The sequence below is a fragment of the Poseidonocella sedimentorum genome, from assembly GCF_900116005.1.
Classification (GTDB): Bacteria; Pseudomonadota; Alphaproteobacteria; order Rhodobacterales; family Rhodobacteraceae; genus Poseidonocella; species Poseidonocella sedimentorum.
This window is the reverse complement of sequence record NZ_FOYI01000006.1, coordinates 170,188-223,062: the sequence shown is the minus strand read 5'-3', so window position 1 is coordinate 223,062 and position 52,875 is coordinate 170,188. Positions and strand designations below refer to the sequence as shown.

Here is a 52,875-nt window from a genome sequence, read left to right as displayed (position 1 = left end):
TAGGGCGGCCTGGCCTGCATGTTCGCTCGTCGTGGACATCCTGGTTTCCTTTCTTGGCATCGTGAACCGGGAACGGTGAGGTTCAAATGCTTCCGCACTTCTCGCAGGAAATGCTCTATGCTCGACTGATCCAGAGCAGTGTCCGGGCCGATTTCCGCTCTCGGGTTCCAACATGCCATGAGGCCCCAATGACATTGGTTGAACACAGCCCCCTTACACGCAAGCTTTCAGCCTTCGTCGCCTTGTCGGAGGTCGAATTGGCCGTGCTTGAACGACTGCACGAACGCCGCAGGTCCTTTGTCGCGGGGCGCGATATGGTCCATCAGGGCCAGTCGTCTCAGGCCGCCTACATTCTTTCCGCAGGTTGGGTCTGTTCCTACAAGCTACAGGCCGACGGGACGCGGCAAATCGTGGATTTCCAGGTGCCGGGGGATTTCCTTGGGTTGCGAAGTGTTCTCTTGCGCACCTCGGACCACAGTTTTGAGCCCATCGTGGACATCGAGGCTGCCGAAGTGATGACGAGCGATCTTCTGGACGCGTTCGCGCAGACCCCGCGCCTGGCGACCGCAATCCTCTGGGCGGCGTCAAGGGACGAGGCGATGGTCGTGGAGCATCTCGTCGGGATCGGCCGGCGCGACGCGGACGCCCGAATGGCGCATTTCCTGCTGGAACTGGCATCGCGCCTCGCACTGGTGGGCATGGGAAGCAAGGACGGGTACGATTGTCCGCTGACACAATACCACCTCGCAGATGCCCTGGGTCTGAGTGCAGTTCACGTGAACCGGGTCCTGCGGCAGCTTCGCGAGAGTGGGCGTGTCACCTTCCGCGACGGTCATGTTACGATTCATGATCATGACCGGCTGGTGGACCTTGCCGAGTTTGATCCCGCCTATCTGGATCAGATCGGACCGCTTCTGAAATGAGAGGGCCGCCCCCCCCGTGTTTGGCAGGCGACCCCGGTGATCAGGTCAGGCGCCGAAGGTCAGGCGAGGGCGTGGGTCGCCGCGTCGAGTTCCTTGTTGGTCTCGGCGTCGTTCTTTGCCGTGTTTGCCTTCTCGGCCGCCTGGTAATGCTTCAGCGCCGAATCTTTCTTCGGGCCTGAGGGTGCCTTGTCCCAAGCGGCCTTAACGGAGGTCATCTTGTCGGCTGTCTTGATCTGTTCGGGTGTCATTGGGAATGTCCTTTCTGGACGTTCCGAGAAATAAGAAGCGTGCCGACATGCGAACCCTTTCGGGGTCAACACGCCCACACGCTTCTCGGGTACTCGGAAAAAAATGCCTCGCCAAATATTCGGCGGGCACATCTCACCTAGCCGATATCAACGCCATGCAGCACTGACGCAGGTTAGTCTCGGCGCGTGCGGCAGCTCGAATGACGCGGCGCTCAGCCCCCAATGGTTTGCTGGTGGGAGATTCTCAGCCAGGTGTCGTCGTCGTTGAGATATGTTGAGGCGCAGAGTGCTTTGTAGATCGGGACGTCGGCTTTCTCAGCCGAGACACGGTAGGTGAGAATGGCGAAGTCATGACACCGCGTGACGCGACGTTCGGCCATGGCGACGGAGCGCCAGCCGCTGCTCTGCTTTAGATGGGTCCAGATCTGGTCGCCCTGCAGGATGCCGGGCGGATAGGGCAATATCATGATGGCGTTGCTCGCTGTGGTCGCCCGCGCGTTGTCCGCGCCACTGGTCCAGAAGTGTTCCTCCATGTCCCACAGAACGCCCTGTTCGCGCGGCGATAGCGTCCCGGTCTTGTGCGCAGAATGACCCATTGGCGTCGATGTCTTGGCGGAAACGGTCATTCGCCGGACCCCGACCCGCCAACCATGAACATTTGAATCAGCACGAAGATGATCGCGAGCACGGCCCAGATCGCGCCGCTTGTACCCGGGCGGCCAATGGCCACCGTCGAGGCAGCGCGTTTCAGGGTTTGCGACGGGAGGCTTTCCGGAAGCAGCCGGCTCAAGTCTCCTGCTACCCTGCCGTGATCGGTTGCGAGCGTGGGAACATCCGGAAATCGCGCAAGGCGTTTGCCCAACCGTGTTCGCGCCGCATCGCGCCCCAGCGCGACCAGCTCAGCGGTTTCCTTCCATGGATCGAGACCGAGCCGCGCCAGCGTGGAGAGCACGGTCACGGCATAGCCGTTCCGGTCCTCGCCGACGTATGCCTGGAGAAACCGGTCGAATTCGGGCGGGTGCGGGTTGAGAACATTGGGGTCGGCCATCGCCAATCCTTTCAAGAGTTGCAGGAACGCAGATCGCCCCTGTTTTCCAAAGGGTACACGCAGGTCGGTCTCGCCGCCCTTACACAGGTCAGTGCTCTCGTTTGCCCCCCGGGAGTTCGCAACCGGTGACGGCGCCAGGCACTAACATGCGTCAGCGCCAGGCGAGCGATCATGAGCTATAACCGGAGAAATCGTTCGACTGGTCAGGCCCGGGATCCCAAGGGCCGTTACCAGTGGTGAGCGACAGACCTGCCAACATTTCGGAGATCAGAGATGACCCTGCGGTCGACCAGATCGACGGTGACGTTTTCCAACCCGTTCACCCTGTCGGGATACCCGGACGAACTGCCGGCTGGAGAGTACGAAGTTCTCGTCGAAGAAGAGCTTCTCCAGGGGTTGAGCTTCGAAGCCTACCGACGGACGGCGACCCAACTGACCGTGCGCGGCAGGGGCAGCCATGCGGGACATACAGAGTTGCGCGCGATTTCCGAAAACGACCTGACAAAGGCGCTGAGCCGGGATCAGGCCAAGACCGAGACGAACTATCACAGCGATGCGGCGCTTTCTCCGCCAAAGGAACAAAAATGACATTTCCCGAATGGACGAAACCCGGTGTTTACGGCGCATTGATTGGCGCAGTTGCTGTCTCTGTTCTTGGCTTCACCTGGGGCGGCTGGACCACGTCTGGCGGCGCCCGTGAGATGGCCGACAACCTTGCCGCAGAGCAAGTTACCCTGGCCATGGTGCCGGTCTGTCTCGACCTTTCACGAGCGGATGCGGAACGCGTCGCAATACTGGCAACGCTTCGAGAAGCGTCCGGCTTTCAGCAGCGCAATGCGATGATGGAAACCGGCTGGGCCACTTTGCCGGGTACAGATACCCCAAACCGCGATCTGGCGGACGCGTGTCTTGCGGAGCTTGAGTTGGATGGATCGTAGATCACAGTCAACGGAGCCGCCCCCCCCTCGATCTCACATTGCTCATATCGCAGCGGACATACCGATAATCATGGGCCTATTTATCGGGTCGATTATTGCAGTCCTGCTGAGTGCACTACCTACATTTGCGCAAATCGCCAGTCAGCCGATGCCTGAGACCGCCAGTGCAGAAACTTAGGGGGGTATCCCCGGGCAACTGCCCCATTCGGCTCCATGCGGACGTACGAACGCGGTTTGAAGCAAATCGCGACCAGTGTACTGCCAGCGCGGTTCCGGCCGACGCCTATCTGAATGGATCTGGAGACGGTCAGCCCTGAACATGTGAGCGTGGCTTGTTTGAACAGGCTGGTCTGTGCGCAGCCGCCGCGATCCCTGCAAACGCATATTTCGGCGACGCAAGCTGCTGCACAGGGTGGAGTTGCGAACGTGCAAACGACGCTACAGACGAGACATGAGAAGTCATGAACGTTCCCGATTATGCGCATCTGGATAGGTCGGGCAACCGATGGGAATGCACCAAAAAGATTCCAAAAATCGACGGGGCTGTGCGTCCTTGGCGACCAGGCGCAAAGCACGACACCAAGACTTTCGACATGCGCAGGTGAGGACAGTTCTGTCCTCCGTGCCGATCACAAAGGGAACTACAATGGAAACCGAATCTCAAACTGTCGACACCATCCGCCGTCCTGTCAGAGGCGCGCAAGCGCCGCCATCGACCGGCAGCAACCCCAAACATGCGCCGGCAATCACGCAAGTCTCAGCGCCACCATCGGCAGTCGTCTATTGCGAAGGGAACTTCGCGCAAATCGATGGCAAGACGGCAAATGGCCTTGTGCGCCATTCCCAAGCCTATCGTATCCTTTCCGTCATCGACAGCACCTGTAGCGGGCAAGACAGCGGATCCGTTCTAGACGACGCAAGCAACAGCATACCAATCTTTGGTCATCTGGACGCCGCAGTTGCCCATGAAGACGTCATCCCCGATACGCTGATCTATGGGATGGCCCCGTCAACAGGTCGTCTTTCGACTGCGGATCGAAGCGTCGTTCTCCAAGCGATTGAGCTTGGCATGAACATCGTAAGCGGGCTGCATGAGTATTTGGGTGATGACCCAGAAATATCCAACGCAGCGTCAGTTCGAAATGTCACGATCCGCGACATCCGCAAGCCGAAACCCAGCAAGGACATGCGCCTGTTTGATGGCAGTGTTGCTGGGGTAAAGGCGCTGCGGATTGCCATTCTTGGGACTGATTGCGCGATCGGCAAGCGGACAACGGCGACCGTTTTGGCCCGGGCTCTGAATGCGCAGGGCATCAAGACAGTGCTTGTCGGCACAGGCCAGACCGGCCTGATGCAGGGAGCAAAATACGGCATCGCGATGGACGCCATACCGCCTCAATTTTGCTGCGGCGAACTTGAAGGCGCGATTGTTGCGGCTTCCGAAGCGGAGCAACCGGATATCATCTTGATCGAAGGCCAAGGCGCATTGAGCCATCCCGCGTTTTGTACTTCCGCCTTTATCCTTCGGGGGAGCCAGCCGGATGCTGTCATCCTTCAGCACGCTCCGAAACGTGCGCACCGCTGTGACTTTCCCGATATGCCGATGCCGTCTGCGGCAAGTGAGATCGCCTTGATCGAGGCCTTTGCCGATACCAAGGTCATCGGCATCACGCTCAACCACGAGGGGATGTCTGAGGCCGAAATCACCGCCACTATCGCGGCCCAATCACTCAGCCTCGGGCTGCCGGTCACCGATGCGTTGGCCCGACCGGCTGAAAATCTGCTTGCGATGGTGGTCGCGGCATACCCCAAGTCGACACAAAGGCCTGACGTGGCTGCACGATGACCTGCCCGCGCATCGAAGTGGACATAGGCAAGATACGTCACAACACCCAGAAAATCGCTGAGCGTTTGGGCCCGCTCGGGATCGGCGTCACAGGTGTGACCAAAGCTGTCTGTGGACATCCCGCAATTGCTCAAGCCATGCTTGATGGCGGGGCCTCAGGGCTTGCAGATGCGCGTATAAGCAACGTGCAAAGGTTACGTGCGGCAGGCATGACAGGCCCAATCACGCTGATCCGTACGCCGATGACAAGCCAGGCCGATCAAGTTGTTCAGTCCTGTGACGTGAGCTATAACACCGAGCTTTCGGTCATTTCGGCGCTGGCTGCTGCCGCGATCCGCATTCGGTCCGTCCACGGTATCGTCCTCATGGTCGAAATGGGTGATCTGCGCGACGGGATACGACCCGAGAACCTGGCAGGTATCGCACAACAGGTCATGCAAATGTCAGGGGTTGCACTGATTGGGATTGGTGCGAACTTCGCCTGTCTGAGCGGCCTTGCCCCGACCATGTTGCAAATGACCACTTTCAGCGACCTCGCGGATGAGATCGAGGGGGTATGCGGCCCGTTCCTCGATGTCGTTTCCGGTGGCAACTCAGCCAATTTGCCCTGGGCGCTTGATGAACGCGCGACCGGTCGTGTCAACGACCTTCGTCTGGGTGAGGCGATCCTACTGGGTGTTGAGCCGGTCTCTGGGGACCAGATCAGTGGGCTGCACACCGACGCCTTCACGCTTGTCGCCGAAGTTATCGAAACGGATCCAGAACCTGCGCCCTCCGCCATCGTTCTGGTCGGTCCAAATTTGGCAAGGCGCCGCATCGCGCAAGCCAGCGATGTTTCCAAGCGCATGATCCTCGCGATGGGACATCAGGACACCGACATTCCTGGGCTTTCAATGCCTGCTGGCAGCACATTGATCGGAGCGACCAGCGATCATCTTGTCATTGGAACGTCACACTCCCTGCCATCGGTGGGCTCCGAGATGAGATTCCAAATGAACTACAAGGCGTTGATGCATGCTATGGCTGCGCCAGACATCGAAGTGACACTTTTTGGCGATCCATCCACACCACCAGCACAGCAAACTCAAGGCAAGGTCGACCACTTGGCGCTGGTTTGACCGGCCTTGCTTGGTCCGGCCGATCTGCAAAACAAAGGACCTGAAATTGTCGAAACTCACAAAACGCAATCTGTTCAAAGTGAATGACACTAAACCAGAAACCGCGATGGACAAGACGACGCGTGTCGTCAGGCAAATGATCGACGAAGAAACCGAACTACGTGACGCCAAGAATTCCCGACTGCGCAATGCTCGCCTTGAAAGAGAAGCAAACACGCCACCTGTGCCCAAAAATTCAGCCGCGTCCAAATCGCGCCGCTCGAAAGCCGCTTCGACCCGGTAGTTAAACTTCGGCGGTTATGTTTCAGTGATGTGCGCCGCCGGAAAACGGGCACTTCAAAAAAGGCGGCAATCGGACAGGGCTGCTCCCAGCAGCGTCTAATCGTCCCTGCCGATCACAAGGAACTATTCATGACAAACGCAGAGCGATCCTCAGAAAAAATCCACTATATCTGCCAGACTTATGTTGAAACAAAGGCTGGGCGCAACGGGCCGGCTGGCCTGAAAATTGCCAAGCAGCTTGAATATTCAACAGCATCCGAAGCACAAAACAGAGCCGAACGAGAGGCGCAATCGGAGGATTGCGCAGGCGCGGACGCCTACATGGTGACGGAAGATCCTGCCAGTGGAGAAGTTGGCGAACCGAGCTTCCTTGTAAGGCTTGGGAAGGTTCCAGAACTTGACGATTTCTAGAGCCCTGTCCTGGCACCAATTTACCGCGGGTCGCGCGATCGCCACACGAGAAGCTATCCCCGGGAGATCTTGATCCCGTCCTCACTGCCTTCTGTGCGCCCCCACAGCGCAACCCATTGCGATTGATAAAGATAAACCCGATCAGGACGCGCCGACCATCGACGCGTGTCTCGCCGTGGGGCGTCGGAAAGCAAGACCCCAGCCGCGCCATTTGTGCATCGCTCAGCCAGAAGAGATCAGACAAATAGCCGCTCAGTTTTCCCGCGGTGAACCATCCCCTTCTGCCAAAATCAAAGGGGCCTGAGCCTGATACCAACGTTGCCGAAATTCCGCCCCTGCCCACCCCTCGAGAACTAAAAACTTGGCCGCTTGCGGGAACTTCCCGGCGTTCTGCGCGTCAGTTCGTCAGACAAACCGCGGGTATCTGACGCCCAGCGAAGGAGGTTGAAATGCACAGTATCATCTATCTGGTCGGGCTCTTCGTCATCGTAGTCGCCCTTCTGAACGTCGTTGCCTGACGGCCCACCCAACAAAATTAGGAGAGAGCACATGACACAGTCGAACGCGCCCTCAACATCATCGTCGCGCGACAGCCGCGAGACAGCGGGCCAGGCCGCAAAGGATCTGGGGCAGGACATCAGATCCGGCGCCAGTGACGCCGTGAACCGCTTGAAAGCCCAGGCCAGCGAAGAGGCCAATCGCCGCGGCGAAGCCGCCAAATCAACGGCCGCCAACGAGATCTCGGATCTGGGCGATGCGCTGCGCAAGGCCGCGGATGAGCTTCAGGACGGCTCGCCGCAGGCGCGCGGTCTGGGCCAGATCGCCCAGTCGCTGGCCGATGTCTCGGACACCGTCCGCGGCAAGGATCTCGGGGAGATCGTCTCCGATGTAACCGGGTTCGCCCGCCGCAATCCGCTGGCGTTTATCGGCGGCGCGGCGCTTCTGGGATTTGCCGGCACACGGCTCGCCCGTGCCTCGAAAGAGGGCGGCGAGAGCTCCGTCGATCTGTCCCGCTACTGGGGCAGCGAAGAGGAAGACGCGGCGCTGGACGCCGAGATCTCCCGCCGCCCTGCTGCCCCGAGCGCGGCAACCCCGCCGCCGACAAACCCCCAACCGCCGGTGGCGACCACGCCCCAGCTCCAACCCACGGGAGAGGACAAATGAGCGCGCAAGACACCGACACAACCACGCCGAACAGCACCGGCTCGCTCTTCGGTGATGCCATCAAGCACATCTCGACGCTCGTGCGCGGCGAGGTCGACCTTGCCCGCGCCGAAGTGGATCAGAACCTGCGCCGCGCCGCGGGCGCTCTGGGGATGCTCGTCGGGGCGGTCGTGATCTCGCTCACCGCGCTCAACGTGCTCTCCGCCGCCGTGGTCTCCGGGCTCACCGAGGCCGGGATGGATGCGGGCTGGGCGGCCTTCCTCGTCGGGCTCGTGCTCGGCGCGATCGCGGCTGGCCTCATCTACAAGGGCTCGAACGATCTCAAGCTCTCCAGCCTCGCCCCGAGCCGCACCGCAGAGAACATCAAGCGCGACACCCGCGCCCTCACAGGAGGAACCGAACATGTCTGACACACGAACCCCCGATCAGATCGAACGCGAGATCGAGCGCGAGCGCGCCCGTCTCGGCCGCACCGTGGATGAACTGCAGGACCGTATCTCGCCCGAGCGCCTTCTGCGCGAACTGGGACGCGGGCTGAGCGATCATGGACAGGACATCGGCAGCGCGATCACCCAATCGGTGAAACGCAACCCCGTCGCCCTCGCCCTCACCGGCGTCGGGCTGGCCTGGCTCATGAGCGGCCGGTCCTGGGATGAGGACAAGCGCGCCGTCGCCTCCGCCAGCTTTGGCCGCGACAGCGACAGCGGGTCCGGCACCTCGGCGCCGGGCGCAAGCCGCGCGCCGGTCGATCCCCTGCCCTCCCGCCGCGCGCCGGTGGCCGCTGATCCGCTCGCCTATCGCGCGCCGGATGCCTCGGGCGCAACCCTCGCGGACCGCGCCGGCGATGGCGTGCTCTCCGATGGCCGGACCGAGCGTTTCCCCGATGACGACGATTGGCTCTATGCCGATGACGATCCTTTTGGGGACGACGCGGATGAAGACGCGGGTGCAGACGACGCCGGGTTTGGCGATCGGCTCGCCGCAGCCGGATCCTCGATCGGCGATGCCGCCCGGGATCACGCCCAGGCGATCGGTGACAAGGGCCGCGAGACCGCGGACGGGATCTCGGCCAAGGCGGGTGACGCACGCGATCGCGCCGGTGAGACGCTCAAGGACGCGGGCGAGCGCATCAAGGATGGCGCCGCAAACACCCGCGACCGGCTCCGCGCCGCGCAGGACAGCACCGCCGCCAAAGCGCGCCGCATTCGCCGGCGCCTCGCCCGCGGAACCGAAGAGCTGGCCGAAGACGCGCGCGAACGTGTGATCGCCGCCCGCTGGGCCGCGGTCAAGGCACGCCGCGAGACCATGCGCCGCGCCCGTATCGGGACCGACAAGGCGCAGCGGTTCTACGACGAGAATCCGCTGGTTGTGGGCGGCCTCGCCCTTGCCGCCGGCGCGATCCTTGCCGGCGCCCTGCCCCGCACGCGTCAGGAAGACGAGCTCCTGGGCGAGCAGTCCGACCGCTACGCCGAGCGCGCGCGCCGGACCTTCGAGAACGAACGGCAAAAGGCGATGAAGGTCGCAGATCGCGCGATGTCCACGGCTCGGGAGGTGCTCGAAGAAGAGCGCGCCGAGATCGATGGCAAGGCTCCGGGCCATAAATCCGCCGCCGAACACGCCGCCGCCACGGCCAAGGACAAGGCCAAGGACGGCGCGTCCCGCGTGGTCGAGGCCGCGCGCGACGAGGCCAAGAAGCAAAAACTCGGCGAGCCCTCGTGAGCGAAGCCCGCAAGAAAGGCCGCAAGGCCGCCCGCCCGCGCCAGATCCCCTGGCGCGGGTGGTTCGCCATTCTCAAACGGGTTCAGGCCGAGATGGTGAATGACCGGCTCACGCTGGTCGCCGCGGGGGTCGCCTTCTACGGGCTGCTCGCGCTCTTTCCCGGCATTACCGCGCTGATGGCCATCGCCGGGCTCCTCTTCGATCCCGCGCAGGTCACGGCCCAGATCGAAACCGTCTCCAGCATCGTCCCCGACGCCGCCGCCGAGATCATCATCGGCCAGGCAAGCTCGGTCGCGGGCAGCGATGAAGACGGGCTCGGCATCGCCGCCATCCTCGGCCTCGGCCTTGCGCTCTATTCCGCCTCCAACGGGGTCGGCAGCCTGATCCAGGGGATCAACCTTGCCTATGACGAACGCGACTCGCGCGGCTTTGTCGCCGGCTACGCGCTGCGCTTCGCGCTGACCCTGTTTCTCATTTTCGGCATGATCATCGGCCTCGCCGCGACCGTGATCCTCCCGCCCATCCTCCAGCTTCTCTCCCTCGGCCCGGCCGTCGAGATGGTGATCGGCCTGCTGCGGTGGGTCGCGCTGACACTGATCGCCATGCTGGGGCTCGGCGTGCTCTACCGCTTCGCCCCGTGCCGGGAGCCGGCCAACTGGCGCTGGCTCACACCGGGGGCGGTCATCGCGACGGTGCTCTGGCTCGCGGCCTCTGTCGGGTTCTCGATCTACGTGAGCAATTTCGCCAGCTATCAAGAGACGTTCGGCGCCATCGCCGGGGTGGTCATCTTGCTGGTCTGGCTGTGGATTTCCGCGCTGCTCATCCTGATCGGCGCCGAGATCAACGCCGAATCCGAGGCCGAAACCCGCGTCGATACGACGACCGGCACGCCAATGCCCATGGGCGCGCGCGGCGCGGTCAAGGCCGACACGTTGGCCGAATAGGCCGCGCGCGGGGGCAGGCCCGCCACGAGGTGATTGCCCCGCTGTCAGTTCCCGCCTAAACATCGGCCAACCGCGAACAAGTCAGCGAGCCGGCCCGATGCCCGACAGAGATCAGACCCCGGCCGTCCGCCTCACGGACGTACTTTTCCGGTGGCCGGGCCCGGCAGGCTTCACGCTCGACTGCCCCGCCTTCGAGGTGGCTCGCGGCGAGCGCGTTCTGCTGCTTGGGGAGAGCGGGTCGGGAAAATCGACGCTGCTGTCGCTGATCTGCGGGATAATCGTGGCCGATCGCGGGCGCGTCCTGGTGGGCGGCGAAGATCTGGGCAAGCGCGGCGCCGCAGCGCGGGACCGGCTCCGGGCCGAGCAGATCGGCGTGATCTTCCAGCAATTCAACTTGCTGCCCTATGCCAGTGTGGCCGACAACATCTGCCTGCCGCTGCGCTTCGCACCGGAGCGGCGCAAGCGCGCGGGCGATGCGGGCGCGCAGGTGACGGCGCTCTGCGCGGCGCTCGGCCTGCCGCCCGGGGTCGAGACCGCGCCCGCCGGCCGCTTCAGCGTCGGCCAGCAACAGCGCATCGCAGTGGCGCGCGCGCTCATCGGATCCCCGCCGCTCATCGTCGCCGACGAGCCGACCTCCTCGCTCGATGCCGCTGCCCAGGACGGGTTTCTCACTCTGCTCTTCGACCAACTCCGCGCCACGGGCTCCTCGCTCCTCATGGTCAGCCACGACGCCCGCCTCGCGGCTCAGTTCGACCGGACCGTCCAGCTCGCCGACATCGTCACCACCGGGAGGACCGCCGCATGATGCTCCGCCTCATCCTCGGCTCGCTCCGGGCCCGTGCCCTCACCGTGGGGCTCACGGTGCTCGCCATCGCCCTCTCCGTCGCCCTGTTCCTCGGGGTGGAAAAGATGCGCAACGGCGCGCGGGCGAGCTTTGCCGATACCATCTCGGGGACGGACCTCATCGTCGGCGCGCGCTCCGGCTCGGTCCAGCTCCTGCTCTACTCGGTCTTTCGCATCGGCAACGCGACCAACAACCTCACCTGGGAGAGCTATCAGGAGATCGCGGCGCGGCCCGACGTGGACTGGATCGTGCCGATTTCGCTTGGCGACAGCCACCGGCAGTTCCGCGTCATGGGCACCACCCCGGCGTTTTTCGAACGCTACAAATACCGCGGGGGCCGCGCGCTGGAGCTGGCCGAGGGCCATGGGCTGGAAGACCTTTACGACGCAGTGATCGGCGCGGATGTGGCCCGGACGCTGGGCTATGTGACCGGGGATCCCATCGTGGTCTCGCATGGCATCGCCTCCTTCACCGACCATGCGGATCAGCCCTTCCGCGTCGCGGGCGTGCTGGCCAAGACAGGCACCCCGGTGGACCGGACGGTGATCGTGGGGCTGGAGGCCATCGAGGCGATCCACGTGGATTGGCAAAGCGGCGGCCAGCGGCCCGGCGCGCCCACCCCGCAAGACGTCATCCGCCAGATGGACCTGGAGCCCAAGGCGATCACCGCCGCCCTCGTCGGCGTCGAGTCCCGTTTGCGGATCTTCGGGTTGCAACGCTGGATCAACACCTACCCCGACGAGCCGCTGCTCGCGATCCTTCCCGGCGTCGCGTTGCAGGAGCTCTGGCAGATCGTGGGCATCGCCGAGACCGCGCTCATCGGGGTGTCGGCGATGGTGGTGATCACGGCGCTGATCGGCATGATGGCGATGATTTTCTCCAGCCTCGGCGAGCGCCGGCGCGAGATGGCGATATGGCGCGCGATGGGCGCCTCGCCTTCGGTGATCCTCGGGCTGCTGGTGGTCGAAGCGGTGGTCATGGCCGCTCTCGGGGCGGCCATCGGCGGCGCGCTGCTTTACGGCGGGCTCGCGATTGCCCGGCCCTGGATCGACGCGAGCTACGGCATCTGGCTGCCGCTGGGCTGGCCCGATGCGCGCGAGCTGTGGATGCTCGGCGCTGTCATCGGTGCCGCGGCGCTCGCCAGCCTCCTGCCCGCGCTGCGCGCCTACCGGCTCTCGCTCGCGGACGGGATGACCGTGCGGATCTGATCCGCGCCGCCTAGCATTCGGGGATGTTCACCGCGATCCCGCCGGTGGAGGTTTCCTTGTACTTCGCGTTCATGTCGCGCCCGGTTTCCAACATCACGCGGACGCAATTGTCGAGCGGCATGACGTGGTTGCCATCGCCGCGCAGGGCGAGGCTCGCGGCCGCGACCGCCTTGATCGCGCCAAGCGCGTTGCGCTCGATACACGGCACCTGCACCAGCCCCGCCGCGGGATCGCAGGTCATCCCGAGGTGATGCTCCAGCGCGATCTCGGCCGCATTCTCGATCTGCGCACTACTCCCGCCAAGCGCGGCGCAGAGCCCCGCCGCCGCCATCGCCGCCGCCGAGCCGACCTCGCCCTGACAGCCGACCTCCGCGCCCGAGATCGAGGCGTTGTGCTTGATGATGCCGCCGATCGCCGCGGCCACCAGCAGCATCTCGCGCAGCCCCTGCGTGTTCGCCCCGACGCAATGGTCGCGGTAGTAGCGCATCACCGCCGGCACCACCCCCGCCGCCCCGTTCGTGGGCGAGGTGACGACGCGCCCGCCGGCGGCGTTTTCCTCGTTGACGGCCATGGCATAGACGCTGATCCAATCGTTCGCGGCGTGGGGCTGGGCGAGGTTGCGCCCCCGTTCGGCCTCCAGCGCGCGGTGGATCGCGGCGGCGCGGCGGCGCACGTTGAGCCCGCCGGGCAGGATGCCGTCCTGCCCCAGCCCCCGAGTGATGCAACCATCCATGACGCCCCAGAGCGCATCGAGCCGCGCATCGAGCCGCGCGGCCGATCCCTCGCCCGATCCGTCGGCCGAAAGCTTGACCTCGTTGGCCCGTTTCATCGCGGCGATGCTTTTGCCCGAGCTGTGGGACATGGCCAGCATTTCGGCGGCGTTGGTGAAGGGATAGGGGACGCCCGAGACCTCCGGCGCGCGAGCGCCCTCTTCCGACTGGGCGCGCAGCTCGGCCTCGGAGAGCACGAAGCCGCCACCGATCGAGTAGTAGCGCGCGCTGTGATAGGGGTTTCCGGCCGCATCGAAGGCGCGCAGCTCCATCCCGTTGGCATGGCCCTCCAGCGGCGGGCCGAAGTCGAACCGGATATCGCGCGCCGGGTCGAAGGCGAGCTCCGGCAGGCCCGGTGGCGCGACGTGTTTTCGCGCGGCAACCTCGGCCAGAAGGCCCTCCGCCGCATCGGGATCAAGCGTCTCTGGCACAAGGCCGCAGAGCCCGAGGACCACCGCGCGATCCGTCGCATGGCCCTTCCCGGTCAGCGCGAGCGAGCCGTAGAGCACCGCCTCGACCGAGGCCAGCGCCCCCGCCCCCGGGATCGGCTCCGCCCCGCCACGCAGGTCCTCCAGAAACCGCGCCGCGGCCACCATCGGGCCCATCGTGTGCGACGAAGACGGGCCGATGCCGATCTTGAAGATGTCAAAGACAGAGAGGAACATGCGGTCTGGCACCTTGCGGGCTGGAGGGTTTGGCACTAGCGGCGCGAGGCCACAACTCGGAGCCACACTGCGCCCGGCGCGGGCCAAAGGGCAAGCGCGGCTGCGAACAGATCGCGCCCATTCGAGACATGCAGCCGCCCGGCGGGCATAGCGCGCGCGGTTAGAGCAGCTTTTCCATGAAGATCGAGCTGGGGGTTTCCTCGTAATCCCCGAACGCGTCGCAGACGGAAAACCCGTGCCGGGCGTAGAGCCGATGCGCATCGTGCAGCAGATCGCCCGTCTCCAGCCGGATCACCGGGAGCCCCTCCTTGCGCGCCTCGGCTTCCAGATGGGTCAGCACCGCCGCGGCCACCCCCTTGCCCCGCGCCTCGGGCGCGGTGAACATGGATTTCAACTCGCCGTAGCCGTCGCAGATCTTCAGCGCACCGCAGCCCATGACCCGCCCCCCGACCCGCGCGGTCACGAACCGAATGTTGGGCGCGCCAAGCGCATCGACCGACAGGAAGTGGTTTTCCTCCGGCGAAAACAGCCGCATCATCAGCGCATGGCTCGCGCGCAGAAGCGCTGAGGCGTCCGGGTCTCGGGGGTCTGACTGGGCTACGACGGGTGACATCTGGATACCCTTGCTGTGTCGGCCACGACATTGGTGATAAAAATAACCTTTTGGTCAAGAAAAGATCGCCCTCAAGCCGCGGGTTTCCCGCCGCCGCCGCGATATCTTGTGGATAAGCCGGGCCAAACGGCCATATTCAGTGGTTTTGATTGACTCAACCCCTGCGGGCACGCCAGATTTCGTGGCAATCAGGAATCAGTGAGGCACATTTTGCGGTTTTCAAAGCTTCGTCTGACAGGGTTCAAGAGTTTCGTGGACCCCACCGATCTGCTCATCGCCTCCGGTCTCACCGGCGTGGTGGGGCCCAACGGCTGCGGCAAGTCCAACCTGCTCGAGGCGCTGCGGTGGGTTATGGGCGAGAACCGGCCCACGGCGATGCGCGGCGGGGGGATGGAGGACGTGATCTTCGCGGGCGCGGCCACCCGGCCCGCGCGCAATTTCGCCGAAGTCTCGCTCCATATCGACAACCACGAGCGGCTCGCGCCCGCCGGGTTCAACGACAGCGACAGCATCGAGATCATCCGCCGGATCACCCGCGACGTCGGCAGCGCCTACAAGGCCAACGGCAAGGATGTGCGGGCGCGCGATGTGCAGATGCTGTTTGCCGATGCCTCCACCGGCGCGCATTCGCCCGCGCTGGTGCGGCAGGGGCAGATTTCCGAACTGATCAACGCAAAGCCCAAGAACCGGCGGCGCATTCTCGAAGAGGCGGCGGGGATCAGCGGGCTTTACCAGCGGCGCCACGAGGCCGAGCTCAAGCTGCGTGCGGCGGAGACCAACCTCGGGCGGGTCGATGACGTGATCGAGCAACTCGCGGGGCAGCTCGGGCAGCTCGCCCGCCAGGCACGGCAGGCCGCGCGCTATCGCGAGATCGGGACGGAGCTGCGCAGGGCGGAGGGCCTGTTGCTCTATCGCCGCTGGCGCGAGGCTGATGAAGCGCGGCTGGAGGCACAGGCGACGCTGCAGGCCCGCACGAGCGACGCTGCCAAGGCCGAAGCCGCCGCCCGGCAAGCGGCCAAGACCCGCGCGGCATGCGAAGACGCGCTCCCGCCCCTGCGCGAGGAAGAGGCCGTCGCAGCGGCGGTGTTGCAGCGGCTCACGGTCCAGCGCGACAGCCTGACCGACGAAGAGGCCCGCGCCGCCGAGCGGATCGAGACGCTGGTTGGGCGGATCGAGCAGCTGACCCATGACATGGAGCGCGAGGCCGGCCTCAACCGCGATGCCGGCGAGACGATCGAGCGGCTCGAATGGGAGGCGCGCGAGCTGGCCAAGGCGGGCGAGGGTCATGACGAGGCTCTGGAGCAGGCAAGCGCGGCGGCGCGCGATGCGGCGCAGGTGCTGCAGGCGCGCGAGACCGACCTCAGCCAACTGACCGAAGACGTGGCCCGGCTCGCCGCGCGGCACCAATCGGCGCACCGGCTGCTTGATGACAGCCGCAAGACGTTCTCGCGCTCGGAAACGGCGGCGGACACGGCGCGCGCGGCGATGGAAAGCGCGCGCGACGCGGAACGGACGGCCGAGGCGCGGTTGGCCGAGGCCGCGCGCGAGGATGAGGCCGCCCGCGCCGCGGTGCAGGCCGCCGAGGAGGCGCTGAGCGCCGCCGATGACGCGCGTGGAAAGGCGCAGGCCAGGGAGGCCGAGGCCCGTGCATCGCGCTCGGAGGCCGATGGCGAGCTCAACGCGCTGCGCGCCGAGGTGGGCGCGCTCGGCAAGTTGCTGGCGCGCGACACGGCCGAGGGCGGCCAGATCATGGATCGGCTTCAGGTCGAGCAGGGCTTTGAAAAGGCGCTTGGCGCGGCGCTGGCCGATGACCTGCGCGCGCCGGAAATCGCGCCGGGGCGCGCGTCGGGCTGGGCCGTTCTGCCCGCCTATGACGCGGCGCAGCCCCTGCCCGCTGGCGTCACCGCGCTGTCGCGGCACGTGTCGGTGCCCGATGTGCTGGAACGGCGGCTGAGCCAGATCGGCCTCGTCTCCGCGGAGGAAGGCGCGCGGCTCCAACCCGAGTTGCGCCCCGGGCAGCGGTTGGTGAGCCCCGAGGGCGATCTGTGGCGGTGGGACGGGTATCGCGCCGCGGCGGAGGATGCGCCGAGCGCTGCAGCCTTGCGGCTTGAACAGCTCAACCGGCTGGAGGCGCTCAAGCAGGAGTCCGAGCGCGCCAACGCCCGCGCCGAGGCTAGCCGCGCCGCGCATGAGACCCTGACCCGCGAGCTTGCCGAGCGCACCGCCGAGGACCGCGCCGCCCGCGAGGCGCGCAAATCCGCCGACCGCGCCGCGACCGAGGCGAGCCGCGCGCTGAGCCGGGCCGAGGCGGATCGCAACCTCGCGCAGGGCAAGCTGGAAAGCCTCGCCCTCGCCGTGACGCGGCACGAGGATGAGGCGACCGAAGCGCGCAAACAGGTGCTGGAGGCCGAACGCGGCGTGGCCGAGCTGGGCGATCTGGACACCGCGCGCGCCGAGGCCGAGGACATCAAGGTCACGGTCGAGGCGGCGCGGATGACGATGATGGCCAAGCGCTCGGCCCATGACGAGCTGCGCCGCGCGGGCGAGGCGCGGCTGCGCCGGTCGCAGGAGGTCACCAAGGAGCTCAGCGGCTGGAAGCACCGGCTGGAGACGGCGGGCAAACGGATCACCGAGCTCTCGCAGCGCAAGGACAGCTCGGAGGCCGAGCTGAAAACGGCGCAGGACGTGCCAGCGGATCTGGCGGCAAAACGCGCGGCGCTTCAAGGCGAGATGGAAAAGGCCGAGGCGCGGCGGCGCGGCGCAGCCGATGCGCTGGCGGAGGCGGAAACCGCGCTCCGCACGGCGGTCGGCGATGAGCGGGATGCAGAGCGGGCGGCGTCGGATGCGCGCGAGGCTCGGGCCGCGGCGGATGCCCGCCACGAGGCCGCGCGCGAAACGGTCGCCGCGGCGGCCGAGCGCATCGAGGAGGACGCCGAGACCACACCGAAGGAGCTTCTGGAGAAGATCGACGCCGATCCCGAGGCGATGCCCGACAGCCACGCGCTGGAGGCGGACGTCAACCGGCTCAAACGTCAGCGCGACGCGCTTGGCGCGGTCAACCTGCGGGCCGAGGAAGACGCGATCGAGGTTCAGCAGGAACATGATGAGTTGGTGTCGGAAAAGACCGATCTCGAAGCGGCGATCCGCGCCCTGCGCGCCGGGATCGCCGGGCTCAACAAGGAAGGGCGCGAGCGGCTCCTGACCGCCTTCGAACAGGTCAACAGCAATTTCTCGATGCTCTTCACCCATCTTTTCGGCGGGGGCGAGGCGCGGCTTGAGTTGATCGAGAGCGACGATCCGCTCGAAGCGGGGCTCGAGATCATGTGTCAACCGCCGGGCAAAAAGCTCTCGACCCTGTCGCTCCTGTCGGGGGGCGAGCAGACGCTGACCGCCATGGCGCTCATCTTTGCGGTCTTCCTCGCCAACCCCGCGCCGATCTGCGTGCTGGATGAGGTGGACGCGCCGCTCGACGATGCCAACGTGACGCGGTTTTGCGATTTGCTCGACGAGATGTGCCGCCGCACCGACACGCGGTTCCTCATCATCACCCACCATGCCGTGACGATGAGTCGGATGGACCGGCTTTTCGGGGTGACGATGCAGGAACAGGGCGTGAGCCAGCTGGTGTCGGTCGATCTCAAGAAGGCCGAGCAGATGGTGGCCTGAGCGGCGCGATCACCGCTTGCAGCGTCAGTCATTTCCATTATACATGAACTATGGAAAAGACTGGTGCGATCTCCGCCCTCGCCGCGCTGGCCCATGAGCTGCGGATCGAGATTTTTCGCCGTCTGGTGAAGACCGGCCCCGAGGGGCTGGCCGCCGGCGCGCTCGCCGACGTGCTCGGCGTCCGGCCCAACACCCTGTCCAACAACCTCAATGTTCTCGCCGCTGCCGGGCTTGTCCGGGCCGCGCGCGAAGGCCGGTCGATCCGGTATTTCGCCGAGATCGACCAGATGCGCGCCCTGCTCGGCTTTCTCATGGAAGATTGCTGCGGCGGGGATCCCGCGCTTTGCCAGCCAATGCTCGCGGAGCTTTCCGCGCCCGGCGGCTGCTCCCCTACTCTGACGAAAGACCCGGACCCGACATGACCGATCAGACCGCCACCGACGCCGGAGGGCTCGGCGCATTCGAACGCTACCTGACCCTCTGGGTCGCGCTCGCCGCTGTGGTGGGCATCGCCGCCGGCGTCATTGCGCCCGGTCTCGTCTCCGCCATCGCCGCGGCGGAGGTTGCCTCGATCAACCTCGTGGTGGCGGTGCTGATCTGGGCGATGGTCTATCCGATGATGGTCGGTGTGGATTTCGGCGCGATCTCGGGTGTCGCGCGCCAGCCCAAGGGGCTCTTGATCACGCTGGCGGTCAACTGGCTGATAAAACCCTTCACCATGGCCCTGCTCGCCGTGCTCTTCTTCGACCACATCTTCGCCCCCTGGATCGCGCCCGAGGACGCCAGCCAGTATATCGCGGGGCTCATCCTGCTCGGCGCCGCGCCCTGCACCGCGATGGTCTTCGTCTGGTCCCACCTGACGCGCGGCGATGCGACCTATACGCTGGTTCAGGTGTCGGTGAATGATCTGATCATGGTCGTGGCCTTCGCGCCCATCGTCGCGCTCTTGCTCGGGGTGACGGACATCGCCGTGCCGTGGCAGACGCTGATCCTCGCCACGGTGCTTTACGTGCTGCTGCCCCTGCTCGCCGGGCTGGCGACGCGACGGCTTCTCGGCTCGGAACGCGCGATCGCGGGGTTCTCGGCGAGGGTCAAACCCTGGTCGGTCATCGGCCTCGTCGCCACGGTGGCGATCCTCTTCGGGCTTCAGGGCGATGTGCTCCTCGCCAAACCCTTCGTCATCGCGCTCATCGCGGTCCCGATCCTCGTCCAGAGCTACGCGATTTTCGCCCTCGCTTATGGCGCAAGCTACCTGCTCGGCGTGCCCCACCGCATCGCCGCGCCTTGCGCAATGATCGGGACGTCGAACTTCTTCGAACTGGCCGTCGCGGTGGCGATCAGCCTCTTCGGCCTGCACTCGGGCGCGGCGCTGGCGACGGTCGTGGGCGTGCTGGTCGAGGTGCCGGTGATGCTCTCGCTCGTGGCCTTCGCCAACCGGACACGCGCGCGTTTCCCCTGACCGGCCCATGCAAAAAACCCGCCGCGGGATGCGCGGCGGGTCGGGTCGTCACCAGGGAGATGGGCGTCAGTTCATCGTCGCTTCGCCAACCGCGTCGATTTCGAACTCGGGCGCGGCCATCAGCTCGTCTTTGGTGGATTGCACCACGACGAAATATTCGCCCGCATCATCCGCATCCGCCACCAGCGACAGCTTGTCGAGGTTGACGGCGACGGTGTGCTCGCCCAGGCCGAGGAACCCGCCGATGTCGAGGATGACGGACTGCATCTTGCCATCCGCGCCGAGCAGGATGTCGCTCACCTCGCCGATGTTGTTCCAGTCGGCATCGGCTTCAGCAGTGGCTTCGCCGGCGTAGTCGACCTCGGTCGTGTAGACCGATTTGCCGATCAGGGTCGAGGCCGAGAAGGCGCCCGAGGCCATGGTTTCGGAGCCGAGGAAGATGTCGTTGGAATAGTCCATCTCGGCGGAGGCGTTGGCGTCATGCGCATCGGCCATCTTGGTCTCGGCCTGCAGCTCGACGTCGATCTCGCCGTCGGTGTCGTCGATCATATCAGCGGTCTGGCTGGCGTCATTGGCCAGGCCGTCGACCGTGTTGGCCGCGTCATTGCCCAGCTCTTCAGCGGTCTCGACCGCATCTTCGCCGGCCTCTTCGATCGCGTTGGCCGCATCGGATGCCATCTGCGCGCCCTCGTCCGCCATCTCTTCGGCGGCGTTGGCCGTGCTGGCCACACCTTCTTCGATGCTTGTTTCGGCGCTTTCCGCCGCAATCTCGGCGTTGGTCTCGACGTTTGCTTCAGCGTCGGCGTTCAGCGTGGTGTCCGCGAGCAGGGGCGTGCCTGCGACGAGCACCATCGCGGTTGTTGCAAGAAAACCTTTCATGGTTAGAAACCTCCAGAATTTCGCGCGGCGCAAGTGCCGCCGTTCATGGCGAGATAACGGCGCAACTGGCAGAAGGTTCCCGGGCGGCGTCTCGCGATGAGCGGAACGCCGCCGCGCTGTGGACGGCGGCTCAGAGCCGGTTGAGGAGGTCCTGCGTCGGCCAGGCATCGGCGGGCAGGCCGAGCCGGTTTTGCTCCGCCTGAACCGCGGCGCGGGTCTTGGCGCCGAGGATCCCGTCGATCGCGCCCACGTCATGCCCCCGCGCGGTGAGTTTCTTTTGCAGCGCGACCATCCCTTGCGGCCCGAGCCCCGGCGCGGGGCCCGCAACGGTGTAGACCGGCGCGCCCTCCAGACGGGTTGCGAAATAGGCGGCAGTGGTCACGTAGACGAAGCTCTTGTTCCACTCGAAGAGGACGCTGAAATTGGGATAGGCGAGAAAGGCCGGCCCCCCGCGCCCCTGCGGGAGCAGGACCGAAGCGCGCAGGTTGGCCGGGCCGAGCGCCCCTTGGCGCGCGCGTACGCCAGCCTTGGCCCAGTCGGAGACGCGGCGCGTGTTGCCCAGCCCGGTCTGGGACCAATCGAAATCGGCCGGCAGCGCAACCTCCTGCAACCACGGCTCGCCCGCGCGCCAACCCAGATGGCGCAGCATTTTCGCCCCCGACAACAGCGCGTCGGCCGGAGAGGTCTTGAGCGAGACCCGCCCGTCGCCGTCACCATCGACCCCGTTCTCCAGAATATCGCCGGGAAGCATCTGGACCATGCCGATCTCGCCGGCCCAGGCCCCGGTTGTGCTGGCCGGATCGAGCCCGCCCCGGCGGTAAAGCTCCATCGCGGCGAAAACCTGCGGCCGGAAGAGATCGGGGCGGCGGCAATCATGAGCGAGCGTCAGCAGCGCGTTGCGGGTGTTGAAAGACCCCTGCACCTGTCCGAAGTCCGTCTCGAAGGCCCAAAAGGCCAGCAGAACGCCCCGGGAGACGCCGTATTCGCGCTCGACCCGGTCAAAGACCGCATCCCATTTCTGCGCATTCGCGCGCCCGTTCTGAAGCCGGTTCTGGCTGATAAGTCTTTGGGAAAAGTCGAGAAACGGGAGCTGAAAGACGCCTTGCGCCCGATCTGCCTTTAAAACAGCCGCATCCTGCCGCGCGCCATCGAGGAACCCGTTAACCACTTGGGCAGAAAGCCCCTTTCTCTGGGCCTCCGCAGCAACGCCTTGAAGGAACGACGAAAAACTACCTCCGCATTGCGCGACGGCGGCGTTGGACGCGACGAACAGAAGCCCTGACAGAGCAATTTTAGATAAAGTTTTCATCATATCCAGACACTTTTTTCATGACAGCTTGTGGTACTCTGTTATTAAATCGTTAATCAGTCGAAATGCGAGAGATTGCTGGGGAAGAGCGGTCTTTCGCTTATTAAGAAGAAACATGAGCGGCTTGCCGCTTTTTGAGCACCAGTTTTGTTGAAGCATTTTCAATAGCTGCAAATATAATTTCGATGCGCATATCTCTCACTCGCGCATCGCTTTGGCGCGGATCTCGCGCAAAATGGGTACTGTATGGACGTCCTTATCGTCGAAAGTGATGAAAACCTCGGCCGTTTGTGGCAACGGCATATCGAACGGCAGGGCAATTCGGTTGTCCGGATCGGCAACGGGGATGCCGCGGTAGAATACTTGTCGGACCACGAGGTTTCGGTGGTCATTCTCGACCTTGGCCTCGCCGACGGAAGCCCGCTGGTGGTGGCCGATTTCGTGACATTCCGCTGGCCGCAGACCAAGATCATCGTCGTGACAAGCACCAGTTTCTTCTCGGACGGATCGGTCTTTGGGTTGAGCCCGAGCGTCTGCGCCTACCTGCCCGCGCGCACACCGCCCGAAGACCTCACCGCGATGATCGAACACTACGGCAGATCCAAGAACGACTAGCGGCGCGGGACCAAATCGGGAACGGACGCCCGCCCCCTGCCCCTCAGCCTTTAGGCCGCGGAGTGAGGCCGGTGGTCAGGTCCTTTGCCGGTCCGGTGGGGATGATCCGGTGGGGGTTAATCGTGTCGTGGCTGTAGTGATAATGGCGCGTGATATGAGCCATGTTCACCGTCTCGCCCACGCCGGGCTGCTCGTAGAGCCCCTGCGCCCAGGCCCAGATCGCCGGATAATCGGCGATGCGTTTGCGATTGCATTTGAAATGCCCGTGGTACACCGGATCGAAGCGAACGATCGTGGTGAAAAGGCGCCAGTCCGCCTCGGTCAGACTCTCGCCGGCGAGATAGGGCGCTGCGCTCAGGAGCCCCTCGATCCACTCCAGGCTGTCGAAAAGCGGGCCGACCGCATCGTCATAGGCGGCTTGCGTGGTCGCGAACCCGGCCTTGTAGACGCCGTTGTTGACCGTGTCGTAGACCCGGCTGTTGATCTCGTCGATCCGCGCGCGCAGCGGCTCGGGACAGAAATCCGCGTCGTTCCCGGTGATCCCGTTGAAAGCGGAATTGAACATCCGGATGATCTCGGCGCTCTCGTTCGACACGATGGTCCCGCGCTCGGTGTCCCAGAGCACCGGCACGGTCACGCGGCCGGAAATCTTCGGATCCGCCTTGAGGTACAGATCCCGCAGGAAGGGCAGATCGTGGAGCCGGTCGCCCGTCGCGCCGTCGCTGTCGGTCTCGAAGGTCCAGCCGTCGTCCAGCATCTCGGGATGCACCGCCGAGACACCGATATGCGGCTCCAGATCCTTCAAAGTGCGGAAGATCAGCGCCCGATGCGCCCAGGGGCAGGCATAGGAGACGTAGAGGTGATAGCGGCCCGATTGCGCGGGAAAGCCGCCTTCACCGCTCGGCCCCGCGCTGCCATCGGCGGTGATCCAATTGCGGAACCCGGCGGTGCTGCGCACGAAGGCACCGCCGCTTTTCTTGGTGTCGTACCATTGGTCGACCCATTTGCCATCCACCAGAAGTCCCATGATCGTGTCCTTTGCTACCTGCCCGACATATGGCCCGATCCATGGCGGTGGCCAGACTGGCGCGCGCGCAGGGGCTCTGCGCCCCTGCACAGATCTCTTGGGGTTACTGAAGGTCGGCGAAGGCGTCCTGCAGGCGGCTGGCGGCCTCTTCGACCCGGCGGCGCGGGGTGGCGATATTGAACCGCAGGAAGCTCTCGCCGCCCTTGCCGAAGGTGGGGCCATGGTTGACGCAGATCCGCGCCTCCTGCTCCACGCGCCGGGTGAAGTCCTCCCGCGCCATGCCCGTCCCGGAAAAATCGACCCAGGAGAGATAGGTGGACTCAAGCGGCATGGAGGCAAGACCCGGGATCGCCGCGACGGCCTCATCCAGCACGCGCCGGTTGCCATCGAGATAAGGCAGCAGCGCTTCGAGCCATGCCTCCCCCTCCGGCGAATAGGCGGCCGTGGCCATGGCATAGCCGAAACTGTTGGAGGAGATCCCGAGCGCCCCGATCCGCCGGGCAAAGGTCTCGCGCAGGCCGGGATCGGCGATGATCACGTTGCCGATATGGGCGCCGGCGATGTTGAAGGTCTTGGTGGCGGCGGTCATCATCACGAGCCGGTCGGCGATGCCTTCATCGGCCAGCGCCATGGGAATGTGGCGGTGGCCCTCGAAGACAAGATCGGCGTGGATCTCGTCCGAGAGGAGAATGAGATCGTGGCGCCGGGCGAAATCGGCCACGCCGCGCAGCTCCTCACGGGTCCAGACGCGCCCGCCCGGATTGTGCGGCGAGCAGAGGATCAACATCTTCTCACGGCCCGTCATCTGGGCATCCCAGGCATCGAAATCCATCTCGTAGCGCCCGGCCTCGTTGCGCAGCTCGCACTCCACCAGCTCGCGGCCCGCCGCCCGGAGCACCCGCGCAAACGCATGATAGACCGGCGTGAGCAGGACGACCCCGTCGCCGGGCTCGGTCCAGGCATCGATGCACAGCGCCGTGCCGTTGACGAGGCCGTTGGTCGTGAAGATCCACTCGGGGGAAATCTCCCAGCCATGGCGGTGCAGCATCCACCAGCCGATCGCGGATTTATAGGCCCGCTCGTCGCCGAAATAGCCATAGACGCCGGTCGAGAGCATCTCTTCGAGCGCCGTCTGGACCGAGGCAGGCGGGCGGAAATCCATATCGGCCACCCACATGGCAAGCCCGTCTTTCGCCGGCACCCCAAACAGCGGCTCCATCATATCCCACTTCACCGAATGGGTGCCGAACCGGTTGATATCTTCGTCGAAGGTCATCGCGATCTCGCTTCCGCCTGTATTGCCATTCCATTCCCGCGCGGACGCTAACGCGCTCAGCCCCAGACGCAAGAGGCGTTGCGATGTGGCGGCACATCGCCTAGATCAACGCCATGATACGGCCTATTCTGATCCACCCCGACCCCCGCCTCAAGAAGGTCGCCGTCCCCGTGGCGGAGATCACCGACGCGTTGCGCATCCTCGCGGACGATATGCTCGCCACGATGTATGACGCGCCCGGCATCGGGCTTGCGGCGCCGCAGATTGGTATCCTGGAGCGCATGATCGTGCTCGATTGCGAGAAGGACGAGGGGGCCGAGCCCAAGCCGCTCGTCATGATCAACCCCGAGATCACCGGCCGCTCCGAGGCGCTGAGCGTTCATGAGGAAGGGTGCCTGTCGATCCCCGATCAATTCGCCGAGGTGACGCGGCCGGCGGAGGTCGAGGTCCGCTGGACCGACACTGCCGGCGCCGAGCAGCGCGCCGGTTTCGACGGGCTTTGGGCGACCTGCGTCCAGCATGAGATCGACCACCTCGATGGCAAGCTGTTCATCGACTACCTCGGCCCGATGAAGCGCCAGATGATCACCCGCAAGATGATGAAACTCAAGCGCGAGCAGGCCCGCGCGTGAGCGCCCGGCGCTGTCTTCTATGGCCCGATGCGCGGCTCCGGCGCATCGCCGAGCCGGTGGACGGGATCGATGGCGAGATCCGCGCGCTCTGGGATGACATGATCGACACGATGGAGGCGATGCCCGGCGTCGGCCTCGCCGCGCCGCAGATCGGCGTGTCGCGCCGGCTGGCCGTGGTCGATGCGAGCGAGGCGCGTGGTCAGGCGATCTGTCTGGCCAACCCCGAGATCCTGCATGCCTCCACCCAGCTGCGCGAGCATGAGGAAGCGAGCCCCAACCTCCCCGGCGTCTCCGCGATCATCTCACGGCCCCGCGCGGTCACGGTGCGGTTTCTCAATGCGGAGGGCGAGATCGAGGAGCGCGATTTCGTCGGGCTCTGGGCCACTTCAGTCCAGCATCAGATCGACCATCTCGATGGCAAGCTCTTTGTCGATCACCTGAGCCGGACCAAACGCGCCATGCTGATCCGCAAATCGGAGAAGATGCGATGAAACTCGCCTTCATGGGCACGCCGGATTTTTCCGTCTCGACCCTCGATGCGCTGCACGCGGCGGGGCACGAGATCCTCTGCGTCTACACCCAGCCGCCCCGCCCCGCCGGGCGCGGCAAGAAGGACCGGCCCAGCCCGGTGCAGGCCCGCGCCGAGGCGCTCGGGCTTGAGGTCCGCCACCCGGTCTCCCTGCGCTCGGAAGCGGAGCAGGCGCGCTTCGCCGCCCTCGGGGCCGAGATCGCCGTCGTCGTGGCCTACGGGCTGATCCTGCCGCAGGCGATCCTCGATGCGCCCGCGCGCGGCTGCCTCAACATTCACGCCTCGCTCCTGCCCCGCTGGCGGGGGGCGGCCCCGATCCAGCGCGCCATCATGGCGGGCGATGCCGAGACGGGCGTCTGCATCATGCAGATGGAGGCCGAGCTCGACACCGGGCCCGTGCTGCTGCGCCGCGCAACGCCCATCGGGCCGGAGGAGACGGCGGGCGAGCTGCACGACCGCCTCGCCAGGCTCGGCGCCGAGGCGATTGTCCGCGCTCTTGAGACCCTGAACACCCTGACCGCCGAGCCCCAGCCCGAAGAGGGCGTCACTTATGCGGCCAAGATCGAAAAGCCGGAGGCGCGCGTGGACTGGACGCGGCCGGCCCCGGAGGTCAGCGCGATGATCCGGGGGCTTTCGCCCTTCCCTGGCGCCTGGTGCGAGCACGCGGGCCAACGGCTCAAACTGCTCCGCGCGCGCGTGGCCGAGGCCGAAGGCCCCGCGGGGGTCGCGCTCAACGACGCGCTCACCATCGGCTGCGGCTCGGAAAGCGCGCCCGGTTCGGTGCAGATCACCGAAGTGCAGCGGGCGGGCAAGGCCCCGCAATCCGCCGAAACCTTCCTGCGCGGTCATCCCGTCCGCGCGGGCCACAGGCTGTAGAGGAGCCGCGCCATGTTCCTGACCCTTTTCGGCACGGTCGTGATCGCCGGCATCGTCGGCTACTGCTCCGAGAAATCGGATTTCACGCGCAACGGCTATCTGCCCTCGATCATTATCTGCGTCGGCGGCGCCTTTCTGTTCTATTTCGTGCGGATCATGTTCGGCGTGAAATTCGGCGCGCCGGGGGTCGATGCCATTATCTCGTCGATCGGCGCGCTTCTGATCGTGCCGACGCACTGGCGGCGCTAGGCCTTCGGAAGAAATGACGCGCCACCCCATGCAGGGTGACGCGCTCCACGGCTCAAAATTTTTACGTCATGAAACCTGGAAACCCGGTGTCACGTTCTGTGCATCATTTACTCTGCCTGGCGCGCGAAGTCCGACCGTCACGCCGCCACCCGCGCCGCATTTCGGGCGGATGGTCGGGATCGCAACCCAAGTGCCCGAAAATCAGGCTCTGGATCGACCGAAGCCGTAGGGGACAGACAGTTGCGATTGTGGGGATAGTGATACCACAAAGCGGGCACCTGCGAAGCGTCCAACCTCTGAAGCTGCGCGCTTTGCAATCTTGGGTTGAGAAATCGCCGAGCCGCGCGGGGCCGGCTCAACCCAAGTGATATGTCCGCGCGCAGAGCCGCTCAGATCTTGGTCAAAGCGGGCGAATCACGCCGACAAGGGCCTCAAATCCTGATCACTTTGGTTTGAATGGCGCCATGCCGGCGCGGGCCAGCGCATCGGCGCGCTCGTTCTCGGGGTGCCCCGCGTGGCCCTTCACCCATTTCCAGGTGACATCATGGCGGGCCTGCGCGCTGTCGAGGCGGCGCCAAAGATCTTCGTTGCGCACCGGCTTTTTCGCCGAGGTCTTCCAGCCGTTGCGCTTCCAGCCAAAGAGCCACTGGGTGATCCCGCCCTTCACATAGGCGCTGTCGGTGATGACGGTCAGCCGGCTCGGTCGCTCCAGCGCTTCGAGCGCGTGGATCGCCGCGAGCAGCTCCATGCGGTTGTTGGTCGTGTCGGCCTCGCCGCCCTTGAGCTCGCGCTCCTTGATCACTGTGTCGCCCTCACACGCAACGAGCAAGGCGCCCCAGCCCCCCGGCCCGGGATTCCCCGAACAGGCCCCATCGGTGTAGGCAAAGAGCTCAGCCATTGCGCGCGCCCTCGAAACCGGAGCCTGCACCGCCGCAAAACGCTCTGTCTGTCATGGTGGTCTGCCCCGTCAAAGCGCCTGTGATCCGGCCCTGTGAGCCGCGCTGCGGTCTGGCACCGAACCCGGGCGATATGCAACAGGAATTTGCACCCGGCGAGCGCCGGGTCGCTCTCACGAGGTGCGGAACGCAGACCCCCCGCCTGCATTCCGCCCTCTGGTATCGTGGCGCGGCGAAAACCGCCGCAGCCGTTTTTCTAAGGGGCCGCGCGGTCAGTCCGCGGCGTAGGCCGCATCGCGCGAGCGCTCCTGGGATTGCTCGCGTGGAGGCCGCCCGATCACCTCCTTGAGATCCTCCAACTCGATGAAGTTGTCGGCCTGACGGCGCAGATCATCGGAGATCATCGGCGGTTGGCTCCGGATCGTCGAGACCACCGAAACGCGCACCCCCTGGCGTTGCAAGCTCTCGACAAGCGGGCGAAAATCGCCATCGCCGGAAAACAGCACGATATGATCGACACGCGGCGCAAGCTCCATGGCATCTACCGCAAGCTCGATATCCATGTTGCCCTTCACCTTCCGGCGACCCTGGCTGTCGGTATATTCCTTGGCCGGTTTGGTCACCATGGTGAACCCGTTGTAGTGCAACCAGTCGACCAGAGGCCGGATCGGAGAATACTCGTCATTTTCGAGCAGCGCAGTATAGTAGAACGCCCTCAGCAACTTGCCGCGACGCATGAACTCCTGGCGCAAAAGCTTGTAGTCGATGTCAAATCCGAGCGATTTCGCAGCGGCATAGAGATTGGACCCATCGATGAACAGCGCGAGCCGTTCGTCCTTGTAGAACATCAAATTTCCTTCCGAATAATGTCCCGCACCTTGTCCGTGAGTGAAAAAAATGGCGGAACCGTCTGATAAGTTAAGTTAAACAACACTGGGTGCAAGAGGAGAAATGCGCGATATGGCAGAGCAAAAGGATAGTCTTGCACACCGCAATCACCCAGCTTCCCCAAAGCAAAGTTTGATCGCTATTGGCTCCAACCTTACGTCGACGCTTGGAAATCCGCAACAAAATATGAGATTTGCACTGCGCGAAATGGCCAATCTTGACGCACGTGTTACTGCTGTCAGCAGATTTTTTGCCACGCCTGCTTTCCCCGAGGGCACCGGGCCCGATTACGTCAATGCCGCGATTGTTATCGAGAGCGCTCAATCGCCGGATGAGTTGCTGCGCGACCTGCACCGGATCGAATCGCGCTTCGAGCGCCGCCGGGAGACCCGCTGGGGCGCCCGCACCCTCGATCTGGACCTTATCGCACAGGGGCAAATCGTCGCCCCCGATGCCGCCACGCAAACGCTCTGGCGCGACCTCGACCCCGAGGCGCAGCAGCGCGCCACGCCCGAAACCCTCATCCTGCCGCACCCGCGGCTACAGGATCGCGCCTTCGTGCTCGGCCCGCTTCATGACATCGCCCCCCACTGGCGCCACCCGCTCACCGGGCTCAGCATCGCCGAGATGTTTGCCGCCCTTCCGCAGGCACTGCGCGAAACCTTGCGACCCCTGGCCGAAACCTGAGCAAAACCGCTTGTCAAGCCCGCGCGCAAGGCTTATGAACGCCTCTTCTAGCCCACCCATCACCGGAGTGCTTCATGGCCCGCGTTACTGTCGAAGATTGCGTCGATAAGGTTCCCAACCGCTTCGAGCTTGTCATGCTCGCGTCTCATCGCGCGCGTGAAATCGCGTCCGGCGGTCAAATCACGGTGGACCGCGACAACGACAAGAACCCGGTTGTGGCCCTGCGCGAGATCGCCGAGGAGACCCAGTCGGCCACCGATTTGCGCGAGCGTCTGATCGAGTCGAACCAGACCCAGATCGAGGTGGACGAGCCCGAAGAGGACAGCATGGCCCTGCTCATGGGCGCCGAGGCGGACAAGCCCGCCGAGGATGACATGTCCGAAGAAAAGCTCCTGCGCGCTTTGATGGAAGCCCAGGGGCAGCGGTAAGCCCCGGCACAGGCGGCACAGTGACCAGATGTTTTCCGTCGACGAACTGATTTCGCTGGTCCGGACCTACAATCCCCGCACCGACGAGGATCTGATCCGCCGCGCCTATGCCTTCGGCAAGGAGATGCACGAGGGACAGTTCCGCCATTCCGGCGAGCCCTATTTCTCCCATCCCATCGCGGTGGCCGCGATCCTTGCCGAACAGCAGCTGGGCGATGCGACCATCGTGACCGCCCTGCTGCACGACACGATCGAGGACACCAAGGCGAGCTACCCGATCGTGGCCAAGCGCTTCGGGACCGAAGTCGCCGATCTCGTCGACGGGGTCACCAAGCTCACCAACCTCCAGCTCTCCAGCACCGAGACCAAGCAGGCCGAGAACTTCCGCAAGCTCTTCATGGCCATGTCCAAGGATCTGCGCGTGATCCTCGTGAAGCTCGCCGACCGGCTTCACAACATGCGCACGATCAAGTCCATGCGCCACGAAAAGCAGGTCCAGAAGGCGCGCGAGACCATGGACATCTACGCCCCCCTCGCCGGGCGGATGGGGATGCAATGGATGCGCGAGGAGCTCGAAGACCTCGCCTTCCGCGTCCTCAACCCCGATGCGCGCACCTCGATCATCCGCCGCTTCATCACGCTCCAGCGCGAGACCGGCGACGTGATCCACCGCATCACTGGCGACATGCGAAGCGAGCTGAAGGCCGCCAGCATCAAGGCCGAGGTCTTCGGCCGGGCCAAGAAGCCCTATTCGATCTGGCGCAAGATGCAGGAAAAGGACGTCGGCTTTTCGCGCCTGTCGGACATCTACGGCTTTCGCGTGATCACCTCGTCAGAGGCCGATTGCTATGGCGCGCTCGGGGTCATCCATCAGCGCTGGCGCGCCGTTCCGGGCCGGTTCAAGGATTACATCAGCCAGCCGAAATCCAACGGCTACCGCTCGATCCACACCACCGTTTCGGGCCGCAACGGCCGGCGCGTCGAGGTCCAGATCCGCACGCGGCAAATGCATGACGTCGCCGAGACCGGCGTCGCCGCGCATTGGTCGTACCGCGACGGCGTGCGCAACGAGAACCCCTTCGCCGTCGATCCGGCCGAGTGGCTTGCCAAGCTCACCGAGCGGTTCGAGGATGACGAGGACCACGAGGATTTTCTCGAAGCGGTCAAGCTGGAGATGTATTCCGACCAACGGTTCTGCTTCACGCCGAAGGGCGAGGTCATCAAGCTGCCCCGGGGCGCGACGCCGATCGACTTTGCCTATGCTATCCACACCCGGATCGGCCATGCCTGCGTCGGCGCCAAGGTGGACGGGATGCGCGTGCCGCTCTGGACCCAGCTCAAGAACGGTCAATCCGTCGAGATCATCACCGCCGACGGCCAGACCCCGCAGGCAACCTGGCTCGACATCGTGGCCACGGGCCGGGCGAAATCGGCCATCCGCCGCGCGCTGCGCGAGGAGGATCGGGAACGCTTCATCCGGCTGGGGCGCGAGCTGGCGCGCGTTGCCTTCGAGCATGTGGGCAAGAAGGCCACCGACAAGGCGCTCGACACCGCCGCGCGGCATCTGCGGCTTCAGGATCGGGGCGACCTTCTGGCCCGAATGGGCAGCGCCGAGATCACCGGGCGGCAGGTGGTCGATGCGCTGTACCCCGACCTCAGCCCGCCCCGCCGCGACGAGATCGACAGCCGCCGCGCCGTGATCGGCCTTTCGGCGGGCCAGAGCTTCGACCGCGCGCCCTGCTGCCAGCCGGTCCCCGGCGAGCGCATCGTCGGCATCACCGCGCGGGGCCGCGGCGTGATCGTCCATGCCATCGACTGCGAGTCGCTCGTGAGCTTTGACGATTCCCCCGACCGCTGGCTCGACCTCACATGGCACTCCGGCCAGCACGCCGCGGTGCACAATGTTTCACTCAACATCACCATCGCCAACGACGCCGGCGTGCTGGGACATATCTGCACATTGATTGGCGAGCTGAAAGCCAATATCTCGGACCTGTACTTCGTGGACCGAAAACCGGATTTTTACCGTTTGCTGATCGATGTAGATGTCAGCGACGCCGAACATCTGCACCGGGTGCTCACCGCGCTCGAGGCGGAAAGCGATGTAGCATCGGTCGAACGGAGCCGCGATCCGAGCCGATCCGGCGTTGACGGCCACGGCAGCGCCTCGCAACCTGCGCGGCCCAACGGATGAAAGGAACCCCGGGGTGGTATTCAAGCGCCGCAACAAGCGTGGGGCTCTGCGGATCGCCGCAGAGTTTCTTTACCCGCGCGGCGGCTGGACCCGGGCCTTCCACTACGTTCGCCACCGTCTGACCCGCCTGCCCGGCACGCCCGAGATGATCGGCCGGGGCATCGCGGTCGGCGTCTTCACTGCGTTCACTCCGTTCTACGGACTGCATTTCTTCATCGCCGCACTGCTGGCGCTCATCGTGCGCGGCAATGTGCTCGCCGCCATTCTGGGTACATTCTTCGGCAATCCGCTGACCTATGTGCCCATCGCTGTGATCTCGCTCAAGTTCGGCCATTTCCTGCTGGGCACACATTTCACCGATTCCGATCGCTCGCTCTTCGGCAAGTTCCGCGGCGCGGCGCATGATTTGCTGGCCAATATCGGGGCGATCTTCGACCATCGCGCGCAGGACTGGGCGCAGTTGCGCATTTTCTGGGACGAGGTGTTCTGGCCCTATCTACTCGGCGGGATCCTGCCGGGGCTGATTTCGGCGCTGGTGATGTACGCGCTCTGCGTGCCCGTGATCCGGGTCTATCAGAACCGGCGCAAGGGCATGATCAAGGCCAAGTGGGATGCGCTGCGCGCCAAGAAGAAACAGGCTGACGCCACCGCGGGGACCGAGTAGGGTGCGGCGCGAAATACCAGCCTGAGGCGCAGCAGAATGACGACGACAACCGGCAAATTGAGGCTCGGGGTCAATATCGACCATGTGGCCACCGTGCGAAATGCCCGCGGGGGCGCCTATCCCGATCCGCTACGGGCCGCCAAGCTCGCCGAAGGCGCCGGCGCCGACGGGATCACCGCCCACCTGCGCGAGGATCGCCGCCATATCTCGGACGCCGATATCGAAGGCTTGATGGAGGTGCTTTCGGTGCCGCTCAACTTCGAGATGGCCGCCACCGACGAGATGCAGAAGATCGCCCTGCGCCACCGGCCCCATGCGGTCTGCATCGTGCCCGAAAAGCGCGAGGAGCGGACAACCGAGGGCGGGCTGGAGGTCGCGCGCGAGGAAAACCGGCTGGCCCATTTCATCGCGCCGCTGCGCGAGGCGGGCTGCCGGGTGTCGATCTTCATCGCCGCCGACCGCCGCCAGATCGAGGCCGCGCACCGCATCGGCGCGCAGGTCATCGAGCTCCACACCGGCGCCTATTGCGACGCCCATGCCGAGGGAGATTTCGCCGCGCGCGACCGCGAGCTGGAGGCCCTACGCGAAATGTCGGGTTTCGCCCATTCGCTGGGGCTGGAAGTCCACGCGGGCCACGGGCTGACCTATGACACCGTCGCGCCCATCGCCGCGTTTCCCGAGGTGATGGAGCTCAACATCGGCCATTTCCTGATCGGCGAGGCGATCTTTCTCGGGCTGGAGCCGGCGATCGCCGAGATGCGCCGCCTGATGGACAGCGCGCCGGGACGCGCATGATGCGGCTCCTCCTCGCACTGGCCGGGGTCTTCAGGCGTTGCGTGAAAGCGCTCATAATTCTGGTCTTCACGGTTTCGCTCTTCTTCAATGTCGCGATGCTGATGGTCAGCGGGGTCTACACCGCGGCTTCGGCTGCTCTCACCGGCATCGGCATCACAACAGCTGCGGCGCGAGACGCCCGTGCAAGGGTTGCACAGAAGCAAATCGTTCGTCAGACGGCTCAGCGAGTGAAGCGCCGCGCACAACACGCCGCTGCGCGCAGCATCGCGTCGGCAGGGGGTAAGGCCGTTCCCCTGGCAGGCATTGCGGTCATCGCCGGTGGGCTGGCCCTTGAGGTTCAGGATACCTGCGCTACCGCAGCCGAGATGGCCGGGCTGGAGGCGGCGCTCGCAAGCGATGGTGACGCCGAAGCCGCTCGTCAGACCGCGGTCGATCAGTTCGATTGCAAGGCTATGATCCGCGAGGTGCTTCCCAGTTACGAAGATGTGCCAAAAGGCTCGGAGATATGGAATTTGATGAAGCGAGGCCCGGAAGACGCGTATGATGCGGCACGCAACGCTGGGATTTCCTTGCCTCAATTCAAGGCGCCGTGGATGTGGGGAAGGGCTGAGAGCCTTCCGGAAGACTTACTGCACGACATCCCCTCCGACGGATCAATAGAATGATCCTCGGCATCGGCACGGATCTGGCAAATATCGAGCGGATCGCGGCGGTTCTGGAGCGGCATGGTGACCGGTTTCGCAACCGTGTCTTCACCGAGGTCGAACAGGCCAAGGCCGAGCGCCGCGCCGATGTCGCCGGGACTTATGCCAAACGTTGGGCCGCGAAAGAAGCCTGCTCCAAGGCGCTCGGCACCGGGCTGCGGATGGGCATTTCCTGGAAGGACATGGCAGTCTCGAACCTCAGGACCGGCCAACCGGTCATGGAGGTCACCGGCTGGGCCGCCGAGCGGCTCGCCGCGATGACACCGCCGGGGCACGACGCGCTCATCCACGTCACCCTGACCGACGATCATCCCTGGGCGCAGGCTTTCGTCGTGATCGAAGCGCGACCGATCGCCGGGTGATCGAGCAACAAGCCGCGTCATTGACGGGCCGAGGTGCGGCGACCCGCCGATTGATCAGCTCGCTTTATCGTGAAGCATCGGAAGGCCTCTGAGTTGGGCGAAAGTGTCTGCCAATCGCCGTGCCGTGGGGCGGCCCGTCGATGACGCGGCGGCCTTCGGCCTTGATTCCGCGCCGTTTATGTCTCGTCCGGGCTACCCATCCGCTCAACCTGCCCCAACAGCTCAAAAGCCAGCGACAGGCCTCGCCCCGTGCTCTCCAGCATCTGGGGCAGCAGCATCCACTCCAGCGACCACGCCGCACCGGAGCGCTCTTGCTCATGCACGAGCGCCTGATGCAGCCCGCCGAGACGCGCGGCGTTGGCGCGGGCGAGTGTGACGAGCACTTCGGCGCCCACGGGGTTTTGCTTGTGGGCCATGGCGGAGGATCCGCCGCCACCGGCCAGACGAATCTCATCGAGCCCTTGCTGCGCCATGAGCGCGATGTCCTGCCCGATCTTACCCAAGCTTCCGCTGACCAGTGAGAGCCAGCCGCCGAGTTCGGCAAGGGCGCTGCGGTCGCTGTGCCACGCCGATGGCACCGGGCTGAGCCCGAGAGCGGCGGCGAGGGCTGCGTTGATCTGCTCCGCTTGGTCGAGATATCGGGCGCCGACAGGTCCGCCGAATTGCAGCCTCAGCAGGCGCAGCTCCAGCGCGTCCAAACGCGCAAGGTGATCTTCAAAAGGCCGGCGCCAGGCTTCGATGCGATGGGCCACCGTCACCGGCAAGGCCGCCTGCATCCGCGTGCGGGCCATCAGCGGATGATCCCCGAATTGCGCCGCAAGCGCCTCCAGCGCCTGCTGCACCGCTTCGATACGCCCGCGGAAGACCGGCAGCGCGGCTTTGAGGCAGAGCGCAAACGCGCTGTCCATCACGTCCTGACTGGTGAGCCCGGTGTGCACCGCATCGTGAAGCCGCTCGGGCAGCGCCGCCTTGATCTGCCGCACCAGCGCCGGGACGGCCACCCCGTCGCGCGCCATGCCCAAAGCAAGCGCGGAAAGGTCCGGGCGGACGGCGCGGATCGCATCCGCCGCCTCGTCGCCGAGATCGGGATGCACCCGGCCCGCGCGGCCGAGCGCCGCCGCGTAGCCCGCCTCGACCTCGATCATCCGCGCGGCCCAGGCGTCCGATCCGGTCAGCCCGGCAATCTCGGCGTCCCCGAAGAGCGCCGAGAGCAGCGGATCGCCGGCAAATCCGCTCATGCGGAGCGCAGGCCGAGGATCTCGCGCGCCTGCGCCGGGCTTGCCACGGGCCGGTCGTATTTCGCGCAAATCTCCGCCGCCCGGGCGATCAGCGCGGCGTTGGAGGGCGCGAGCGTTTCGCGATCGAGCCGGACGTTGTCCTCAAGTCCGGCCCGGGTGTGCCCACCCGCCGCGATGGCCCATTCGTTGACCACATGCTGCGTCGGACCGATGCCCGCCGCGCACCACGCCGCCTCGGGCGCGCGCGTCGCCATGATATGGGCGTAGAAGTCGAAGACCTCCTTGTCCGCCGGCATCGCGTTTTTCACGTTCATCACGAACTGCACATAGAGCCGCCCGTAAAGCTTGCCCTCCTCGTGCATCCGAATTGCCTGAAGGATGTGGGACAAATCAAACGCCTCGACCTCGGGCATGATCTCGTATTTGACCATCTCCTCGGCGAGCCAGGCCACCAGATCGGGCGGGTTCTCGTAGACGCGCGTGGGAAAGTTGTTCGAGCCGACCGAGAGCGAGGCCATGTCGGGACGCAGCGAGAGCATTCCGCCCCGCGCCTGGCCCGCGCCGGAGCGCCCGCCGGTGGAGAACTGAATGATCACGCCGGGGCAGTGTTTCTCCAGCCCCTCCTTGAGGCGCGCGAATTTCTCCGGGTCCGAGCTCGGGGTCTCGTCGTCATTGCGCACATGGGCATGGATGATCGACGCGCCGGCCTCGACGGCCGCATGGCTGCTCTCGACCTGTTCGGAGATCGAGATCGGCACGGCCGGGTTCGCGGCCTTGGTCGGCACGCTGCCGGTGATGGCGCAGCACAGGATGCAGGGCTTGCCCGCAACGCTCTCAGATGTCGAAGAAGATGGTTTCATCGGGGCCCTGCAAATGAATGTCGAAGTGATAGGTGTCGCCCTCGCGCCGCGCCAGCAGCGTCGGGATGCGATCGCGGTGCTCGATCCGCGCCAGCAGGGGATCGGCCGCGTTGGCCTCCTGCTCGTCATCGAAATAGACCCGGGTGGCGAGGCCCATGTTGATCCCGCGCGCGACGATCCAGACGAGGATATGCGGCGCCTGCATGCGCCCGTCGGACCAGGGCACGGGGCCGGGCTTGATCGTCTCGAACCGGTAACGGCCGGTCTCGCCATCGGTGGGCTGACGGCCCCAGCCGGTGAAATGCGGATCGGCCGCGCCGCGCCGCTCCTGCGGGCTGTTGTAGAGCCCCGCCGCATCGGCCTGCCAGATCTCCAGCAGCGCGTCGCGGATGGCCATCCCGGTGCCGTCATGGACATGACCTGTAAGCGTGATCCGCTCGCCTTTCGCGTCGCCGGTGATCATCTTGTCGCCAAGATCCCTGCCGCCGAACATGCCCTCCAGCCCGGCGAAGCTCGGCACGCAGCCGATATGGACGTAAGGTCCAGCCGTCTGGGAGGGCGTTTCCTTGAGATAGCGCATCACATCCCCTCCATCTTGTTTTCAAAGAGCGTCTGTCGCTGGCCCCGCAGGACGAAATCCATCCGATAGGCGCGCGCGTCCATCGGCACGGTGTGGTTCATGTCCAGCCGGGCGACGAGCGTGTCGATCGCGGCCTTGCTGGGGATCGTCTGGAGGATGGGGCAGATGTCGATATGCGGATCGCCTTCGAAGTACATCTGGGTGATCAGCCGCTGGGCAAAGCCATGACCGAAGAGCGAGAAGTGGATGTGCGCCGGGCGCCAGTCATTGACCCCGTTGGGCCAGGGATAGGGCCCCGGCAGGATGGTGCGGAAGTGATAGCGCCCCTCCGCGTCGGTCACGGTCCGGCCGCAGCCGCCGAAATCGGGATCGAGCGGGGCGAGGTAGCTGTCCTTCTTGTGGCGGTAGCGCCCACCGGCGTTGGCCTGCCAGAACTCCACGAGCACGTTGGGTACGGGCCGCGCCTCCTCGTCGAGCACATGCCCATGCACGATGATCCGCGGCCCCTGGGCCGAGTGGCCGGGGCGCGCGTAGTTGAGCGTGAGGTCATTGTCGAGCTCGCCGATGATGTTGTGGCCGAACGTCGGCCCGGTGAGCTCGGTCACCGTGTTGTCATAGGCGATGCGCGCCCGCTGCGGCGCGCGGGTCACGCTGGTCTTGTAGCCGGGCGTGAGCGCGGGCGGATGCCAGGTGAAATCGCGCTGGAAAAACGTGCCCGGGGGCGGTGAATTTGTCATGATCCCTCCTCCATGTCCGCAAAGGCCGCCTTGGCCACCTTGATCGCATGATTGGCCGCCGGAACCCCGGCATAGATCGCCACATGCAGGATGACCTCGCGGATATCCTCTTTGCTCGCTCCGGTATTCACCGTCGCTTTGATGTGCATCGCCACCTCTTCCCAATGCCCCTGGGCGCAGAGCAGCGCAAGCGTCACGATCGAGCGCTCGCGATGCGTCCAGGTCCCGCGCGACCAGACATGGCCCCAGGCGGCTTCGGTGATAAGCTCTTGAAACGGCTCATCGAAGGGCGTCTTCGCGGCCTCGGCCCGATCGACATGGGCGTCCCCGAGGACTTTGCGGCGCGTCTGCATTCCAAGCGCGTGTCGTGCGGTCTCGTCGCTCATCGGCCCCTCCCGGCGTGGTCTCCCGGCTCAAGTACCATCAATAAATTGTCGTGTGAAATGATGATTTCCGCTATACTCATACCAATATGGGTATGAGTATCTCCAATCGCGTGAAGCTGCGCCATCTGGCGGCCTTCGTCGAGGTGGCGCGGCGCAAATCGGTGACCGCCGCCGCCGAGGCGCTGCATGTGACGCAACCGGCGCTCAGCCGCGCGCTGCGCGAGCTTCAGGACGTGGCGGGCGCGCCGCTGACCGAGCGCGATGGCCGTGGCATCCGGCTGACCGCCTTCGGCGCCGCGATGTTGCCCCATGCAACTCAGGCGCTGGCGCAGGCCGAACAGGCGCTCGCGGCGGTTCAGGCCCTCGATGCGCCCACCGCGCCCCCGTTGCGGATCGGGGCCCTGCCCACCGTCGCGGGCACGCTCATCCCCGCCGCGGTCGCCCGGCTGCGCGCCGACGGGATGCACGCGCGGCTCTCGATCGTCACGGGCGAAAACCGGGTGCTGCTCGACCAGCTCGGTGCCGACCGGCTCGATCTCGTGGTCGGCCGCCTGCCCGCGCCGGAATCCATGCTCGGCCTTGCCTTCGATCCGCTGTTTCGTGAACGCGTCGTCGCCGTGGTCGCCGAGGGCCACCCGCTCCTCACCGACCATCGCCCCGAGGCCTACGCCCATTTCCCGGTGCTCATCCCCCGGCCCGTGTCGATCATCCGCCCCTTCGTGGACCGGCTGCTTCTGGAACAGGGGATTGCCCTGCCGACCGATGTGATCGAGACGGTCTCGACCAGTTTCGGCCGCGCCCTCGTGCGCGGGCAGCGCGCGATCTGGTTCATCTCGCAAGGGGTGGTGGCGGACGAAATCGCCGAGGGGCGTTTCGCCACGCTCCCGCTCGACACACGCAGCACGCTCGGCCCCGTCGGGCTCTGCACCGCGCAGGCGACCGAGCCGAGCCCGGTGCAGCGCCGTTTCGTCGCCATCCTGCACGATCTCTCCCGCGACGGGCTGGTCAGTTCGTAAGCAGCCGCAGCCCCTGCGTGACATCCGAGCGCACCGCGAGGCGCAGGCTCGGCTCGTCCCCCGCCCGCAGCGCCGAGAGGATCAGCCGGTGATACTGCGGCGGGCCGGTGCGTTTGAGCCGGCCATAGAGCGCGCGCATCGTGGGCCCGAGCTGAAGCCAGACGGTCTCGGTCATGGCCAGCATCGCCGGCGCCTGGGCGCGCAGGTAGAGCGTGCGGTGAAACTCCAGATTGGAGCGGATATAGCCCGAGGCATCCTTGCGGATCACCGTGTCGGAAATGGTGTTGTTGATCGCCTGCAGCCGGTCGATCAGCGCGAAATGCGCCCGCGGCAGGGCCCGGCTGGCCAGCTCGACCTCGATCAGCGAGCGCAGCGCGGCGAGTTCCTCGATCCGCTCCGGTGTCAGCTCCAGCGTGCTCACCCGCCCCGAGGACGAGAGCGACAGCGCCCCTTCGGCCACCAGCCGGCGCACCGCCTCTCGCGCGGGCGTCATCGAGACGTCGAAATCCGCCGCGATGCCGCGCAAGGTCAGCGCCTGCCCCGGATCGAGCTCGCCATACATGATACGCGCGCGCAACGTGCGGTAGACCCGCTCATGGGCGGAGGTGACGGGCTCTGTCTTGGGGCGTGCAACCAGCATGGGCGCTATGTGATCACAAGGGCGCGCGCGGTCAATCCCATTTGCCCCCTGCCCGCCTAACGCTCCGCGCGGGTAAACTCGTAACGGTGCAGCGTCTCGCCCTCGCGCTTGAGCCAGGTGCGCGGCGCTTCCATGTCGCAGATCCCGGCCACCGTGTCCCAGAACCGCGCCGAATGGTCCATGTGGACCAGATGCGCCGCCTCATGCGCGGCGACGTAATCGAGCACCTCGGGCGGCGCGAGGATGAGCCGCCAGGAAAACATCAGGTTCCCGGTCGATGAGCAGGACCCCCACCGGCTTTTCGGATCCCGCAGCGTGAGCCGGGCCACACGCCGATCCAGTTGCGCCGCATAGCGCCGCGCCGCCACGTCGAGCCGCGCCCGCGCGCGTTCGCGCAGAAAGCCCGCGACACGGGCGCCCACCTGCTCCGCCGCACCCGGCACCGCGAGGCTCTCGGGCCCGAGCACGACCCGGCGCCCCTGCCCCGGCACCACCCGGCGAAAATGCCCCTCCACCGGAAGCGCGGAGCCAAGGGTCACCACCACAGGCTCAGGACAGGCGCCGAGATGTTTGCGGATCCAGTCCGCCTTCTCCTCGGCAAAGGCCACGGCCGCGCGCTCGGACACCCCCGCCGGCACCGTCGCCGTCACCCGGCGCCGCATCCGCGAGACCCTCAGCGTAATCCGCCGCGCCCGCGCCGAGCGGCGCAGCTCCACCTCGATCGGCGGATCGCCCGGCAAAATATGACATGTCCTGCTCATGAGACCCGCTTTTCGCTTTGACAGCTACATCGGCTTATGGCAGGTGCCTCGGATTGCCCGCAAGGGCCAGTCGACCTGAATGAAAAGAGGATCTCATCATGCCCAAGGAAGAGTGGGGCACGAAACGTGTCTGCCCGACCACCGGGAAGCGATTCTACGACCTGAACAAAGATCCGATCGTCAGCCCCTATACCGGTGAAACGGTGCAGTACGACCAGGGCAAGACCCGGATGATTGCCGCCGATCCCGAAGACGCCGCCACCAAGAAGATGAAAGCAACCGACGCCGAGGGCGAGGATGCTGTGATCGAGGATGAAAGCGACGTTGATGTGGATCTCGACGACGATCTGCTGGACGATGACGAGGATGACAATGTCTCGCTCGACGAGCTGGCCGACGTTGCATCCGAGGATGACGACGAGTCGTAAAAAGACCGCAGCTTGGCAGGATTTTTCGCTTGATCCTGCCCTGCGGAGCGCCTAAGACGCGGCGCACGGCACGGGGCCTTAGCTCAGTTGGGAGAGCGCTTGCATGGCATGCAAGAGGTCAGGGGTTCGACTCCCCTAGGCTCCACCACCACCCCCCAGATTTGTACTCCCGGTTTTGCATCGCAGGGCTTGGCGATTGACCTTTCGGGGCATCAGGCCCTCTGCTTCGGTTATGGTGTCGTGCTTGGCGCCTTCGCGCGTCAGAGCCGTGCCATTTTTGGGGCGCCGCGCGCGGTTTCCTCCCGCGCTGGCTTTACCCCGACCAGAATATTTCATTACCTCCCGGGGATGAGACTGCTCCTGCGGGAGGGGCAGGCGCATCATCGCAGAGCGGGCCCGCGAGGGTCACGGCGTCTCGGGCCAAGCTCCCGGGACCGGCTCTGCGACATGGTACAAAGCACAAGAGGATTTCATCATGAGCACCACCAACCAACGTCTGAGCGCCCTGCGCGAGAAGATGGCTCAGACCGAAACTGACCTCGTGGTGCTGGCCCCCGGCGCGCATCTGGGCTGGCTGCTGGGCGTGCGCCCGCATGCGGATGAGCGGCCCTGTCTGGCGATCATCACCGCCCGGGATGCGGCCTTCCTGATGCCTGCGCTCGAAGCCGAAAGCGCCCGCACCCAGACGGACCTGCCGTTTTACGAATGGGCCGATGACACCGGCCCGGACCTCGCGCTGGCCGAGCTTCTGGACGCGCTGGAGGCGCGCGAAGCGCGCGCGCTCGTGCTTGATGAGACCATGCGCGCCGATCATGCCGCGCTGGTCACTGAGGCCCTGCCCGGAGCCGCGTGCCGCTTCACCCTCGACACGGTCGGCGCACTGCGGATGCGCAAGACGGAGGAGGAATACGCCGCCCTCAAGCGCAACGCCCGGATCGCCGATGCCGCGATGACGGCCGCATGGGACAGGATGCGGCCCGGCATGTCCGAGACCGACATCGCCGCCATCATCCGCGCCGAGTTCGCCGGGGCCGAGGCCACGCCCCTCTTCACAATCGTCGGCGCGGGGCCCAACGGTGCCTACCCGCACCACCAGACCGGGGAGACCGTGCTCAAGGCGGGCGACGCGGTGGTGATGGATATCGGCGCGGGCTCCGAGGGCTATTCGTCCGACATCACGCGCATGGCGGTGATCGGCGACGGACCCGAGGGCTATGCCGAGGTCCATGACGTGGTCGAGAACGCAGTCGCGGCCGCGCTGGCCGCCGCGCGCCCCGGCGTCAAGGCGCATGTGGTCGACGATGCGGCCCGCGGCGTCATCGCAAAGGCCGGCTATGGCAAGTATTTCGTCCACCGTACCGGCCACGGCCTCGGCACCGAGGTCCACGAGCCGCCCTATATCACCGCCAGTTCCCAAACCGAGCTGGATGAGGGCATGGTCTTTTCGATCGAGCCGGGAATCTATCTGCCCGGGCGCTTCGGCATCCGCCTCGAAGAGATCGTCATCCTGCGCGCCGACGGCCCCAGGATCCTGTCGGACTTGCCCCGCGCGCCCCGGAAAATCGACGCCTGACCCCCTCGGGGGCGCCTCGCGCGCGGCCCCGGGGGAAAAAATTCTCCCGCATTTGAAGAACCCGGCTTTTATTGACGCCGCATTAACAAAACACGTGCGAAAAATTCAGCAGCACCAGGAGCTGGACGATGCACGGCCTGTTTGATCGCGCCATTCAGAGTTTTGTCGAAGATACCTACGGCCGCCGGCTTTGGCTGGACGTGGTGCGCGATGCTGGCCTGCCCTATGCCGATCTCGACGTCCTGAGCCGCTACACCGACGATATCACCAGCGGGATCATCGAAGAGTTGAGCCGTGTGCTTGCCAAACCCAGCGAAGAAATCCTCGAAGATATAGGGACTTATCTCGTCACTCACCCCCGCATGACGGCGCTGCGACGTCTTCTGCGTTTCAGCGGTGATACCTTCGAGAGCTTCCTGATGTCACTGAGCGATGCGCCCGCGCGAGCGCGCATGGCGGTCCCCGATCTCGAAGTGCCGCCGCTGTCGATCCGTGACCTGCAGGATTCGCGCTATGTCTTGCTGATCCACAAGGACGCCGAGGTGTTCGCCGATGTCATCCTTGGCCTCTTGCGCGGGATGGCGGATGACTACGGCGCTCTCGCGGTCCTGACCTTGCGCAGCCGCGCGCCGGAGCTGGGTGTTATTCGAATTTCGGTCGTCGATGCGGCCTACGCCGAGGGTCAGACGTTCGACCTCGTCGGCGCAGCCGCCGGGAGCTAGCGCCGATGTCTGACCGCTTCCTCATCTTCGACCGGCTCTGCCCGATGCACCTGATCACCGATCGCAAGGGCTACGTGATCCATGTCGGCCCGACCCTGCGCAAGCTGCGCCCGGATCTCGACTGGATCGGCGCCAACTCGACCGAGATCTTCTCGGTGATCCGCCCGCGCCTGCGAACCACGATCGAACAGCTTCTGGCCGGCAATTGCGTGCGGATGCAGTTCGCCTTCAAGGGCGAACCCAGGACCAAGTTCAAGGCCTTCGCCGTGCCCTTCGAGGACGGGTTGATCGCCGATCTGTCCTTCGGGATCGAGGCTGCCGCAGCGGTCCAGCAATACGGGCTGAACGCGGGCGATTTTTCCTACACCGACCTGACCACCGAACTGCTCTACCTCCAGGAAGCCAAGACGCTGATGATGGAGGAGCTCTTCAAAAGCAACCGGCGGCTCTATGGTGACAAGATCGCCGCCGAAGCCGAGGCCACGACCGACGCGCTCACCGGGCTCAAGAATCGCCGCGCGATGAACGCCGAGCTTGCCCGGATGATCGAGGAGCGGACGGATTTCGCGCTGATTTATCTCGATCTGGATCATTTCAAATCGGTCAATGACACCTTGGGCCACAATGTCGGCGATGCCGCATTGCGCCATGCGGCCGAGACGCTGCAACAGGAAACGCGGCGCAAGGATATCGCCGCGCGGATTGGCGGGGATGAGTTCATCGTCCTGATGCGGGAGCCGGAATCGGCGCAGGCCGCCGAGAGCCTCGCCGCCCGTATCGGCGAAGCACTGACCAGACCGGTGACCGTGGAGGGACAGGTGCTGAACCTCTCCACGAGCATCGGCGTCTCGCTCTCCGCAAACCACGCGCGGCCAAGCATCAAGCGGATGCTCGAAGAGGCCGATGCCGCGCTCTATCGCTCCAAGAACGCCGGCCGCGCGCGCGTGACCCTCGCCTCGTCCACCTGAGCCCGCGCGCTCAGGGGCCCGCACGGTCCAGAAGGCGCAGGACCGCCGGCCCGAGCGCCTCCACGATCAACCGGACCCCCTCCGCCGACGGATGCAGCCCGTCCGCCTGAAGGTAGCGCGCGGCCTGATCGGGGCCGACCTCGCCAAACCCGGCAAAGAAATTCGGAACCAGCTCCGCCCCGAACCGCGCCGCGAGATCGGGGTAGATCGCGTCGAACGCCGTCTTGTAGGCCGCGCCATAGTTCGCCGGCGCCGGTACCGCCACCAATAGCACAGGAACCGAGGCCGCCTCTGCCGCTGCCATAATCGCGGTCAGGTTCCGGCGTGCCTCCTCGGGCGGCAAGCCGCGGAGGAAATCATTCGCGCCGAGCGCGAGGATCATCGCGTCTGTCTCGGGCGTGAGGCTCCAGCCGATCCGCGCCGCGCCTCCGGCCGTCGTGTCCCCCGAAACCCCGCCGTTGATCACCCGAACCGCTGCGCCCCGGTCCTGCAGCCAGGCCTCCAGCTGCGGCACCAACCCGGCCTCCGGTGCGAGCCCGTACCCCGCCGTCAGACTGTCGCCGAAGGCCAGCAACTCGGCCTCGCCAACGGAATGTTCCGCCGAAAGCGGCAGCGCCCAAAGCGACAAGATCACCGCCGCGACCTTGCTCATCGCAGCGCCCATCCCATATCTGAACCGACGCCGCCCAAACATGCGAGACACCATGCCCGATCCTGTCCTGTCGCTCCGCAAGGCCCGCCTCTCGCTCAACGGCAACGCCGGCCGGATAGACATTCTCCACGGGATCGACCTCGACATCGAAAAGGGCGAAACCATCGGGCTGGTGGGGCCATCGGGGTCGGGCAAGTCCTCTCTCCTCATGCTGATGGGCGGGCTCGAACGCGCCACGGGCGGGTCTGTCCGGGCGCTCGGGCAGGATCTGACCGAGATGTCCGAGGACGCGCTCGCCCGCTTCCGCCGCCATCATATGGGCGTTGTGTTCCAATCCTTCCACCTGATTCCGACGATGACCGCGCTGGAAAACGTCGCCACCCCGCTGGAGCTCGCCGGCGCGCCGGATGCCTTCGCGCGTGCCGAGGCCGAGCTGGGCGCCGTGGGGCTTGGCCATCGCGCCGATCACTACCCGCGCCAGCTCTCCGGCGGCGAGCAGCAGCGCGTCGCGCTCGCCCGCGCGGTTGTCGGGCGGCCGGAGATTCTGCTCGCCGATGAGCCGACGGGCAATCTCGACGCGCGCACCGGCGCGGCCGTCATCGACCTGCTCTTCGAGATGCACCGCCAGCATGGCGCGACGCTGGTGCTCGTCACCCACGACCCCGCGCTCGCGGCCCGCTGCGGCCGGGTCGCACGGCTTGAGGACGGGCGGCTGGTGGAGGCCACGGAGACGCGCGCCCCGGCGGCCGAATGAGCCTCGCCGTCGCCAGCCGCATTGCCCGGCGCGAGCTTCGGGGCGGGCTTCGCGGCTTCGCGGTTTTTCTGACCTGCCTCGCCCTCGGGGTCGCCGCAATCGCCGGGGTCGGCACCGTGCGCGCCTCGATCGACGCTGGCCTCGCGCGCGAGGGCAAACGCCTCCTCGGTGGGGCCGCCGAGCTGTCCCTCACCTATCGCTTCGCGACACCCGAAGAGCGGCGCTGGATGGCGGCGGAAGCGTCGCACGTCTCCGAAATCGTAGACTTCCGCTCCATGGTTGTGGTCGGCGCGGGCGCAGAGGCCGAGCGCGCGCTGACGCAGGTGAAGGCCGTGGACGGGCTCTACCCGCTTGTGGGCGACACGCAGCTTGAGCCGGAGCAGCCCCTCGAGGCTGCGCTCGGGCTGCAAGGAGGGCTCCCCGGCGCGGTCATGGCGCCGCTCCTGGCCAACCGTCTGGGGCTCGCGCCGGGCGATGATTTTGCCCTGGGCGAGACGAGGTTTCGCCTCTCCGCCCTGCTAACCCACGAGCCCGACAATGCCGGCACCGGGTTCAGCCTCGGCCCGCGCACGCTGGTCCTGCGCCGCGCGCTCGACGGTTCCGGATTGCTGCAACCGGGCACGCTCTTTGAGACGCGCTACCGGCTCGAGCTGCCCGAGGGCGCCGATCTGGACCGGGTGGAGGAGGAGGCCCGCGCGGCCTTTGCCGCGGCCGGGATGCGCTGGCGCGATGCGCGCAACGGGGCGCCGGGGCTCTCCGAATTCGTCGACCGGCTGAGCGCCTTTCTGGTGCTGGTCGGGCTGGCCGGGCTCGCCGTGGGCGGCATCGGTGTCTCGACGGCCGTGCGCGCCTACCTTGCGGGCAAGACCGCGACCATCGCCACGCTGCGCACTCTGGGCGCCTCCGGCCGGGTGATTTTCCGGGCCTACCTGCTTCAGATCGGCGCGCTCGCGGCGCTCGGGATCGCGATCGGGCTGGCGCTCGGCGCCGGGATTCCGCTGCTCATCGCCCCCGCGCTGGAGCGCTTGCTGCCGGTCCCCGCGGTCTTTGCGCTCCACCCCGCGCCGCTCCTTGAGGCCGCGCTTTACGGCGGGCTGACGGCGCTGGTCTTCACCCTCTGGCCCCTTGCCCGCACCGAAGAGATCCGCGCCGCCGCGCTCTACCGCGATGGCGGACCCTCTGGCGTCACCCTGCCCCGCGCGCGCCACCTGCTCGTCATTCTCGGCGCGGCCGCCGCGCTCGTCGGAGCGGCCGCGGTTTTCACCGGCGCGCCGGAGCTGACCGGCTGGACCGCGCTTGGCATCCTCGGGGCGCTCGTGCTGCTCTGGCTGATCGCGGCGGGGCTGCGCCGGCTTGCACGCCGCGCCAAGACCCTCGCCCGTGGCCGCCCCGCCCTGCGCGCGGGGCTCGCCGCGATCGGCGGGCCGGTGGATGAAACGACGCCGGTGGTGCTCGCTCTCGGGCTCGGCCTCACCGTGCTTGCCGCCATTGGTCAGATCGACGGCAACATGCAGCGCGCGATCGCACAAGAGCTCCCCGACGAAGCGCCGAGCTTCTTCTTCGTCGACATCCAGCGCGACCAGATGCCCGGGATCGAGCGCCGCATCGCCCAGGACCCTGCGGTTCGCAAGATGGAGGCGGCGCCGATGCTGCGCGGCGTGATCACGCGGATCAACGGCCAGCCGGCGAAGGAGGTCGCGGGCGACCACTGGGTGCTCGAAGGGGACCGCGGCGTGACCTATGCCGACGCGCAGCCCGAGCGGACGCGGCTCGTTGCCGGCGAGTGGTGGCCTGAGGGCTATACCGGCCCGCCGCAGATCAGCTTTGCCGCCACCGAGGCCGAAGAAATGGGGCTCGCACTCGGCGACGAGATCACCGTGAACGTGCTCGGGCGCGACATCACCGGCACGCTCACCTCGCTCCGCGCCGTCGATTTCTCGACCGCCGGGATGGGCTTCGTTCTGGCGATGAACGAGGCCGCGCTCGCCGGCGCGCCGCACAGCTTCATCGCCACGGTCTACGCCGAGGAAGCCGCCGAAGCGCTGCTTCTGCGCGATCTCGCCAGCGCCTATCCCAACATCACCGCGATCAGCGTCCGCGAGGCGATCGAGCGGGTGGCCGGCCTTCTGGCCGGGATCGCCTCGGCCACGCGTTACGGCGCGGCGGCGACCCTGCTGACCGGGATCGTGGTGCTGATCGGGACCGCGGCGGCGGGCCAGGGCGCGCGCCTGCAGGAGGCCGCGCTTTTGCGCACGCTTGGCGCCACACGGCGCACGATCCTGTCGAGCTTCGCGCTGCGGGCGGGGCTCATGGGGGCAGGCGCGGGGCTCGTGGCGCTCCTCTCGGGGATCCTCGGGGCCTGGGCGATTTTGCATTTCGTGATGGAAACGCGCTTCGCCGTGGTCTGGAGCAACGCCGCCTCGGTCATCCTCGGGGGCGCCGCCGCCAGCCTTCTGGCCGGGCTCGCCTTCGCCTGGCGCCCGCTGCAGGCGCGGCCCGCCCATGTGCTGCGCACGCGCGAATAGGGTCTAGCCCGCGCGAATTTCCCACGGCTCAGAGAGCGGCACCTCTTCGAGATTTGGCGTCTCGCCGATCCGGTCGATCACCGCGAAAAGCCCCGGCGCGCTGAGCGGCGTGAGCACCCCGTGCCACGTGCCGCGCAACAGGTTCACCCCCTGCCCCGGCGCGGTGAGAAAGGCGCGGGGGCGCCCGGGGCGCCCCGCCTCATCCGGCGCAACGATCACAAGAAAGCTCTCGAAGCTCATCGGTATGAACGCCTGGCTGCCCTCCGGGTGGCGCTCCAGCAGATCGAGCCGATAGGGCAAGCGCCGCGGCTCGGCCTGGAACAGGCTGAGCCCCGCGCGCCCTGCGGGGCCGAAATCCATCCGGGCGAGATCGTGGAACCGGCCGCACATCCCCTGATTGATGATCTTGTCCGGCGCCCCGGCGGCCTCCAGCACATCGCCAAAGGGCGAGAAGACCTCGGGCGTGAGCGCCTCTGTCTGGACCACCCGGCTCATAGCGACAGCGCCGGATGCCGGTTCACATCCTTGTAGAGCAGGTAGCGAAAGGGCTCGTCGCCGGTCGCGACGCAAGCTTGCGGGCAGAAGGCGCGCAGCCACATGAAATCGCCCGGACCGACCTCGACCCAATCCTTGTTGAGCAGATACCGCGCCGTGCCTTGCAGCACGTAAAGCCCGTGTTCCATCACATGGGTCTCGGCGAAGGGGATGCGCCCGCCGGGCTGGAAGGTGACGATGTTGGCGTGGAAATCATAGGCCAGGTCGAGCGGATCGAGAAACCGCTGCGTCGCCCATTTCCCGTCGCAATCGGGCATCGGCGTGAGCGGCACCTCGGTCTCGTGGACGACCAGCGCCTCGGGCGGGCGCACCCCCTTGATCGGCACGTAGCGTTTCCGGATCCAGATGAAATTGAGGTAATCGTCGCCGGTGTTCCACAGCGTCCAGACCGCGCTTAGCGGGATGTAGACGAAATGGCCGGGGACGAGGTCGATCTGGGCCCGGCCAAGCGAGAGCCGCGCGGTGCCGCGGGTGATGAAGAGCACCGCCTGCGCCTCCACATCCGGCTCGGGGCGGAAACTGCCGCCGGCGGGGGCGACCTCCATGAGATATTGCGCGAAGGTCTCGGCAAAGCCCGAAAGCGGCCGGGCCAGGATCCAGGCGCGGGTGTTTTCCCACTCGGGCAGGAAGGAGGTCACGATATCGCGGTGCGTATGCGCGGGCAGAACGGCATAGGCCTCGGTGAAGACGGCCGTGCCCTCCGGGTCGCCATCCTGCGGCACATGCCCCCCCGGCGGCAGCGCATAGCGCGGCTTGGGCGGCACGGGCACCTTGGGCAAATGCTCCTCGGGGGTGGGATCGGTCTCCACCGGATTGGGCGCGACGGGCTGAACCGGTTGGGATCCGGGCGGGGGCGCGGTCTTCATGTCAGATCCTCCAGCCGCAGCCGCGCGATGCGCTCCACCTGCCGGCAGGCCTCCGCGAATTCGACCTCGGTCGGATTGCCGAGGCGCCGCTCGAACGCCGCGAGGATCCCCGCCTTGTCATGATCGCGCACGGCGATGATGAAGGGAAAGCCGTGTTTGGCGGTATAGGCGGCGTTGAGGTCGGTAAACCGCGCGCGTTCGCTGTCGGTCAGCGCGTCGAGCCCGGCGCTCGCCTGTTCGGAGGTGCTGTCATCGGTGAGCCGCCTGGCCGCCGCGAGCTTGCCCGCGAGATCCGGGTGGGCCTTGAGCACGCCAAGCCGCTCGTCGGGCGCGGCGCTGCGGAAGATCCGGGCAAGCGCGTTGTGCACCCCGGCGGCGCAATCATGCGCCGGGCCGAGCTCCAGCCCGTGCGCGCGCTCCGCGATCCAGGGTGAATGCTCATAGACCCCGCCGAAGGCCGCAACGAAGGCCTCCCGGTCCATCTCGCTGGGGCGCAGGGTGGCGCGCGGCGGATGCTCGGCCGCCCAATGCTCCGCGATCTCGATCCGGCGCGGGCACCAGACGCCCTCGAACTGGCCGATGTAGTCGAGAAAGCGCTTGAGCCCCGCGATCTTGCCGGGCCGGCCGATGAGCCGGCAGTGTAGCCCGACGCTCATCATCGCCGGCCGCCCGGCCTCGCCCTCGGCGTAGAGCGTGTCGAAACTGTCGCGCAGATAGGTGAAGAACTGCTCGCCGGTGATCCAGCCGGGCGAGACGGAAAAGCGCATGTCATTGGCCTCGAGCGTGTAGGGGATGATGATCTGATCGCGCGCGCCAAACTTCATCCAATACGGTAAGTCATCGTCATAAGTATCTGAAATATAATCAAACTCTCCCTCCTCGGCCACGAGCCGAACGGTGTTTTCGGAGCACCGCCCGGTGTACCATCCGCGGGGCCGCTCGCCCACCACCTCGGCATGCAGCCGGATCGCCTCGGCGATCGCCGCGCGCTCCTCGGCCTCGGGCATGTCCTTGTGCTCGACCCATTTCAGCCCGTGCGACGCGATCTCCCAACCGGCCTCCTTCATCGCCTCGACTTGCTCGGGGCTGCGCGCCAGAGCGGACGCGACGCCGTAGATCGTCAGGGGGATCCCCGCGCCGGTGAAGAGCCGGTGCAACCGCCAGAACCCGGCCCGCGCGCCGTACTCGTAGATCGATTCCATGTTCCAATGGCGCTGGCCCGGCCATTGCGCCGCGCCGGGAATGTCGGACAGGAACGCCTCCGAGGCCGCATCCCCATGCAGCACGCAATTCTCGCCCCCCTCCTCGTAGTTCAGCACGAACTGGACGGCGATCTTCGCCCCGTTCGGCCAGCGTGGATCGGGCGGATTGGGGCCGTAGCCCCGCATATTGCGTGGGTAGCGCGTCATGTAACCTCCATGGCGGGATGACAGGGGCCGCACAATCGCTGGCGCCTGCCGGGACGTTCGAAATATACTGCTGCGGGGCCCGAGGGCAATCGCCAGCGAGTCCGAAGCCGCCCCGGCGCGGCCGCATCAGTCAAACGGAGTAGAAATATGGCAGACGGATATCTCACCACCCACGTGCTCGACACCGCCCGGGGTCTGCCGGCGGCGGGGCTTGCGGTGACGCTCTATCGGATCGAGGGTGCGGCGCGCGAGGAGCTGGCCCGGATGGCGACCAATGCCGACGGCCGCACCGATGGCCCGATCCTGCCGCGCGAGCGTTTTGCCACCGGCGTCTATGAGCTGGTCTTCGAGGCGGGCGCCTATCTCGACGCCACCGGCGCGCCCCCCGAGAGCCCGCGCTTTCTGGACGAGGTTCCGATCCGCTTCGGCATCTCGGACGCAAGCGCCCATTACCACGTGCCGCTCCTGCTTTCGCCCTTCGGCATGAGCACCTATCGCGGCAGCTAGGGGGAAGCGCCCAGCGAATGAGCGCGCCCCCGGGGCCCGCGCCCGCCGCGCACAAGTTTGCCTGTACAAGCCCCCGCCCTTCGGCTTAGCCCGGAAATCGGATAGGCCGAGCCTGAACAACAAAGGAGCATCCGGATGTATGATCTTGCGGCCATGGGGGCCTGGATCGAGTTTGCCGTGCGCTGGCTGCACGTGATCACCGCCATCGCCTGGATCGGGTCCTCGTTCTACTTCATCGCGCTCGACCTCGGGCTCCACCGGGATCGCAACCTCTCCTCCGGCGCCGATGGCGAGGAATGGCAGGTCCACGGCGGCGGGTTCTACCACGTCCAGAAATACCTCGTCGCGCCCGACCGGATGCCCGATGACCTCATTTGGTTCAAATGGGAAAGCTACGCCACGTGGCTCTCGGGCTTTGCGATGCTGGTCCTCGTCTACTACCTCGGGGCCGAATTCTACCTCATCGACCCGGCCGTGATGGACCTCCGCACATGGCAAGCCATCGCCCTCTCGCTGGCCTCCCTCGCCTTCGGGTGGATCGCCTACAACACGCTCTGCAAGCTCTTCGTCAACGCCAACCAGACCGCCCTCATGGTCGCGCTCTTCGGCGTGCTGGTGCTGATGTCGGTGTTCTATTCTTCGGTCTTTTCGGGCCGCGCGGCGCTCTTGCACCTCGGCGCCTTCACCGCGACGATCATGTCCGCCAACGTCTTCTTCATCATCATGCCCAACCAGCGCATCGTGGTGGCCGATCTCAAGGCCGGGCGCGCGCCGGATGCCAAATACGGCAAGATCGCCAAGCAACGCTCGACGCATAACAAC

Annotated in this window: 60 protein-coding genes, 1 tRNA gene and 1 pseudogene (2 of these 62 cut by a window edge); 38 read left to right on the top strand and 24 right to left on the bottom strand. The window is 65.9% G+C overall.

The window, feature by feature from the left end; translation table 11 throughout:
* Positions 1 to 39, bottom strand: the 5' end (the start) of a protein-coding gene (locus BM353_RS10775; protein ID WP_092080669.1) for a hypothetical protein. 198 nt of this gene lie to the left of the window's left edge; only the first 39 of its 237 coding nucleotides appear in the window; the start codon lies at positions 37 to 39; the stop codon falls past the left edge of the window.
* Positions 40 to 188: 149 nt separating this feature from the next.
* Between BM353_RS10775 and BM353_RS10770 the strand changes: the two genes are divergently transcribed.
* Complete coding sequence (locus BM353_RS10770) at positions 189 to 923, top strand: Crp/Fnr family transcriptional regulator (RefSeq protein ID WP_092080593.1); 735 nt, start codon at positions 189 to 191, stop codon at positions 921 to 923.
* 59 nt (positions 924 to 982) lie between these two features.
* On the opposite strand, the gene BM353_RS10765 is transcribed toward BM353_RS10770, so the two are convergent.
* From BM353_RS10765 to BM353_RS10755, 3 genes are all read right to left on the bottom strand, one after another.
* Complete coding sequence (locus BM353_RS10765; protein WP_092080591.1) at positions 983 to 1,171, bottom strand: hypothetical protein; 189 nt, start codon at positions 1,169 to 1,171, stop codon at positions 983 to 985.
* 212 nt (positions 1,172 to 1,383) lie between these two features.
* Positions 1,384 to 1,797 carry a hypothetical protein gene (locus BM353_RS10760; RefSeq protein WP_245759626.1) on the bottom strand — a complete coding sequence of 138 codons (414 nt, stop codon included), beginning with the start codon at positions 1,795 to 1,797 and terminating at the stop codon, positions 1,384 to 1,386.
* Entirely contained in the window at positions 1,794 to 2,219 is a 426-nt protein-coding gene (locus BM353_RS10755; protein WP_092080588.1) for a hypothetical protein, read from the bottom strand. The genes BM353_RS10760 and BM353_RS10755 overlap by 4 nt, the downstream gene beginning before the upstream one ends.
* Before the next feature lie 273 nt (positions 2,220 to 2,492).
* Here BM353_RS10755 and BM353_RS10750 point away from each other — a divergent pair, with 273 nt between their 5' ends.
* From BM353_RS10750 to BM353_RS10730, 6 genes are all read left to right on the top strand, one after another.
* Positions 2,493 to 2,807 carry a hypothetical protein gene (locus tag BM353_RS10750; protein WP_092080585.1) on the top strand — a complete coding sequence of 105 codons (315 nt, stop codon included), beginning with the start codon at positions 2,493 to 2,495 and terminating at the stop codon, positions 2,805 to 2,807.
* Entirely contained in the window at positions 2,804 to 3,157 is a 354-nt protein-coding gene (locus BM353_RS10745) for a hypothetical protein (protein WP_092080582.1), read from the top strand. Before BM353_RS10750 ends, BM353_RS10745 begins: the two co-directional genes overlap by 4 nt.
* Positions 3,158 to 3,803: 646 nt before the next feature.
* Positions 3,804 to 5,003, top strand: coding sequence for an N-acetyltransferase DgcN family protein (locus tag BM353_RS10740; RefSeq protein ID WP_092080579.1), 1,200 nt, complete (start codon positions 3,804 to 3,806; stop codon positions 5,001 to 5,003).
* A complete protein-coding gene (locus BM353_RS10735) occupies positions 5,000 to 6,121 on the top strand; it encodes an alanine racemase (RefSeq protein WP_092080576.1) in 1,122 nt (373 codons plus the stop codon). The genes BM353_RS10740 and BM353_RS10735 overlap by 4 nt, the downstream gene beginning before the upstream one ends.
* Positions 6,122 to 6,167: 46 nt before the next feature.
* Positions 6,168 to 6,404 (top strand): hypothetical protein, encoded by a 237-nt coding sequence (locus BM353_RS16630; RefSeq protein WP_143104149.1) that lies wholly within the window; start codon positions 6,168 to 6,170, stop codon positions 6,402 to 6,404.
* Positions 6,405 to 6,532: 128 nt separating this feature from the next.
* Positions 6,533 to 6,814, top strand: coding sequence for a hypothetical protein (locus BM353_RS10730; protein WP_092080573.1), 282 nt, complete (start codon positions 6,533 to 6,535; stop codon positions 6,812 to 6,814).
* Between the two features lie 88 nt (positions 6,815 to 6,902).
* Here the strand turns inward: BM353_RS10730 and BM353_RS10725 are convergent.
* A pseudogene (locus tag BM353_RS10725) lies at positions 6,903 to 7,058 on the bottom strand (IS5/IS1182 family transposase); the annotation flags it as partial.
* Positions 7,059 to 7,363: 305 nt separating this feature from the next.
* Between BM353_RS10725 and BM353_RS10720 the strand changes: the two are divergent.
* The 6 genes from BM353_RS10720 (at position 7,364) to BM353_RS10695 (ending at position 12,693) form a co-directional block, all read left to right on the top strand.
* Positions 7,364 to 7,978 (top strand): hypothetical protein, encoded by a 615-nt coding sequence (locus BM353_RS10720; protein ID WP_092080570.1) that lies wholly within the window; start codon positions 7,364 to 7,366, stop codon positions 7,976 to 7,978.
* A complete protein-coding gene (locus tag BM353_RS10715; protein ID WP_092080567.1) occupies positions 7,975 to 8,388 on the top strand; it encodes a phage holin family protein in 414 nt (137 codons plus the stop codon). The genes BM353_RS10720 and BM353_RS10715 overlap by 4 nt, the downstream gene beginning before the upstream one ends.
* A complete protein-coding gene (locus BM353_RS10710; protein ID WP_092080564.1) occupies positions 8,381 to 9,697 on the top strand; it encodes a DUF3618 domain-containing protein in 1,317 nt (438 codons plus the stop codon). The genes BM353_RS10715 and BM353_RS10710 overlap by 8 nt, the downstream gene beginning before the upstream one ends.
* Positions 9,694 to 10,641 carry a YihY/virulence factor BrkB family protein gene (locus tag BM353_RS10705; RefSeq protein WP_245759625.1) on the top strand — a complete coding sequence of 316 codons (948 nt, stop codon included), beginning with the start codon at positions 9,694 to 9,696 and terminating at the stop codon, positions 10,639 to 10,641. Before BM353_RS10710 ends, BM353_RS10705 begins: the two co-directional genes overlap by 4 nt.
* 97 nt (positions 10,642 to 10,738) lie before the next feature.
* On the top strand, positions 10,739 to 11,446 hold the full coding sequence (locus tag BM353_RS10700) for an ABC transporter ATP-binding protein (RefSeq protein WP_092080562.1): 708 nt from the start codon (positions 10,739 to 10,741) through the stop codon (positions 11,444 to 11,446).
* Complete coding sequence (locus tag BM353_RS10695; protein WP_092080559.1) at positions 11,443 to 12,693, top strand: ABC transporter permease; 1,251 nt, start codon at positions 11,443 to 11,445, stop codon at positions 12,691 to 12,693. Before BM353_RS10700 ends, BM353_RS10695 begins: the two co-directional genes overlap by 4 nt.
* Before the next feature lie 10 nt (positions 12,694 to 12,703).
* Here the strand turns inward: BM353_RS10695 and BM353_RS10690 are convergent, their stop codons facing one another.
* Entirely contained in the window at positions 12,704 to 14,128 is a 1,425-nt protein-coding gene (locus BM353_RS10690) for an L-serine ammonia-lyase (RefSeq protein ID WP_092080556.1), read from the bottom strand.
* Positions 14,129 to 14,288: 160 nt separating this feature from the next.
* Positions 14,289 to 14,741 (bottom strand): GNAT family N-acetyltransferase, encoded by a 453-nt coding sequence (locus tag BM353_RS10685; protein WP_092080553.1) that lies wholly within the window; start codon positions 14,739 to 14,741, stop codon positions 14,289 to 14,291.
* A 210-nt stretch (positions 14,742 to 14,951) separates the two neighbouring features.
* On the opposite strand from BM353_RS10685, the gene smc reads away from it, so the two are divergent.
* Genes smc through arsB form a run of 3 tightly spaced genes read left to right on the top strand, consistent with a single transcriptional unit; the run spans position 14,952 to position 19,866 of the window.
* On the top strand, positions 14,952 to 18,407 hold the full coding sequence (smc, locus tag BM353_RS10680) for a chromosome segregation protein SMC (RefSeq protein ID WP_092080549.1): 3,456 nt from the start codon (positions 14,952 to 14,954) through the stop codon (positions 18,405 to 18,407).
* A 50-nt stretch (positions 18,408 to 18,457) separates the two neighbouring features.
* Positions 18,458 to 18,829 carry an ArsR/SmtB family transcription factor gene (locus BM353_RS10675; RefSeq protein WP_092080544.1) on the top strand — a complete coding sequence of 124 codons (372 nt, stop codon included), beginning with the start codon at positions 18,458 to 18,460 and terminating at the stop codon, positions 18,827 to 18,829.
* The gene (gene arsB, locus BM353_RS10670; RefSeq protein ID WP_092080541.1) at positions 18,826 to 19,866 is read left to right on the top strand and encodes an ACR3 family arsenite efflux transporter; all 1,041 of its coding nucleotides are present in this window, start codon (positions 18,826 to 18,828) and stop codon (positions 19,864 to 19,866) included. Before BM353_RS10675 ends, arsB begins: the two co-directional genes overlap by 4 nt.
* Positions 19,867 to 19,932: 66 nt before the next feature.
* Here arsB and BM353_RS10665 read toward each other — a convergent pair whose 3' ends face one another.
* Together BM353_RS10665 and BM353_RS10660 are read right to left on the bottom strand one after the other, a co-directional pair.
* Complete coding sequence (locus tag BM353_RS10665) at positions 19,933 to 20,745, bottom strand: PRC-barrel domain-containing protein (RefSeq protein ID WP_177220529.1); 813 nt, start codon at positions 20,743 to 20,745, stop codon at positions 19,933 to 19,935.
* A 130-nt stretch (positions 20,746 to 20,875) separates the two neighbouring features.
* Positions 20,876 to 22,054 carry a lytic murein transglycosylase gene (locus tag BM353_RS10660; RefSeq protein WP_092080660.1) on the bottom strand — a complete coding sequence of 393 codons (1,179 nt, stop codon included), beginning with the start codon at positions 22,052 to 22,054 and terminating at the stop codon, positions 20,876 to 20,878.
* A gap of 246 nt (positions 22,055 to 22,300) precedes the next feature.
* On the opposite strand from BM353_RS10660, the gene BM353_RS10655 reads away from it, so the two are divergent.
* Entirely contained in the window at positions 22,301 to 22,669 is a 369-nt protein-coding gene (locus BM353_RS10655; RefSeq protein ID WP_092080535.1) for a response regulator, read from the top strand.
* A 43-nt stretch (positions 22,670 to 22,712) separates the two neighbouring features.
* Here the strand turns inward: BM353_RS10655 and BM353_RS10650 are convergent, their stop codons facing one another.
* Complete coding sequence (locus tag BM353_RS10650) at positions 22,713 to 23,696, bottom strand: glutathione S-transferase family protein (protein WP_092080533.1); 984 nt, start codon at positions 23,694 to 23,696, stop codon at positions 22,713 to 22,715.
* 103 nt (positions 23,697 to 23,799) lie between these two features.
* Positions 23,800 to 24,972: a MalY/PatB family protein gene (locus BM353_RS10645; protein WP_092080530.1), complete on the bottom strand. Its 1,173-nt coding sequence runs from the start codon at positions 24,970 to 24,972 to the stop codon at positions 23,800 to 23,802.
* A gap of 113 nt (positions 24,973 to 25,085) precedes the next feature.
* Here BM353_RS10645 and def (BM353_RS10640) point away from each other — a divergent pair, with 113 nt between their 5' ends.
* The 4 genes from def (BM353_RS10640) to BM353_RS10625 are packed head-to-tail and all read left to right on the top strand — an operon-like array spanning position 25,086 to position 27,258.
* Positions 25,086 to 25,604 carry a peptide deformylase gene (gene def, locus BM353_RS10640; protein ID WP_092080527.1) on the top strand — a complete coding sequence of 173 codons (519 nt, stop codon included), beginning with the start codon at positions 25,086 to 25,088 and terminating at the stop codon, positions 25,602 to 25,604.
* Positions 25,601 to 26,095 carry a peptide deformylase gene (gene def, locus BM353_RS10635; RefSeq protein WP_092080524.1) on the top strand — a complete coding sequence of 165 codons (495 nt, stop codon included), beginning with the start codon at positions 25,601 to 25,603 and terminating at the stop codon, positions 26,093 to 26,095. The genes def (BM353_RS10640) and def (BM353_RS10635) overlap by 4 nt, the downstream gene beginning before the upstream one ends.
* On the top strand, positions 26,092 to 27,009 hold the full coding sequence (fmt, locus tag BM353_RS10630) for a methionyl-tRNA formyltransferase (protein WP_092080521.1): 918 nt from the start codon (positions 26,092 to 26,094) through the stop codon (positions 27,007 to 27,009). Before def (BM353_RS10635) ends, fmt begins: the two co-directional genes overlap by 4 nt.
* Positions 27,010 to 27,021: 12 nt before the next feature.
* Positions 27,022 to 27,258, top strand: a complete 237-nt coding sequence (locus BM353_RS10625; protein WP_092080518.1) for a hypothetical protein — start codon at positions 27,022 to 27,024, stop codon at positions 27,256 to 27,258.
* Between the two features lie 442 nt (positions 27,259 to 27,700).
* On the opposite strand, the gene rnhA is transcribed toward BM353_RS10625, so the two are convergent.
* Both rnhA and BM353_RS10615 read right to left on the bottom strand, forming a co-directional pair.
* Positions 27,701 to 28,156: a ribonuclease HI gene (gene rnhA / locus BM353_RS10620; RefSeq protein WP_092080515.1), complete on the bottom strand. Its 456-nt coding sequence runs from the start codon at positions 28,154 to 28,156 to the stop codon at positions 27,701 to 27,703.
* 270 nt (positions 28,157 to 28,426) lie between these two features.
* Positions 28,427 to 29,002 carry a LabA-like NYN domain-containing protein gene (locus BM353_RS10615; RefSeq protein ID WP_092080512.1) on the bottom strand — a complete coding sequence of 192 codons (576 nt, stop codon included), beginning with the start codon at positions 29,000 to 29,002 and terminating at the stop codon, positions 28,427 to 28,429.
* Positions 29,003 to 29,105: 103 nt separating this feature from the next.
* On the opposite strand from BM353_RS10615, the gene folK reads away from it, so the two are divergent.
* From folK to acpS, 7 genes are all read left to right on the top strand, one after another.
* Positions 29,106 to 29,729 (top strand): 2-amino-4-hydroxy-6-hydroxymethyldihydropteridine diphosphokinase, encoded by a 624-nt coding sequence (gene folK / locus BM353_RS10610; protein WP_245759624.1) that lies wholly within the window; start codon positions 29,106 to 29,108, stop codon positions 29,727 to 29,729.
* A gap of 74 nt (positions 29,730 to 29,803) precedes the next feature.
* Positions 29,804 to 30,157, top strand: coding sequence for a DNA-directed RNA polymerase subunit omega (rpoZ, locus tag BM353_RS10605; protein ID WP_092080506.1), 354 nt, complete (start codon positions 29,804 to 29,806; stop codon positions 30,155 to 30,157).
* 28 nt (positions 30,158 to 30,185) lie between these two features.
* Positions 30,186 to 32,351, top strand: a complete 2,166-nt coding sequence (locus BM353_RS10600) for a RelA/SpoT family protein (RefSeq protein ID WP_092080504.1) — start codon at positions 30,186 to 30,188, stop codon at positions 32,349 to 32,351.
* 13 nt (positions 32,352 to 32,364) lie between these two features.
* Positions 32,365 to 33,015 (top strand): DUF2062 domain-containing protein, encoded by a 651-nt coding sequence (locus tag BM353_RS10595; protein WP_092080501.1) that lies wholly within the window; start codon positions 32,365 to 32,367, stop codon positions 33,013 to 33,015.
* 36 nt (positions 33,016 to 33,051) lie between these two features.
* Complete coding sequence (locus tag BM353_RS10590) at positions 33,052 to 33,810, top strand: pyridoxine 5'-phosphate synthase (protein WP_092080498.1); 759 nt, start codon at positions 33,052 to 33,054, stop codon at positions 33,808 to 33,810.
* Positions 33,807 to 34,475 carry a hypothetical protein gene (locus BM353_RS10585; RefSeq protein WP_092080495.1) on the top strand — a complete coding sequence of 223 codons (669 nt, stop codon included), beginning with the start codon at positions 33,807 to 33,809 and terminating at the stop codon, positions 34,473 to 34,475. Before BM353_RS10590 ends, BM353_RS10585 begins: the two co-directional genes overlap by 4 nt.
* On the top strand, positions 34,472 to 34,876 hold the full coding sequence (acpS, locus tag BM353_RS10580) for a holo-ACP synthase (RefSeq protein WP_092080492.1): 405 nt from the start codon (positions 34,472 to 34,474) through the stop codon (positions 34,874 to 34,876). Before BM353_RS10585 ends, acpS begins: the two co-directional genes overlap by 4 nt.
* A gap of 176 nt (positions 34,877 to 35,052) precedes the next feature.
* Here acpS and BM353_RS10575 read toward each other — a convergent pair whose 3' ends face one another.
* Genes BM353_RS10575 through pcaC form a run of 5 tightly spaced genes read right to left on the bottom strand, consistent with a single transcriptional unit; the run spans position 35,053 to position 38,677 of the window.
* Positions 35,053 to 36,114, bottom strand: a complete 1,062-nt coding sequence (locus BM353_RS10575) for a 3-carboxy-cis,cis-muconate cycloisomerase (protein WP_092080489.1) — start codon at positions 36,112 to 36,114, stop codon at positions 35,053 to 35,055.
* A complete protein-coding gene (locus BM353_RS10570; RefSeq protein WP_092080486.1) occupies positions 36,111 to 36,974 on the bottom strand; it encodes a 3-oxoadipate:acetyl-CoA acetyltransferase in 864 nt (287 codons plus the stop codon). The genes BM353_RS10575 and BM353_RS10570 overlap by 4 nt, the downstream gene beginning before the upstream one ends.
* On the bottom strand, positions 36,949 to 37,554 hold the full coding sequence (gene pcaG, locus BM353_RS10565; RefSeq protein ID WP_092080483.1) for a protocatechuate 3,4-dioxygenase subunit alpha: 606 nt from the start codon (positions 37,552 to 37,554) through the stop codon (positions 36,949 to 36,951). Before pcaG ends, BM353_RS10570 begins: the two co-directional genes overlap by 26 nt.
* A complete protein-coding gene (gene pcaH / locus BM353_RS10560; protein WP_092080480.1) occupies positions 37,554 to 38,291 on the bottom strand; it encodes a protocatechuate 3,4-dioxygenase subunit beta in 738 nt (245 codons plus the stop codon). Before pcaH ends, pcaG begins: the two co-directional genes overlap by 1 nt.
* Positions 38,288 to 38,677, bottom strand: coding sequence for a 4-carboxymuconolactone decarboxylase (gene pcaC, locus BM353_RS10555; RefSeq protein ID WP_092080477.1), 390 nt, complete (start codon positions 38,675 to 38,677; stop codon positions 38,288 to 38,290). Before pcaC ends, pcaH begins: the two co-directional genes overlap by 4 nt.
* A 92-nt stretch (positions 38,678 to 38,769) precedes the next feature.
* Here pcaC and pcaQ point away from each other — a divergent pair, with 92 nt between their 5' ends.
* The gene (gene pcaQ / locus BM353_RS10550; protein WP_245759623.1) at positions 38,770 to 39,693 is read left to right on the top strand and encodes a pca operon transcription factor PcaQ; all 924 of its coding nucleotides are present in this window, start codon (positions 38,770 to 38,772) and stop codon (positions 39,691 to 39,693) included.
* Here pcaQ and BM353_RS10545 read toward each other — a convergent pair.
* On the bottom strand, positions 39,683 to 40,333 hold the full coding sequence (locus BM353_RS10545; protein ID WP_092080471.1) for a GntR family transcriptional regulator: 651 nt from the start codon (positions 40,331 to 40,333) through the stop codon (positions 39,683 to 39,685). The two genes, pcaQ and BM353_RS10545, sit on opposite strands and share 11 nt — an antisense overlap.
* Before the next feature lie 56 nt (positions 40,334 to 40,389).
* Entirely contained in the window at positions 40,390 to 41,094 is a 705-nt protein-coding gene (locus tag BM353_RS10540; protein WP_092080468.1) for a M48 family metallopeptidase, read from the bottom strand.
* A 98-nt stretch (positions 41,095 to 41,192) separates the two neighbouring features.
* Here BM353_RS10540 and BM353_RS10535 point away from each other — a divergent pair, with 98 nt between their 5' ends.
* The 5 genes from BM353_RS10535 to BM353_RS10515 all read left to right on the top strand — a co-directional run bounded on the left by BM353_RS10535 (position 41,193) and on the right by BM353_RS10515 (position 44,785).
* A complete protein-coding gene (locus tag BM353_RS10535) occupies positions 41,193 to 41,522 on the top strand; it encodes a TIGR02300 family protein (protein WP_092080465.1) in 330 nt (109 codons plus the stop codon).
* Positions 41,523 to 41,594: 72 nt separating this feature from the next.
* A tRNA-Ala gene (locus BM353_RS10530) sits at positions 41,595 to 41,670 on the top strand.
* Between the two features lie 327 nt (positions 41,671 to 41,997).
* The gene (locus BM353_RS10525; RefSeq protein WP_092080462.1) at positions 41,998 to 43,095 is read left to right on the top strand and encodes a M24 family metallopeptidase; all 1,098 of its coding nucleotides are present in this window, start codon (positions 41,998 to 42,000) and stop codon (positions 43,093 to 43,095) included.
* A gap of 128 nt (positions 43,096 to 43,223) precedes the next feature.
* Positions 43,224 to 43,817, top strand: coding sequence for a heme NO-binding domain-containing protein (locus BM353_RS10520; protein ID WP_092080459.1), 594 nt, complete (start codon positions 43,224 to 43,226; stop codon positions 43,815 to 43,817).
* Between the two features lie 5 nt (positions 43,818 to 43,822).
* Positions 43,823 to 44,785 carry a diguanylate cyclase domain-containing protein gene (locus BM353_RS10515; protein WP_092080456.1) on the top strand — a complete coding sequence of 321 codons (963 nt, stop codon included), beginning with the start codon at positions 43,823 to 43,825 and terminating at the stop codon, positions 44,783 to 44,785.
* A gap of 10 nt (positions 44,786 to 44,795) precedes the next feature.
* On the opposite strand, the gene BM353_RS10510 is transcribed toward BM353_RS10515, so the two are convergent.
* Positions 44,796 to 45,437, bottom strand: coding sequence for an arylesterase (locus BM353_RS10510; protein WP_092080657.1), 642 nt, complete (start codon positions 45,435 to 45,437; stop codon positions 44,796 to 44,798).
* Between the two features lie 52 nt (positions 45,438 to 45,489).
* Here BM353_RS10510 and BM353_RS10505 point away from each other — a divergent pair, with 52 nt between their 5' ends.
* Positions 45,490 to 46,191 carry an ABC transporter ATP-binding protein gene (locus tag BM353_RS10505; RefSeq protein ID WP_092080453.1) on the top strand — a complete coding sequence of 234 codons (702 nt, stop codon included), beginning with the start codon at positions 45,490 to 45,492 and terminating at the stop codon, positions 46,189 to 46,191.
* Positions 46,188 to 48,716: an ABC transporter permease gene (locus tag BM353_RS10500; RefSeq protein ID WP_092080450.1), complete on the top strand. Its 2,529-nt coding sequence runs from the start codon at positions 46,188 to 46,190 to the stop codon at positions 48,714 to 48,716. Before BM353_RS10505 ends, BM353_RS10500 begins: the two co-directional genes overlap by 4 nt.
* 3 nt (positions 48,717 to 48,719) lie before the next feature.
* Here BM353_RS10500 and BM353_RS10495 read toward each other — a convergent pair whose 3' ends face one another.
* The 3 genes from BM353_RS10495 to puuE are packed head-to-tail and all read right to left on the bottom strand — an operon-like array spanning position 48,720 to position 51,546.
* Positions 48,720 to 49,211, bottom strand: a complete 492-nt coding sequence (locus BM353_RS10495) for an ureidoglycolate lyase (RefSeq protein WP_092080447.1) — start codon at positions 49,209 to 49,211, stop codon at positions 48,720 to 48,722.
* On the bottom strand, positions 49,208 to 50,137 hold the full coding sequence (locus tag BM353_RS10490) for a bifunctional allantoicase/(S)-ureidoglycine aminohydrolase (RefSeq protein ID WP_092080445.1): 930 nt from the start codon (positions 50,135 to 50,137) through the stop codon (positions 49,208 to 49,210). The genes BM353_RS10495 and BM353_RS10490 overlap by 4 nt, the downstream gene beginning before the upstream one ends.
* Complete coding sequence (gene puuE, locus BM353_RS10485; protein ID WP_092080442.1) at positions 50,134 to 51,546, bottom strand: allantoinase PuuE; 1,413 nt, start codon at positions 51,544 to 51,546, stop codon at positions 50,134 to 50,136. The genes BM353_RS10490 and puuE overlap by 4 nt, the downstream gene beginning before the upstream one ends.
* Before the next feature lie 147 nt (positions 51,547 to 51,693).
* On the opposite strand from puuE, the gene uraH reads away from it, so the two are divergent.
* Together uraH and BM353_RS10475 are read left to right on the top strand one after the other, a co-directional pair.
* Positions 51,694 to 52,053 (top strand): hydroxyisourate hydrolase, encoded by a 360-nt coding sequence (gene uraH / locus BM353_RS10480; protein WP_092080439.1) that lies wholly within the window; start codon positions 51,694 to 51,696, stop codon positions 52,051 to 52,053.
* 135 nt (positions 52,054 to 52,188) lie between these two features.
* A protein-coding gene (locus BM353_RS10475) for a urate hydroxylase PuuD (RefSeq protein ID WP_092080436.1) crosses the window boundary here: on the top strand, positions 52,189 to 52,875 show its 5' portion. 540 nt of this gene lie beyond the right edge of the window; 687 of the gene's 1,227 nt are visible here — the first part of the coding sequence; its start codon is at positions 52,189 to 52,191; the stop codon falls past the right edge of the window.

What these genes read in the sequence shown, in the direction of transcription:
- uraH (WP_092080439.1), top strand. Translation starts at nt 51,694, where the DNA reads ATGGCAGACGGATATCTCACCACCCACGTGCTCGACACCGCCCGGGGT.
- BM353_RS10505 (WP_092080453.1), top strand. Translation starts at nt 45,490, where the DNA reads ATGCCCGATCCTGTCCTGTCGCTCCGCAAGGCCCGCCTCTCGCTCAAC.
- arsB (WP_092080541.1), top strand. Translation starts at nt 18,826, where the DNA reads ATGACCGATCAGACCGCCACCGACGCCGGAGGGCTCGGCGCATTCGAA.
- BM353_RS10510 (WP_092080657.1), bottom strand. Translation starts at nt 45,437, where the DNA reads ATGAGCAAGGTCGCGGCGGTGATCTTGTCGCTTTGGGCGCTGCCGCTT.
- BM353_RS10515 (WP_092080456.1), top strand. Translation starts at nt 43,823, where the DNA reads ATGTCTGACCGCTTCCTCATCTTCGACCGGCTCTGCCCGATGCACCTG.
- pcaQ (WP_245759623.1), top strand. Translation starts at nt 38,770, where the DNA reads ATGAGTATCTCCAATCGCGTGAAGCTGCGCCATCTGGCGGCCTTCGTC.
- BM353_RS10690 (WP_092080556.1), bottom strand. Translation starts at nt 14,128, where the DNA reads ATGTTCCTCTCTGTCTTTGACATCTTCAAGATCGGCATCGGCCCGTCT.
- BM353_RS10585 (WP_092080495.1), top strand. Translation starts at nt 33,807, where the DNA reads ATGATGCGGCTCCTCCTCGCACTGGCCGGGGTCTTCAGGCGTTGCGTG.
- BM353_RS10665 (WP_177220529.1), bottom strand. Translation starts at nt 20,745, where the DNA reads ATGAAAGGTTTTCTTGCAACAACCGCGATGGTGCTCGTCGCAGGCACG.
- acpS (WP_092080492.1), top strand. Translation starts at nt 34,472, where the DNA reads ATGATCCTCGGCATCGGCACGGATCTGGCAAATATCGAGCGGATCGCG.
- BM353_RS10535 (WP_092080465.1), top strand. Translation starts at nt 41,193, where the DNA reads ATGCCCAAGGAAGAGTGGGGCACGAAACGTGTCTGCCCGACCACCGGG.
- BM353_RS10710 (WP_092080564.1), top strand. Translation starts at nt 8,381, where the DNA reads ATGTCTGACACACGAACCCCCGATCAGATCGAACGCGAGATCGAGCGC.
- fmt (WP_092080521.1), top strand. Translation starts at nt 26,092, where the DNA reads ATGAAACTCGCCTTCATGGGCACGCCGGATTTTTCCGTCTCGACCCTC.
- BM353_RS10655 (WP_092080535.1), top strand. Translation starts at nt 22,301, where the DNA reads ATGGACGTCCTTATCGTCGAAAGTGATGAAAACCTCGGCCGTTTGTGG.
- BM353_RS10750 (WP_092080585.1), top strand. Translation starts at nt 2,493, where the DNA reads ATGACCCTGCGGTCGACCAGATCGACGGTGACGTTTTCCAACCCGTTC.
- BM353_RS10770 (WP_092080593.1), top strand. Translation starts at nt 189, where the DNA reads ATGACATTGGTTGAACACAGCCCCCTTACACGCAAGCTTTCAGCCTTC.
- BM353_RS10765 (WP_092080591.1), bottom strand. Translation starts at nt 1,171, where the DNA reads ATGACACCCGAACAGATCAAGACAGCCGACAAGATGACCTCCGTTAAG.
- rpoZ (WP_092080506.1), top strand. Translation starts at nt 29,804, where the DNA reads ATGGCCCGCGTTACTGTCGAAGATTGCGTCGATAAGGTTCCCAACCGC.
- BM353_RS10700 (WP_092080562.1), top strand. Translation starts at nt 10,739, where the DNA reads ATGCCCGACAGAGATCAGACCCCGGCCGTCCGCCTCACGGACGTACTT.
- BM353_RS10650 (WP_092080533.1), bottom strand. Translation starts at nt 23,696, where the DNA reads ATGGGACTTCTGGTGGATGGCAAATGGGTCGACCAATGGTACGACACC.
- BM353_RS10695 (WP_092080559.1), top strand. Translation starts at nt 11,443, where the DNA reads ATGATGCTCCGCCTCATCCTCGGCTCGCTCCGGGCCCGTGCCCTCACC.
- BM353_RS10715 (WP_092080567.1), top strand. Translation starts at nt 7,975, where the DNA reads ATGAGCGCGCAAGACACCGACACAACCACGCCGAACAGCACCGGCTCG.
- pcaG (WP_092080483.1), bottom strand. Translation starts at nt 37,554, where the DNA reads ATGCGCTATCTCAAGGAAACGCCCTCCCAGACGGCTGGACCTTACGTC.
- BM353_RS10590 (WP_092080498.1), top strand. Translation starts at nt 33,052, where the DNA reads ATGACGACGACAACCGGCAAATTGAGGCTCGGGGTCAATATCGACCAT.
- folK (WP_245759624.1), top strand. Translation starts at nt 29,106, where the DNA reads ATGCGCGATATGGCAGAGCAAAAGGATAGTCTTGCACACCGCAATCAC.
- BM353_RS10730 (WP_092080573.1), top strand. Translation starts at nt 6,533, where the DNA reads ATGACAAACGCAGAGCGATCCTCAGAAAAAATCCACTATATCTGCCAG.
- BM353_RS10520 (WP_092080459.1), top strand. Translation starts at nt 43,224, where the DNA reads ATGCACGGCCTGTTTGATCGCGCCATTCAGAGTTTTGTCGAAGATACC.
- BM353_RS10570 (WP_092080486.1), bottom strand. Translation starts at nt 36,974, where the DNA reads ATGAAACCATCTTCTTCGACATCTGAGAGCGTTGCGGGCAAGCCCTGC.
- BM353_RS10660 (WP_092080660.1), bottom strand. Translation starts at nt 22,054, where the DNA reads ATGAAAACTTTATCTAAAATTGCTCTGTCAGGGCTTCTGTTCGTCGCG.
- BM353_RS10720 (WP_092080570.1), top strand. Translation starts at nt 7,364, where the DNA reads ATGACACAGTCGAACGCGCCCTCAACATCATCGTCGCGCGACAGCCGC.
- BM353_RS10600 (WP_092080504.1), top strand. Translation starts at nt 30,186, where the DNA reads ATGTTTTCCGTCGACGAACTGATTTCGCTGGTCCGGACCTACAATCCC.
- BM353_RS10755 (WP_092080588.1), bottom strand. Translation starts at nt 2,219, where the DNA reads ATGGCCGACCCCAATGTTCTCAACCCGCACCCGCCCGAATTCGACCGG.
- BM353_RS10745 (WP_092080582.1), top strand. Translation starts at nt 2,804, where the DNA reads ATGACATTTCCCGAATGGACGAAACCCGGTGTTTACGGCGCATTGATT.
- def (WP_092080527.1), top strand. Translation starts at nt 25,086, where the DNA reads ATGATACGGCCTATTCTGATCCACCCCGACCCCCGCCTCAAGAAGGTC.
- pcaH (WP_092080480.1), bottom strand. Translation starts at nt 38,291, where the DNA reads ATGACAAATTCACCGCCCCCGGGCACGTTTTTCCAGCGCGATTTCACC.
- BM353_RS10490 (WP_092080445.1), bottom strand. Translation starts at nt 50,137, where the DNA reads ATGAAGACCGCGCCCCCGCCCGGATCCCAACCGGTTCAGCCCGTCGCG.
- BM353_RS10525 (WP_092080462.1), top strand. Translation starts at nt 41,998, where the DNA reads ATGAGCACCACCAACCAACGTCTGAGCGCCCTGCGCGAGAAGATGGCT.
- BM353_RS10625 (WP_092080518.1), top strand. Translation starts at nt 27,022, where the DNA reads ATGTTCCTGACCCTTTTCGGCACGGTCGTGATCGCCGGCATCGTCGGC.
- BM353_RS10615 (WP_092080512.1), bottom strand. Translation starts at nt 29,002, where the DNA reads ATGTTCTACAAGGACGAACGGCTCGCGCTGTTCATCGATGGGTCCAAT.
- BM353_RS10545 (WP_092080471.1), bottom strand. Translation starts at nt 40,333, where the DNA reads ATGCTGGTTGCACGCCCCAAGACAGAGCCCGTCACCTCCGCCCATGAG.
- BM353_RS10500 (WP_092080450.1), top strand. Translation starts at nt 46,188, where the DNA reads ATGAGCCTCGCCGTCGCCAGCCGCATTGCCCGGCGCGAGCTTCGGGGC.
- BM353_RS10735 (WP_092080576.1), top strand. Translation starts at nt 5,000, where the DNA reads ATGACCTGCCCGCGCATCGAAGTGGACATAGGCAAGATACGTCACAAC.
- BM353_RS10675 (WP_092080544.1), top strand. Translation starts at nt 18,458, where the DNA reads ATGGAAAAGACTGGTGCGATCTCCGCCCTCGCCGCGCTGGCCCATGAG.
- BM353_RS10540 (WP_092080468.1), bottom strand. Translation starts at nt 41,094, where the DNA reads ATGAGCAGGACATGTCATATTTTGCCGGGCGATCCGCCGATCGAGGTG.
- BM353_RS10685 (WP_092080553.1), bottom strand. Translation starts at nt 14,741, where the DNA reads ATGTCACCCGTCGTAGCCCAGTCAGACCCCCGAGACCCGGACGCCTCA.
- rnhA (WP_092080515.1), bottom strand. Translation starts at nt 28,156, where the DNA reads ATGGCTGAGCTCTTTGCCTACACCGATGGGGCCTGTTCGGGGAATCCC.
- BM353_RS10760 (WP_245759626.1), bottom strand. Translation starts at nt 1,797, where the DNA reads ATGACCGTTTCCGCCAAGACATCGACGCCAATGGGTCATTCTGCGCAC.
- pcaC (WP_092080477.1), bottom strand. Translation starts at nt 38,677, where the DNA reads ATGAGCGACGAGACCGCACGACACGCGCTTGGAATGCAGACGCGCCGC.
- BM353_RS10495 (WP_092080447.1), bottom strand. Translation starts at nt 49,211, where the DNA reads ATGAGCCGGGTGGTCCAGACAGAGGCGCTCACGCCCGAGGTCTTCTCG.
- BM353_RS10645 (WP_092080530.1), bottom strand. Translation starts at nt 24,972, where the DNA reads ATGACCTTCGACGAAGATATCAACCGGTTCGGCACCCATTCGGTGAAG.
- puuE (WP_092080442.1), bottom strand. Translation starts at nt 51,546, where the DNA reads ATGACGCGCTACCCACGCAATATGCGGGGCTACGGCCCCAATCCGCCC.
- BM353_RS10740 (WP_092080579.1), top strand. Translation starts at nt 3,804, where the DNA reads ATGGAAACCGAATCTCAAACTGTCGACACCATCCGCCGTCCTGTCAGA.
- BM353_RS10575 (WP_092080489.1), bottom strand. Translation starts at nt 36,114, where the DNA reads ATGAGCGGATTTGCCGGCGATCCGCTGCTCTCGGCGCTCTTCGGGGAC.